Source organism: Vibrio sp. AIC-3, assembly GCF_013114515.1.
Classification (GTDB): Bacteria; Pseudomonadota; Gammaproteobacteria; order Enterobacterales; family Vibrionaceae; genus Vibrio; species Vibrio crassostreae_C.
In genome coordinates, this window is sequence record NZ_VTXG01000031.1 from 1 (window position 1) to 57,671 (window position 57,671).

Consider the following 57,671-nt stretch of genomic DNA (forward strand, 5'->3'; position numbering starts at 1 on the left):
GAGACGCCTTTTAAACCGGTAATGGAAGCGTATTTCTTACTGAAGTTAATCGCTTGACTCCCCAATCCTTTTCCTTGGAAACGATGGTCAATCATGACGCGCCACACGTACAAATGATCCTTTTGAAAGTGATCATCGAACTTGTCGAGTAGTCTTGGATCGATAAGAGAGATGAGCCCTGCTGGCTTGTCGTCTAAATAAATGCCGTAACTGACGCTATCGTCGTTGAAACTCGCCTCTGCAAGCCATTCTGCGTTATTAGCAATGAGATGTTTTTGGGACTCTTCCACAGAGAGGTCGATAATGTCATCGATGGTGTTACCGTTTATTTTTAAAAAGCTAACGTTATTCATGGTCATCTCCCTTGGATAGGTATTTATCTAAAACTATTTGCGCAATATAAAGATCTTGATAGGCAATTCCTGAGCTATCAAAAATAGTAATGTCGTTTTTGTTCCTTTCTTTTAATTGAAGCTTGTCACCGATCTGATAGATCTCTTTATCTGGCGCATGCTGGAACTCACCAATCGTTTTGGACTGAGATAAATAATCACAATAGAGGGTGGCGTTCTCAAATAGCGATGGTGGAAGTTCCTGTTTTCCTATTTTATCTGCTCCCATTGCAGAAATATGAGTTCCAGGTTTTACCCATGAAGATTCAAACAAAGGAGCGGTGGACGCTGTAACGGTAACAATAATATCTGCGCTTTCACAGGCTTCTTGAGCGGATTTGATGTCTGTTGTTAACCCTTCTTTGCTTAGCTCTTTCGCTAGTTGGTTGGCGTTAGGCTGATTTCTACCAACAATCAGGACTTTAGATAGATTCCTAACTTTTGAAATGGCAAGCGCTTCGTATTTAGCTTGATGACCTGTGCCAAATAACGCGAGTACAGATGAATCTAGTCTCGCCAGTAGATCAACAGCGATGGCATCAGCTGCTGCAGTTCGGTAGGCATTGACCAAACTTGCTGACAAAATGGCTTTCATTTCCCCCGTATCCGGTGAAAGAAGAAAGATATGAGTACCATGGTTCGGTCGCCCAAACTGATTATTGCAAGGCCAATAGCTTCCCATTTTCCAACCAAGTAATTGATTTGTGCATGCTGATTTGAGTGAAAACATTGAGCCTTCGATCGGGCCTGATGCGTTAACGACCGGAAATATTGATGAGTGCTGATCTTGTACTGAAGAAAATGCCGCTTTGACCGCTTTGTATGCCAGCTCGTGAGAAATTAACGCTGCTGTCGTTTTTTCATCTAGATAAATCATGTTTACCACCCTGAAACACGTTGCCATTGCTCAATTTGACCCTCGACCAAGTCAAAGACATAGTATTTACTGTGCATCGCGCTTGTAGAGCATGCATGATTTGGGACGATGTGTACTCTAGAACCAATGGGAAAACATTCGAAGTCGATCTCACTTCCAGAAGCCGTTTCGAGTATGCCGTGCTCTTGATTTACCTGCACTACTTTCAGTATTTGACTCTCTTGGCCATTCGGTTGGAGAACCACGCCATAACATTGTTCGTCATGACCTTTATCTAAAGAAAGAGCCATCCATCCAGCATCAACAAATATTTGCCCCCTCGATTTGTTGTGTCCAATAACACTACTTACTACTGAGATTGCGATATCGTTTAAAGTACATACTCCAAGCCGATGCATCACTAAGTCAAACAATGAATAGACGCCAGCTCTGACTTCTGTGATTCCACTTGTGTTTGTGTATGAGCATGCCGTCGGGGTAGAACCCACGCTGACTATTTCGCAGTAAATCCCAACCGACTCGAGGCGTTTCGCCGCAAGTTGTGCAGTCGCTACTTCATTACTGGCGGATTGGTTTAACGCTTCTCGAGACTTACAGTGGTAAGACTCACCTGCGTGGAGCATCACCCCTTTAAAATTGCCCAAACCCTTACCTAAGCTCTTAGCCATTGCAATCAGGGCTTCGGAATCTGCACTTACTCCACCTCGGTGTCCGTCGCAATCAATCTCTATCAGGCAGCTAATAACACACCCACGTTCTTGACAGTAGGCGTTAACGAAATCGACTTGTTCCATGCTATCAAGTAAAACCACAATACTCATACCACGTTTCAGTAGCAGTTCGACTCGCAATAGCTTTTCTTTTGATATGCCAACAGCATAGAGAATGTCTTTACAACCATAACTGGCAAGCTGTTCTGCTTCTTCAAGGGTGGATACAGTGATTGGATCCTCTATAGAGTCAATTAAGTACGGAAGCGCATCTAACGATTTTACGGTCTTAAAGTGGGGCCTTAGTGGTGTGCCTAGTTTCGACATATGGCTGCGCATTTGAGCAAGGTTGCTCAAAAATTTTTGTTTATCCAAATAGAGAAATGGTGTGCCGATGGCATTGTATTTTTTTTCTAAATCAGGGTGTTCCGTATGCTTAATCATTTCATTTACCTAAACTTGCAAAGTGAAGTTAACTATTGATGAAATGATTATGAAGTAGGAAGAAGTTGAATTATATTAACAAAAATCTACTTATACATTAGGTTGGAAGTTAATGTTGACGACAGAAGATATTCGATTTCTTGTGGTAGTTTCTAACCATAGAACATTGGCAGATGCGGCTCGTACGCTCAATATAACGCCACCATCAGTCACTCAGCGTATTCAACATATCGAAAAGAAGCTATCGCTTAAGTTATTTCAACGGCCTTCGCGCGTGGTTAGCTTAACAGAAGAAGGGCGCGTTTTAGTTGATACTGGTATTTCGATCCTTGAAGATTTGGACGAGCTCACCGATAAACTCAATGAAAGCAGAGGGGATGTCAGTGGTTGTCTAAGAGTATTGGCGCCCCTTGGCTTTGGCAACGATGTGATAGCCCCTTTATTAGGTGAGTATAAAAAAGCTCATCCTCGCCTAGAGGTGGAGCTAGAGTTATCAGATAAGCCAAACTGGGCCAACCATCATAAATGGGACATTATCATCTACATTGGTCACCTGACGGATTCCAGCCTTAAGATGGTGAGTTTAGCCCCAAACAAGCGCTTTGTTTGCGCTTCGCCCGAGTATTTATCACGTTATGGACAGCCTGAAACTCCGCAAGATCTTAAGAAGCATCAATGTATTGCGTTGAGAGAAAATAATGAAGATGTCACGTTGTGGAGCTTTACTCATACAGTCTCAGGATCCATAGAAAATGTTCGAATTCGTCCTTCACTTGCAAGTAATGAGGGCAGAGTGATTAAAGACTGGGCCTTAAGAGACTTAGGGATTATCATGCGATCTGAATGGGATATTCAATCACAGATTGATAGTGGTAAATTAGTGCGATTATTGCCAAATTATGAGCTTCCAAATGCCGATATTGTTGCCCTCGTGAGTTCTGCTGCGCATGAGAGGTCAGCGCGAGTCACTGGCTTTTTATCTCTATTAAAAGATCAATGCCAAAAAGCGCCGTGGTTAAGTTGATAGTATGTTGTTATCAGAGGTGTGCTAGCGCCGATCATGGCAAACACACCTTTGCCCCATTACCAGTCAGGGTTAACAGAATGTTAACATGTATTTGCCCTACTAAAAGTAATCCCTTGTCTGTTGGATATTTGCAAGGCAAACTGCTGGGCAAAAGTTCGAAAACACTCTGAATGTCTAAAAATCGCCATATTTTTCGAAACTAGGGATTTTATATCATTGGCTTTTCGGTTTCGGTGGCTGAAAGTTTGGGATAATTTGAAAACCATTTGGACATAGCTATGCCTGTACTCTTACCAGAGTACTAGCGGCAGAAGTTTCATAATTTCTGTTGCGCTGCGCTTACAAACCGATAAGAACATAAATCGATATCTACTTAGCCATCTTTACATACCTTTACATCACATGACGTTATCTTACTTACATTAGTATATTCTTAAGTAGTGAAACAAAGAGAAGGAAAACGTCATGAAAATCAAAAGCACGATAATCGCGTTACTCGGTATCGTTATTGCCTTCGGAGCAATGGCTGGTGGAATGAATAAAGGCATGAATAACAATATGTCACGCCCAGTATTTTCACAGTTTGATCTCGATGGTGATGGCAAGATAACCGAAGCCGAGTTCAATCAAGCACGCTCAGAACGTATTGCCCAGCGAGCAGAAGAGGGACGTACGTTGAAAAATATCAATCAAAGCCACAGTTTTGCTTCGTTAGATAGCAACGCGGATCGCGCTATCTCTCAACAAGAGTTTAATGCTCATCAAGGCATGGTGAACCCCAAAAATACCATGGGCAAAGGCAAAAACAATCAGTAGCTCAATTCAATCAGGCCTCCATTTGTGAGGCCTGACTTATTTTGAGATCAAGGAAGCAAATCCGCTTATGTTGGTGTGCTACCTTTTGTTTAAGGAAAAGCTAATATATAGTAAGGGAATCGCTATGACTAGGTATAGCTGGTTACAAAGGGCTCTGTTTGTTCCTCCTGTTTTGTTGGGCATCGCGTTATTGGTGATCGCACCAGGGATGAAGGCTGAACCGCCTAATGCGAGTAATACGGCTGCTAAAAAGGTGGTTCGGGTGTTGAAAGTCGAGCCGCGAAATATCCAACCTTCTGCCATCGGATATGGACATACCGAGTCTGTTCAAGACTGGCAGGCACAGTCTGAACTTGACGGCGCGGTTGTGTGGGTTTCTGAGCAATACAAAACGGGCGCTATTATCCGCAAAGACAGCGAACTCCTTAGAATTGACCCCACCGCTTATCAACTTACTATTGCCCGTTTGCAAGCTGAGCTTGAAGTGCTAATGCTAACGAATCAGACCATTATCGATTCGCTCAAGATTGCAGAGAAAGAGTTTGAGGTACAACAGTCAGAATATGCCCGCTCAATCAAATTAAGTGAAACCGGGCATATCTCCAAAACAGAGAAAGACCGCGCGACCAAAGACTTGCTCAGCAGCCAGCAACAGCTCCAGACACAGAAAAACCAACTGGCAATTAATCAAGCGCAGCAAAAGGTTTTGCAAACGGAACTAGCACTTGCAAACCGAGATCTCGAACAAACCGTAATTAAAGCCCCATTTGATATTCGCATTGTCGAAACCTTGGTTGGACTCGCCGAGTATGTCAACAAGGGGGAATTGCTGCTCAAAGCGGATGACATCGATGCCGTTGAGGTTCGCGCGCAGTTTCCGCTTGGTAAAATGCGTCCGCTAAGAAATTCCAATCGCTTTGACTCGCTTGACGAAGATGTTCATAGCAACTTGAGCGCGACAGTCGAGCTCCAAGCAGGCGATAAAGTAATTACTTGGCCTGCCGAGATCAGCCGCTCCGGCGGTGAAATCGATGCTCAGACTCAAAGCCAAAGCCTGGTTGCACAAGTAAATCAGCCCTATCAGCAAGCCATTCCCGGGGAGAAGCCACCACTTATTCGTGGGACTTTCGTTAAAGTCACGATTAAAGCACCAATGATGGAGCAACAAGTCTTGCTACCGATAAACGCCATCCATGATGGTAAAGTTTACACTGTCTCTGAAGGTAAACTGAAAAGCAAACCTGTCAGGATAGATTTCGTCCAAGGGCAGGTTGCGGTGATCAAATCTGGCGTGGAATTCGGTGATGTGGTTGTGCTAAGTAAACTTTCACCCGCCGTTGAGGGGATGGCTTTACAACCACAACCGGATGAGAAAATCGGCCTTTGGTTGGATACGCAGAGCGGATTTAAAGCCCTAAACGCGATTCAGAAAGAGGGCAAATTATGATCGCTTTTTTTGCTCGGCACACCACTGGCGCCAATGTCCTGATGATGGCGGTACTGCTGTTAGGGGCTTTTGCCTTGCCCAAACTGCAGAAAGACACTTTTCCGTTGACGCCGACCAAAAATATTGAGGTTCGGATCGTTTATCCGGGCGCGTCACCTTTTGAGATGATGGAAGAAGTGTGTTACCCGTTGGAAGATTCTCTCGATAAGCTGAGTGGAATTAAAGAGTTAAGCTGTGATGCCCGAGAGAGTTTGGTCATCGCCAATGTGGAAATCGGCGATGATGAAGACATTGACACTTTAACCAGCGATATTCAACAGCAGGTTAACGCCATCAGTGATTTTCCGGATCGAGTTGAGCAGATCACGGTGTCGAAACTGGACCGAGTGGCAACGGTGGCCAGTGTCGCGATTACCGGCAATATGTCAGATAGGGACTTATATCTCTATGCCCAACAAATTAAGCACAAGTTAAAAGAGAGCCCATTGATCGCTCAGGTGACCGTGAGCGGTTTTGCGGATCAAGAAATAGAAATTCGCGTATCGCAGTGGAAGTTGCAGCAGTACGGCCTGAGTGTGTCCGACTTGTCCAATCTAGTACAACAGCAAAGTATCAGCACTCCTGCTGGCGTATTTAGTAATGACTTGGAAGAGATCAGCGTCCGCTTCGACCACTTAGGCAGCAACGTCAGAGACTTCGAAAATATCGTGATTAAATCCAGTGAGACGGGGACTCAGGTTCGCCTCGGTGATGTTGCCGTTATTCAGCAGAAGTTCACTAGCGATGAAAATCAAATCCTGTTCAATGGTCAGCGTGCCGCTTTGCTTCAGGTGTCCAAAACGCAATTTCAAGATACCTTAACGGTCAAAGATGCGATCGTCAGCATCGTTGAAAAAGAACAGGCGAGAGCCCCTGAAGGCGTCGCTTTAACCATCACCCAAGATTCCAGCACCAATATTATTGAGCGTCTGAGAATCCTCACCAGCAATGGCGCACAGGGATTAGCACTGGCATTTTTGATGTTGTGGGCGTTTTTTAATATTCGCTTTAGCTTTTGGGTCACCATGGGGCTGCCGGTTTCATTCCTTGGCGCCATTTTTGCGATACAACTTCTCGGTTATACCCTGAATATGATGACGCTGGTCGGGCTGATTGTCGCGATTGGTCTGCTAATGGACGACTCGTTGATCATTGCAGAAAACATCGCTGCCAAGAGGCAACAAGGGCTACCCGCGTTTGACGCTGCAGTTGAAGGTACCAAACAAGTCTTCCCAGGTGTGATTGCATCGTTTGCTACCACCATCATGGTGATAGGGCCGCTGATGTTTCTCACAGGCAAGATGGGCGAAGTACTACGCTATATTCCCATCGTGTTATTGATTACCTTGCTTGTTAGTCTGATAGAAGCTTTCTTGATCTTGCCGTCTCATTTGGCACATAGCCATACTGAATCTCGCTCTAATCCTATACGGGACAAGTTCATTGCCGGTTTTGAAAACATCAGAGACAGATTCTTTGTGCCAGTGAGTGTCAAGGCGATGAATGCACCTTATCTTTCAGTAGGGATATTGGTGATGGTGGTGATGATTTCAACCGCTTCCATTTCGTCAGGTTGGCTGAAATTCAAAGCCATGCCTGCCTTGGAAAGTGATGTGCTGCAGGCGCGTATCTTGCTCCCTCAAGGCAGTTTACTGAGCCAGACAGAGGCGGTGGTGGAGAAGGTTTCAAACGCGCTTGATGAACTCAACCAAGAATACGCAGAGAAATACCCAAGCTCAAAACCTTTGGTCGCGAGCACCACGATCATGTTCAACTCAAATGCTGATGCTAATGAGTCGGGGCCGCATATGGCAACCGTCAGTGCCGATCTATTGCCAGCGCAATTTAGGCAGCAGAGCATTAAAGATCTGATCCAAGATTGGAAACAAAAAGTAGGCCCTACGGCGGATGTGGTTTCACTCAAGTTTACCGATAAAGAACGGGGCATTGCTGGCAATGGCATTGATATTCGGGTTCAGGGTGAGTCGTTACAAGAGCTCAATCAAGTCAGCCGCTCGCTGGTGAAATGGTTGAAGGGATTTGACGGTGTCTATAACCTCTCCACCGATCTGCGTGAGGGCAGAACCGAATTTCACGTTAACCTTAAAGATGAAGCTGGCGTGATGGGAGTTAATGCTTCCAACATTGCTCAAACGCTGCGCAGCGCGGTAAAAGGCAGTACTGATCTGACGGTTTTCCAACAAGGCGAGCTGGTGGATATTAGTGTGAGACTGGATGAGTTTACGCACCAAGCTAGCCTGTATGAGTTGAATAACTTGATGGTGACGGCAGGCAATGGAACCCTAGTTCCATTATCAAGTGTTGCGACGTTTGACAGAAAACAAGCCTTCTCGCGAATTCACCGCATTAATGGGATGAACACTGTGGTTGTGCAAGGCAATATCGATACGCGGGTTGCCAATGCGCGTGAAATCATGCTGCAGTTCAATAGCGAATTTGTCTCGCAAACTCAACACAAATTCCCAGACATCACCTTCACCTCGCAAGGTCAGGATAAAGAAAGCTCAGATACGGGCTCCTCGCTGGCGACCTTCTTTGCTCTTGGCGTGGTGGGGATTTATCTTATTTTAGTGTTCCTGTTACAAAGCTACACTCAACCGATTGCTGTGCTGCTGGCAATCCCTATGGGCTGGATTGGTGTGGTATGGGGGCACTTGGGCATGGGGTTCGATTTGACTATTCCAAGCTTGGTTGGCTTTGCTACCTTAGCGGGTATCGTCGTTAACGATAACATTCTGTTGGTCAATTTTATTAAGAAGAATATCGCCCAAGGCGAGCGCTTGATAGACGCTTGTCGAGAGGCGGTACGTGACCGATTTAGAGCGATATTTATCACCTCGTTAACCACATTTGCAGGATTGCTTCCACTGTTAACCGAAACCAGTACGCAAGCGCAATTTCTGATCCCGTTAATTGCCAGTATTGCGTTTGGCTTAGTCTCGGCTACGTTACTAGCGTCAATTGTTGTGCCTTGCGTGCTGCTTATTTTGGACGATTTAAAGCTGACCAAATGGGCAGAAGGTGCTCAATCTTCCCTTTGAGGCCCTTGGGAGTGCATGCTGAACCATGTCATTTAGCCCGGCATGAAAATGGTAGTTTGCGTAGAATTTATTTGGCGATTAAACCCTATCACTGACTGCTGTTTTTTTGCGTACAAAAAACAATAGGGTCAGGTCTTGTCTTTTGCTCTTTGGTGGCAGTTTTTCTATCAGGTTTAGTTATTTGTCATACCTGAAGTTATTAGTCATTTGCTAATGTTTGATTTTCCAAAACTCATTTCTGTCCGTGCGACCTGAGGTCGTATGAAGCGTTGTTCACCGCTTAACGAGTGAACCATCTGTATCACCAGATGAACCTACGAGCCTGAATAAAGCAGCGGCTCGGACAATGTAACGAAACTTGGCCTTGGGCTGAGTGGGAAAAGAATCGTGAGAGGACGTTCCTCCTGAAAACCACAATTCGGGTAAGTGCTAGGTAGTCAGTATGATGAACGTATGTGAATCCATTCAAGGTGCGTTATATGATGAAGCAGCGGAAGTGGTTAATACGCTGTGGCCAAAAGGCAATGAGAGTTGGAAAGAGGTTGGACAGTACTTTTTCGTGGTCACTGCACTCTCCGCACTATAGTGGGCATCTAACCTGACACTTTACGCAACATACGGAACAGGGTAAGCCTGTATCACTCCCTTTGGGAAAGCCTTTGTGGCCGATAGTGGTGCAGGTATAGGAGGTCGGAAAAAGCGAAAGCTACATTGTAATGATGCAGATACAGACTTATGTCTGATCACGAAAGTGAGCCCACTTCCGACTGGTCTTCCATTGCGAGAGAATTTGAAGAACTTTATTCAAGGAGAAAAGCAAATGGTGATCTCGAAAGAGATTAGTGCATCTTCTGACGGCGATCAATGGCAGTCCATCGACTGGAAATCCGTTGAAGTACACGTATTGAAGCTTCAAATGCGTATCGCAAAAGCAACTAGAGAAAAGAAACACGGTAAGGTGAAGTCTTTACAGTGGCTCTTGACTCATTCTCGCTCAGCCAAGCTTCTTGCGGTTAAGCGAGTCTCTCAGAATAAAGGCAGTAAAACGCCTGGAATAGACGGTGTCATCTGGAACACAGATGCACGCCGTATGAAAGCAGTCGATCAACTGAGTCGCAAGGCTTACTCTGCAAAACCACTCAAACGTATCTACATTCCCAAAAAGAACGGTAAGCTCAGACCACTGGGTATTCCATGCATGATTGATAGAGCACAACAAGCCCTCCACCTTCTTGCATTAGAGCCTGTGTCCGAAACGTTTGCCGACCTCAATAGCTATGGTTTTAGACCAAATCGCAGCACGGCTGACGCTGTCAGTCAGTGCTTCAAATGTTTGGCTCTAAAGCAATCCGCGAAATGGGTTCTTGAGGGAGATATTAAGGCTTGCTTCGACAAAATCGGGCATAAATGGCTGATGGACAATATCATTGTAGATAAACGAATGTTAAAGCAATGGTTAAAATCTGGCTATGTAGATAAGGGGCTGTTCTACAATACCGAAGAAGGTACACCTCAAGGTGGAATAATATCTCCAACCTTGATGCTAATGACTCTCGCGGGAATAGAGCAACAAATAAAATTTACAGCTCTGAAAATGGGTGCTAGGGCCAACTTTATCGGTTATGCGGATGATTTTGTGGTCACCTGCTCTTCAAAGGAAGTGCTAGTGAACGATATCAAACCGTTGATTGCTGGCTTTTTGGCAGAAAGAGGGTTAACCCTCTCCGAAGAAAAAACGAAGGTCACTCATATTGATGATGGCTTTGACTTTCTGGGTTTCAATCACAGGAAGTACAAAGGGAAATTGCTCATTAAACCGAGCAAACCCAATACGCTGTTATTCCTTAGAAATCTACGTGAACTTATTAAAAAGCACGCAACCATCCCTGTTAACGATCTTATTCAGTTGATAAATCCGAAACTTAGGGGATGGGCGAATTACTATCGCCACTGTGTTGCTAAACAAGTATTCGGGTATGTTGGCCACAAACTATTCCAAGCGTTATGGCACTGGGCAGTTAGACGTCATCCAACCAAGTCCAAAGACTGGGTTGTGCACAAGTATTTTCTCAATCGTAAAGGCCAGTGGCAATTTCACGGTTGGCAGAAAATCATGAACATGGACTGTCACTTCAATCTGTTCCAAATAGCGAAAGTGCCTATCGAAAGACACGTGAAAATTAGGAGTGCTGCGACCCCTTTTGACCCTCAATACCAAGAATATCTGGTGAAGAGAAAATCTAAAAGGCTAGCTCGTAACTCTTGGAAAGAGCCTGTCCCGACTGCGTTATAAGTTGCTGGGTATCAATGATGCCTTAGTGGAGGCTTGAGCCGTATGCAGTGAAAGTTGCACGTACGGTTCTTAGAGGGGCGGCACTTGGTAACAAGTGTCGTCTACTCGACAAAAACGAGTTGAACTAAGCCGCTCTTCGACTATGACGACTACCAGCGAACTCTGTTTAAAGTCCGTTAATTTTAGCAAACCTTCATAATCACTGGTTCGAATCACTGAGTTGATTTTTCATATACGCCAGAAACGAAAAATGTCGCATCCATGCGACATTTCTCTTTTGGCGGCCAAACCAGTTTTGCTATATCCATTCTAGATTTCAATCCATTAGGAGATTATTCAGAATGTAATTATAAGACGCTGTTAATGTTGATTAGTTCCCTTTATGCGGCATTTTTTTTCGATTTATCTTCTAAGTCGAATGACGCAGCGATTAATTTCTTGGTGTAGTTGTTTTTCGGCGCATTGAAAATCTCTTCTGCAGACCCTTCTTCCATTACTTCGCCCTTCTGCATCACCAGTACGCGATCCGACAGTGCTTTCACTACCGAGAGATCGTGGCTGATGAACAGGAAGCCGATATTGTGCTTGGCTTGAATGTCTTTCAGCAGGTCAATCACGGTCAGTTGTACTGAGCGATCGAGTGCTGAAGTCGGTTCATCCAGCAAAATGAAAGAGGGCTCTAGAATCAGTGCGCGAGCAATCGCGATACGTTGTCTTTGCCCGCCAGAGAACTCATGTGGATAACGGTTTATTGAATTCGGCTCTAAGCGAACTTCAATCAATGCTTTGCGCGCTCTTTCTAAACGTTCTTGCTTGGATAGATGAGGTTGATGCACCGTTAAGCCTTCGGTGATGATTTCCCCAACTGTCATGCGTGGTGATAAAGAACCATAAGGATCTTGGAACACCATTTGGACATCTTTCTTGAGCTTGTGACGCTCTTTATCATTTAATAAGCTAACGTCTTGGCCTTTGTAAACAATACGTCCGGTACTCGGCAGCAAGCCGATTAATGCACGTCCAAGGGTTGATTTACCGGAACCAGACTCGCCCACAATGCCTAAGGTTTCGCCTTGTTTCAGCTTCAACGAAATGCCTTTAACTGCTTCGAAGTACTGGTTCTTACTTTGGATAAAGTGAGATTTGATCAAGAACTTCACGCGAATATTTTCTGCACAAAGCAGTTCAGGTGCGGATGCCTCAACAGGAACCTTAGCGCCTTTCGGAATGGAGTTAATCAGCATGCGTGTGTAGTCGTGTCTTGGGTTTTCGAATAAGGCTTGAGTCACCCCTTCTTCAACCAGTTCACCTTTACACATCACCAGAACACGGTCGGCAAAGTGCTTCACTACACCGAGATCATGGGTGATGAACAAAATCGCCATGCCCATTTTGCCTTGAATCTCTTTGATAAGAGAAAGCACTTCCGCCTGAACCGTTACGTCCAATGCGGTTGTGGGTTCATCGGCAATCAGAATATCTGGTTCATTGATCAGCGCCATTGCGATCATGATGCGCTGTAACTGACCACCTGAAAACTCATGCGGATACTTGGTGTAAGCCAGCTCTGGCATAGGTAAATGCACCAGATTGAACAGCTCTAGTACACGCTGTTTTGCTTTTGATTTCGATACCTTTCGGTGACACATAATGGCTTCTGCCACTTGAGTGCCGACACGCAGGTATGGATTCAAAGATGTCATTGGCTCCTGAAAGATCATGCCGATTCTATCGCCACGAATCGACTGCATTTCTCGCTCAGTTTTGCCAAGAATCGATTGACCTTCAAACTCGATATCTGATTGTTCATCGATAATCGCGTTATCAGGCAGCAAACGCATCAGCGCGTTGGAAGAGACAGATTTACCTGAACCTGATTCACCAACAATGGCTAAGGTTTCGCTTGAGTTAAGGGTAAAGTTAATCTTTTTGACCGCATCAATGATTCCATCATTGGTTTTGAAACTTACGGAGAGGTTATTAACTTTAAGAATGGCCCGGTCCGACATGATATATCCTTATCAATTTAAGACATTAGGTGAAGATTTCACTTCTGACGTTGTTTTAAGTTGCCCAAAATGGTGATGAGCACGTTGAATTTGTTCTAGTTCGAGCATCCAATGCGAACTGCGCTGAGCGCTGCAAAAAGCGATCAGGTGATTGAGCAAACCTTCGCTCTGCTTTTCCAATAACCCAAAGGTACGTTGAATCAGCTCAGTGTTCTCCAGAGAGATAAATTGCATCAGAGCGTAAGATTGATTCAAGGTATCGAAGGCTTGTTGGTGCTGACCTAATCGGTTGAGTATCTCTGATTGAGCGACACTTGCGTCTCTCAACCCGGCAAGCAGGCAGGCAAATTGGCAAGGCTTAATATCGCTTTGGTATGCTGCATCTTGGATGTGATGAGGAAGTGAGGTTAGAACATCACCATACAGGCGCTGTGCTTCAGGCCAGTGACCTTGTTCCATTAACTGTTCAGCTTTTAGGTAGTGCATCCAGCATCGTTCAATTTCCATATCCACATCCTCAATTTATAATATCAGAAAATGTTAATGATATTTATTATCAATTGCAAATTAAAATCATTCACATGTTAAGTTGGTGAATTAAATGACGAGCTATTCCTAAAAATGGCTTAAATTGTGTGTTATTTGTTCAGTTGAACAGCTGTGTAGCGTAAGTCACTAAATTTGTAGGAAATTACATCTACACTGATTTTATCTACACCCAAGTAATGAAGGACTAAGGAGGCGGCGATGGCGATGCAAAGACTCAATACAGAACAGCTGTATCAGGTAGCGGATTTAGATAAGCTACCATGTAAGTCGACCAAAGAACTGGCTCCAATTGACGAAATCGTCGGGCAGGAACGGGCACAAAAAGCCGTTGAGTTCGCGATGTCAATCAAGGAAAAGGGTTACAACATTTATGCGATAGGGCGAAATGGTCTGGGTAAACGCACCATGATCTTGCGCTATCTCAACCGTCACCCTCAAGAAGTGCAGGAGCTTTTTGATTGGTGTTATATCGCGAACTTTGAAGATATTCGTACACCTAAGGTACTGAAATTACCTCGTGGCGTTGGCAGCAGCTTAAAGCAAGATATTGAAAAGTTAATGCGTAAATTGCTGAAAGGTATGCCTCTAGCGTTTGATAACGAGATGTACTTTAGCCGTGCTGATAGGCTTAAAAACCAATTAGCAGCTAAGCAACAAGCCGCGTTAGAAAGCATTAGCCAAGAAGCGAAAGACAAGGGCATTAACCTGACGATCACCACTCAGGGTGATTACCAGTTTGTGGCCATGAATGGGGATGATCTTCATACCGAAGAGAGCTTCGATCTGCTTTCGCCAGAAGAGCAAGACCAGTTCGATAAAACCATTGATGGATTGGAAGTCGGTCTGCGAACCATTTCTCGTGAGTTGACGGAACTTGAAGAAACGTACACTGAGAAAATTCAAAAACTGAATGATGATACGGCGCGAGACGTGATCACGCACTTCATCAAGCAATTGAAGAAGGATTACAGCCAATATCCAGACATTAAAAAGTACCTAACGGCACTGCGTAAAGACATTGTCGACAACGCTGACATCTTCTTAGAAGAGAGCACTGAGCAAGCCGAAGTTGCAACCGCTTCTTTGGATAAGAAAATGCCGCGTCGCTACAAGGTTAACGTGATTGTGAGCCAAAAGGAGGAGACTCTGCCGATCGTGGTGGAAGAGAATCCAAATTATCACTCTCTGTTTGGCTATGTAGAAACGGCAACGTTCAAGGGCACTGTCTTTACAGACTTCTCATTGATTCGTGCAGGTAGTTTACACAGAGCTAACGGTGGCGTATTGCTGATGGATGCGGTGAAGGTACTTGAGCAGCCGTACGTTTGGGAAGGCTTGAAACGAGCGCTGCGTTCACGTCAATTGAGCTTCACTTCATTAGAGAAAGAGGTGACCTTAACGGGCGCGGTATCGCTTGATCCAGAGCCGATTCCATTGGACGTCAAGATCATCCTGTTTGGCGACTACCGAACTTACCAACTGCTGCAACACTACGATGCAGAGTTTGGTGAATTGTTCCGTGTGACGGCCGATTTTGAAGATGAGATGAAGCGTACTCCCGATTCTGAAATGCACTACGCGCGCTTTATTTCGAGTATCGTGCACGACAACAACATGCTGCATTGTGACCGTAAAGCGATCGCTCGCATCATTGAGCACAGCTCTCGTCAGGCGGGTGACCAAGGTAAATTGTCTCTGCACTCGGCACACATTGCTAATCTGCTTCGTGAGTCAAACTACGTGGCGAGAGGTTCAAAGTCGAACCTGATTCGAGCAACACACGTCGACCAAGCGTTATCTAACCAACAGATGCGTGTCGGACGACTGCAAGACAGTGTGATGGAGACGTTTACCAACGGCACAACACTGATCCATGTTGATGGTCAGGCGGTTGGGCAAGTGAATGCTCTGTCTGTATTAAGCACCACCGATCACATGTTCGGTGCGCCAAACCGAATTACTGCCACCACGGCTTACGGTGATGGTGAAGTGATTGATATTGAAAGAAACGTAGACCTAGGTGGCAGCATTCACTCAAAAGGCGTGATGATCTTGTCGGCTTACCTTTCTTCCGTATTTGGCAAGACAGCCAAAGTCCCGCTCACCACTAACATCACCTTCGAGCAATCGTATGGTGGCGTCGATGGTGACAGTGCGAGTATGGCTGAGTTCTGTGCGGTGGTGTCAGCGTTTTCTAAGCAGCCAAACCGTCAAGACATCGCGATTACAGGCTCGATGAACCAGTTTGGTGAGTCTCAGCCTATTGGTGGTGTGAACGAGAAAATTGAAGGTTTCTTTGATGTGTGTGAAATCAAAGGGCGTTCAAACGAACAAGGGGTGATCATCCCGCGTTCAAATGTTCACAACCTGATGCTGCGTAGCGATATTGTGAAAGCGGTTGAAAAGGGCGAGTTTAATATCTGGGCGATTGACCATGTAACAGAAGCGATTGAACTGTTCACAGGCAAAGCCGCAGGTGAGGCGAGTGATGAGGGTAGTTATCCAATTGATACTATATTTGGTATCGCCCAAGCTAAACTGAACGCACTGCGCAAATAGTTTGAATATCTAGATACACAGTTTAATAGCTAAGCTAAATAGATAGATAAACAAACAGATAAACAGCTAAAACGCAAAAGCCATCGATTCTAGAGTCGATGGCTTTTTTGTTGGTTACGATTTGGTTTACCAGTGAGCTATTTGTATTTGGTCAGCTTGCTGTATTCGGTGAAAGTCGCGTGTTAAAAGGCGTTACCCATTTCGTAAGCAAAGCTTGGTGCCATCGAACTTCAGTTTTGCCAACAAGTGTTTGGCGTTAGCTCGGCCAATATCATCAAATTCGACACCGTATCGAGCGTAGTGTGTCGATTTCTGTAGATTGCAGACGATGCCTCGCAATGGCGGAATCAGTGGTCCGTTGTAGTTCTCAGGGGTTATCTCAATAGACACGCGATCGGCAATCTGAATCGCACGAGAGGTTGGTGAGGTAACGAAACGACAACCACTTTTCGATAAGTCTCTTATCTCACAGTTTGCTCGCTGGTCGTTGAAGATGATTCTTGAAGCCAGATTCACTTCATAGCGTGTTTCTTTACGTAGCTGTGTCACTTGCATCGTGCTTGGTGTAGACAGCACTAGAATAGGGAAGGGTTCACCAATCTTATGGTGAATTTGGCTTCTAAAGTGGATAAGCGCGCCTTCACCTCGTAGAGAATACGCACGAGCGGTCATCCAAAAACCTTCTTGAAAGAAAAAGTTCAGATCTTCATTGGATACCTCGGGAACCTCAACCACAATACAGTTATCACTGTGCGTTCCGATAAACCTGGTGGTGGCGAGAAACTTCGTGCCAACGGGAGTCGAGACATTTAATGTCAGCTCACTGCCGTGCTCAATCATGGCCAGTGCATCAGTGCTATTGATAGTGGAAACGGTGCGATTACGAGGGTCTTGAAGTGCCTGATTATGCTCCAAAGGCTTCTTCAGGGGTGCGTTCATTATATGTTCTCCATGCGCCAACATGCGTCTGTTAGATATTGATAACTTGCTAACAAGGGGTTGTTACGTGCTAGATTTAGTAGGTGTACTAACGCAATTTATAGAGTGCTTTTAATTGGTTTGAATTTTATTTATAACCACACGCTATAATAATATTTTCTTTGATTGTAAGTACTTAGTTTTATTTATATGCACTTGCGTTAGTCTATTACAAGGAATTCATACTTCAAACTTTAATTGTTTGTCGTATCCATTATTTGCAGGAGTTGAGAATGCAGGCAGTAAAATGGGATCAAGAAGTGAACCAGATCACGGTAGAGTTAGAACCCAACCAGTTCGCGGTCGTTAAGTATCAAAAGGACGGAGATGTACTACATATCACGTCGACACGCATTCCTGATGAACTGCAAGGCAAGGGCTTTGGGAAGGTGATGATGGAGTCGGTATTGCCTGAAATTGAACAAGCGGGCTTCAAAATTGTGCCGGTTTGTAGCTATGTGGTTCACTACATGAATAGGCAGCCACAGTGGTCACACCTTCTATCCGATAAAGCATAACAACGAGTAATATGTCTCAATCAATATCGTCGAATAATCGAGCTCAACCTGAAGCGGGTTCAAGTCAAAATCAGCCAGAGCTTTATCAACAAGAGTTTTATCAAAATGAGCTTTATCAAAAAATAGCGACCTCGCTGGGTTGTCATGAAGGGTTTGATGTCCAAGTGATTCAACGCCTATGGGGTGGATATGGCGAGTTAGTTCGCTTAGTCTTTTCTCAAGAAAGCAGTGCGGAACTCAAGAGTGTGATTGTTAAACATGTCGCGTTGCCAGATAAAGCTGAACACCCAAAGGGTTGGAATACCAAACTCTCTCACCAACGAAAGGTACACTCTTACCAAGTGGAAACAGCTTGGTATCAGTCATTCACCCAACAATGGGACGAGCGCTGCCCTGTACCTGTTGGGCTGCAATGTGAACTAGAAGAGAATGAGTGGCTGATAGTGATGCAAGACTTAGCGGATATAGGTTTTCCGTTAACCTCTCAGTTTGATGTGCTTGCTGCTTCTGACTATCAGGCATCTAGTTACACAAGAGAAGAGCAAAAACAACGTAATGCTTGCCTTAAATGGCTTGCTAACTTTCACGCAAAGCACATCAATATCAATCAAGAGCAGTTGTCATCATTGTGGCAAGTCGGTACTTATTGGCATCTAGATACACGCCCTGATGAACTCAATGCCTTGGCTGATTTACCATTGAAGAACCAAGCCAAGCACATCGACCGTTTACTAAAAGAATGTCCATATCAAACCTTGGTACATGGCGATGCCAAGCTCGCCAATTTTTGTTTTGATTCTGAAAGCGAGCGAGCAGCTGCGGTCGATTTCCAATATGTGGGTTACGGCTGTGCGATGAAAGACGTCGCCTTGTTCATGAGCAGCGCGATTAGGCCACAAGATTGCGCAGAGCTTGAATCAGAAGTACTAGATGCTTACTTCCACTACTTGAAAGAGGCATTGGCGTACTATCAGCCACACCTTTCATTTGATGAGGTAGAAGCAGCATGGCGACCAATGTTTTACGTGGCGTGGGCCGATTTCCAACGTTTCGTAAAAGGCTGGAGCCCAGAGCATTGGAAGATTAACCCTTATACTGAGCAGTTGACCTTACGAGTGCTCACTCAATTAGACGAACAGGAGTCCGTCAATGTTCGATAGAACCGCGAGCTGGAAAACGCCGCAAAACTTTTTATTACTGATTTCGATTGTTGTACCGATCGCGTTTTCGAGCTGGATGGCTTTACTTAATAACTTCGTGATTGAGAAGGCGAACTTTGATGGTGCGGATATTGGCTTGCTGCAAAGTGTGCGTGAGATCCCGGGTTTCTTAGCGTTTACCGTAGTGTTTGTGTTGGCATTCATTCGTGAGCAACGCTTCATGTTGATATCGCTGGCGATGCTTACTGTAGGCACCGCGATTACGGGTCTGTTCCCCTCACTCACTGGATTGTTGCTGACTACCATTTTAATGTCGACGGGCTTTCACTATTTTGAAACGCTGAAGCAGTCTTTGTCACTGCAATGGTTGAGTAAAGAAGAAGCGCCAGAGATGCTAGGTAAGATGATCTCAGTCGGCGCACTGGCATCCTTAATCACTTACGGATCTATCTGGGTGATGCTAGAACAGCTGAAGCTCGACTTTGCTTGGGTGTACGGTATTACTGGCGGTATTGGTTTTATTCTGGTTTTGGTGATGACCTTTGGCTTCCCTGAGTTTCAGACCAAAACGCCACAGAATAAGAAGTTGGTGCTGCGAAAGCGTTACTGGCTCTACTACGCGCTAACGTTTATGAGCGGTGCGAGAAGACAAATCTTCACTGTGTTTGCAGGCTTCTTGATGGTAGAGAAGTTTGGTTACTCGGCTGCTGACGTCACATTGTTGTTCTTGGTTAATTACCTATTTAACTTCTTGTTTGCGAAGCGCATTGGTCGATTTATCGGTGTGGTTGGCGAGCGTAAAGCGTTGATCTTCGAGTATGTTGGCTTGATTGGTGTGTTTGTCGGTTATGGTTTGGTGCAAAGCGCGGAATGGGCGGCGGCACTTTACGTGATCGATCACCTGTTCTTTGCATTGGCGCTGGCGATCAAAACTTACTTCCAGAAAATCGCAGACCCGGCAGACATGGCATCAACTGCTGGTGTCTCTTTCACCATCAATCATATTGCAGCGGTCGTTATTCCAGTGGTGTTTGGTGTGATTTGGTTGTCTTCTCCTGCAACGGTTTTCTATATTGGTGCTGCGATGGCGGCGGTTTCTTTGGCGTTGTCTTTAAACATTCCTAAGACACCTGAAGAAGGTAATGAAGTGCGAATGTTTAGCTGGCGTTAATGTTGGTCTCGATATTATGAAATAAGCAAAAAGCTCCAATAGTGATATTGGAGCTTTTTGTTTATGTGGGATATGTATATCTAATCCGCAAAATAGGTTTCACGCGGATCAGTTTCTTACGGTTTTTAATTCGGTACGCAGCTTGAAGATTCCCTTTGGTGCTTTGGTCAGTAAGATGCCGCAAAGTAGAGGAATCATCATTACAAGTGACTGTTCAGATAGAACCTCACCATTGATGTAGCAAGAGATCAGCAGCGCAACCACTGGGAAGATTAGGAAGCAGATAGACGCTTGGAAAGGGGTCGAAACCTGTCCTAATTTGAAGTAAGCCACAACGCCGCCAACACTCGCGACAAAGCCTAGGTAAACCACGGCTGAGATTGAATCCCCAGTGAAGGATTCAACATTCACGTTTTCACCTACAGCTGAAACAGCGAATAAGAATAAAGCAGCAATCAGGCTCGGTACGGCGTTGTAGGTTAGTACTTCAATACCTTTGAAGTGCTTTTGAACCAGCACATACATAACTGCGTGAATCGCAACAGCAAGGCCTAAGCAAACCGTGCCAATTAGGTAGTCATCGCCACCCATCTGCATTTCGTTGCCAAGGATTAAACATAGGCTCACAACAGCAGTAATCAAACCGAATATCTGGTGCTTCGCCAGTCGTAGACCTAAGAATAAGCCAGACATCAGCATCACAACCACAGGCATGTTGGCGAAGATGATCGACGCTAAACCTGAAGAGATGTATTGCTCGCCATAGATCATCAACGTAAACGGAATCGCGAAATACATCAGCGCAACAATAAGCAGCCATTGGCGCTTACCTTTAGGGAACAGCAGTGGTTGGTTGAAGACTTTCGCTAATACCGCAAGCAGAGGTGCTGCAAGTAAAAAGCGTAACGCAGTAGCAAAAATAGGTGGGATAGAATGCAATGCTACTTCCATAGCGAACCAAGTGGTTCCCCAAATTAAGCAAACAGAGACAAAAAGCAAAATAGTTAGAGACTTCGAATTCATGGTGACTACTCATTAATAATTATTTTAAATCATAAGCTTGTGGCGCCTTAACGACGTGGCACAGTATAGAAAGGTAGTCGGAGAAAAGTTTTGTCTTTTTATCTCTAATTTGAGTTTTTTTGTGGAAATTAAATCTCTAGTATGATTATTTTATAGAAAATAAATTCTCTTTAGATAGTTAAAGTAAACTCATTGTTCTTTGTGAGGTTTAATTTAACTTAAGGAATGGTCAACTCAACGAGTATGGCTGTTGGGTTATTGCTGTTAGCGTAGCAACAAAAAACGCGCCCTCAATGAGGCGCGTTTTTGAACAATACGTTTAAGAGGCTGCGTCTACTGCGTAACAGGCTTGACTTGTTTGGATTGTCTTACCGCAAGGATAAGTTGTGGTAGCAGTGACATCACTATCATGCCGGTCATTAGTGAGTATTGTACTGCAGTGAATGATTCACCCATCAACACCATACCGGTCACGATGCCAGCTACTGGGTTTGCGATGCCACCGAAGGTGAAATCAACCACCGACATACGCTGTAGCAACCACACATACATGCCGTAACCCAGCGCTGTGTTTAGCCCAATAACCCATACGAGTCCCATAGCATTACGAGTATCGAAATGAGTCACGGCATTAATATAAGGCTGCGGATCGATGAATGCATGAACGCCAGACGCGACAGACAAAATCGTACCGCCCAGAATCAGTTGCCATGTTAATACCTTCCACCAGTGCATGCGGTTACCCAGTGACTTGGTAATGCTGCTGCCGATGACAATACACATTATTGCGGCAAACATTGCGCCTAAACCGATTGGGTTCAGAGCAATTTGGCTTGGGTTAAACAGTATCCACGCTAAGGTGATCAAGCCAATACCCGAAAGGGCTTGAATCAGATGCGGGCGCTGTTTTTTCACTACCCAGTGGAAGATCATCGCGAACACCGGCACGGAGATCATGCCCACGCCAGAGATTGCCGAAGGCAGCGTTAGCGCCATCACGAAGATCAAGCCAAAGAAGGTCGCGATATTGATAAGGCCCAGTGTGAAAATGATTTGCCACTCGCCTTTTTTAGGCAGTGTTGGTTTTACTGCTAGCAATAACAAACCAGCAGGTAACGCACGCAAAGCACCCAATAATAATGGTGGCCACTCCTGTAGCGTAAATTGCGTCACTGCATAGGTTGTTCCCCAAAAGAACGCGGGGATCATTGCTAATAATATGTTCATTTAAAATATCTTTACGTTAAGATAACTATTGTGTGAACTGTATACTGAGAACTAGTGGTTGTAAAGTATCTTTATGTTAAACTAGTTTGAAGTAATCAAGACTAATCACGGAGCTAGATTGCAAATGGATGCTATCGACCGCGTTGTAGAGCAATGGGCAAAGGAAAAGCCCGAATTAGAAACTGAGCCTATGGCAATGATGGGCCGGATTATGCGTATTGCCAAGTATATGGAGACGCAAGTTGCCGAGCTTCATAAAAAATACGACATGAAGCTGGGTGAGTTTGATGTGCTGGCGACGTTGCGACGTTCTGGAAAGCCTTACCAACTGACTCCGTCAGAATTGATCGGCTCGATGATGCTGACATCAGGCGCGATGACCAATCGCCTTGATAAGCTAGAAGCGAAAGGGCTGATCAGTCGTGAGCACAGTAAAGAAGACAGACGCAGCGTGAGTGTTCAGTTAACAAAAGATGGTCTTATTCTTATTGACCAAATGATGACTGAGCATGTTGAAACGCAGAAGAAGCTTGTGAAATCTCTGTCTGCGAGCCAGAAGAAAAATACTAACCAGCTGCTGAAAACATGGTTGAGCGCGTACGAGTAGTTTTTCTGATCTTCCTTTAGATTCAATAAAAAACCGAAGCTTAATCGCTTCGGTTTTTTTGTGCTTGTTTAAGAACTTCAAGTACAGCGAATTGGCGAGTTAAGCTTGCAGCATCTCGTCACTGAACAGTTCTGCGCAGCCAATGCCGTTGATGGCGCAGCTTTCATCGATGTCTGAGATGTCACCGCTGACCCCGATAGCACCCAATACCGTTTTATCCTTGTCTCGAATCAGTAGCCCCCCTGGTACTGGCACCATGTTTCCGTGTGCGAGCACGTTTACGGCGGAGATGAATGCTGGTCGGTTGTCAGCATCTTGGGCGAGTTTTCTAGAGGAACAACCCAGTGCGAGTGCCCCCCACGCTTTAGCGATCGCGATGTCTGGTCGCATCATGCTAGAGCCGTCTTGACGTTGCAGAGAAATCAGTTTGCCACCGCTGTCTAAGACGGCGACCGTCAAAGGCTCAGTGTGGATCTTGTTTCCCGCTTGTAAGGTGCCATCGATGATGGTTAACGCTTGTTGTAGAGTCAAACTTCCCATGTTATCTCCTAGTTTTTCAAGGGGCCGTGTACCAAGCTAAGTCAGCCAATCATTACGCTTGTTGTGAATATCATTGACTGATTCAGCTCGGTACAAGAGTCCTAACTGGACTCTTGTAATAGCCCATAGCTGGGTAAAGTTAGGAAGGCAGCGAACTCTTCGGCTGTAGAAAGTTGATAGAAAAGATCAGCTGTCTCTTCAAATCGACCTGCTGCATAGCGCGAGTCACCGACTTCATGTTTTATCGTGTCTAACTCCTGGTAAAGCCAAGAGTGGAACAATTGTTTGGTAAAGGTTTGGCCGTCATCAAGCGTGACGCCGTGGTGGATCCATTGCCAGATATTGGCTCTCGAGATCTCAGCGGTCGCGGCATCTTCCATAAGGCCGTAGATAGGCACACAACCGTAGCCTTGGATCCAAGCCTCAATGTAATAAAGCGCAATGCGTATATTCTTACGTACTCCTGCTTCGTCGCGGCTGCCTTCACAAGGTTTTAGCAACGAGTCTGCATTGATCACATGCTCCGGGCTTTGAAAATCCATTTGGTTTACTTTGCCATCTAAGTGCTTATCAAAGATCGACATTGCCAAATCAACCAGTGCAGGGTGCGCGACCCATGTGCCGTCGTGTCCGTTCTGAGATTCTCTTTGCTTATCTTCGATAACCTTGGCGGTTACACGCGCCATTTCTTGCGGATCTTTCGCTGGAATAAAGGCCGACATACCACCCATCGCCAGTGCGCCGCGAGCATGACAAGTACGCACCAACAGTTGGCTATAGGCATTTAGAAACTCTTGATCCATGCCGATCCCGTGGCGGTCAGGCAGGATGCGGTCTTTATGGTTTTTCAGCGTTTTGATGTAGCTGAAGATGTAATCCCAACGGCCACAGTTCATTGCCACGATATGATCACGCATTGCGTACAAGATCTCTTCCATTTGGAATACGGCTGGAAGCGTCTCAATCAAAACCGTCGCACGAATGGTGCCTTTGGGTACGTGGAAATAGTTTTCGGTGAAGCTGAAAATATCGTCCCACCACTGTGCTTCTTCCATGCTCTCAAGCTTGGGAATGTAGTAGTAAACCCCTAAACCTTGTTGTGCTCGTGATTGATAGTTATGGAAAAAGTACAAGGCGAAGTCCATCAAGCAACCGCCGATAGGCTGATTGTTGAATTGGATGGATTGCTCAGGAAGGTGGATCCCTCGTGGGCGTGCGATCAGCAGTGCAGGATCGTCGTTTAATTGGTAACGCTTCTGCTTCTTCTCATCGAAGTAGCTAATGGTGCCAAGGTTGGCGTCTCTTAGGTTGATTTGCCCTTCGACCATATTGGCCCAAGTTGGGGAAGACGCATCCTCAAAGCAGCACATGAAGACTTTTGCGCCTGAGTTTAGCGCGTTGATCACCATCTTTCTCTCGATAGGACCGGTGATCTCTACTCGGCGATCCAGCAACTCTGGCGGCGGCGTTGCCACTTTCCACTCTTTATTCTGGCGAATGGAAATGGTGTCTTTTCTGAAATTGGGTAACTCCCCCTCGTCATATTGAGCTTGTTTTACGTCGCGGTCACCTAGCAGGGCATGACGGCGATCTCCAAACTTATTCACGAGAGCTTCTAAGAATTTTAATGCATCTTTAGACAAGATCTCTTTGTACTCGGGGTTGTCCATATTCCCGAGTACCTGCATACATTGTACTTCTTCTCTCTCTTTTACGTCATTCATCATTGTTGTCTCCTTTGAACAATACGATGCCACTTTGTATACAAAATTCTCTTTTTAAGGATATTTATATTGCATAAATTGTAAACAAGCAAAGGGTATTTAACATTTATTTATCATTTGGTCTTTTTGGAATTTATTTTTACGTAAAGATATTTTATGTAAAGTAATGAATTGTAAGCTTTTCAGGGTTGATGCTTACTCAAATGGCAGTGTGATGTAACAAAATTGTTTCATTTTGGGGTTGATAAATAGCGAGGATGGTTCATAGTACACAAAAGTTAGTTTAATTGTATACAATCTTAACTGGAGGTTCGAATGGCAATTATGAAAGCGATTGAAGCAGCGGTAGAAGTGCTTAAACGTGAAGGAGTAGACATCGCATTTGGTGTTCCCGGCGCAGCAATAAACCCTATGTATGCAGCGATGAAAAAGCTCGGAGGAATCGATCACGTCTTAGCTCGCCACGTAGAGGGTGCATCCCATATGGCTGAAGGGTACACACGTACCAGTCAAGGAAATATAGGTGTGTGTATTGGTACTTCTGGCCCGGCAGGAACGGACATGATCACGGGGCTTTATTCTGCATCAGCTGACTCGATCCCTATCCTATGTATCACTGGTCAGGCTCCGCGCGCTCGCCTTCATAAAGAAGACTTTCAAGCGGTCGATATCGAATCGATTGCCAAACCAGTCACTAAGTGGGCAACCACGGTGCTGGAACCTGCACAAGTGCCACGCGCATTTCAAAAAGCCTTTCATTTAATGCGTTCGGGTCGCCCGGGTCCAATCTTGATTGATCTACCGATTGATGTTCAGCTGGCTGAGATTGAGTTTGATATCGATACCTATGAACCGCTAGAACCTTACAAACCGCAAGCAACTCGCGCGCAGGTTGAGAAAGCATTAACTATGATGTCTCAATCGGAAAAACCGCTGATTGTATCGGGTGGTGGCGTGATTAACGCTGGCGCATCTGAATTGCTCCAACAGTTTGCAGAAATCACCGGAGTTCCTGTGATTCCAACCTTGATGGGTTGGGGCTCGATCCCAGATGATCATGAATTAATGGCAGGCATGGTAGGGCTACAAACTTCCCACCGTTACGGTAACGAAACCATGCTCAACTCTGACTTTGTGTTTGGTGTCGGTAACCGATGGGCAAACCGTCATACCGGCTCTGTCGATGTTTACACCGAAGGCCGAAAGTTTGTTCACGTTGATATTGAACCGACCCAGATCGGTCGCGTGTTCTGCCCAGATTTAGGCATTGTCTCTGATGCGAAAGCAGCGCTAGAGCTAATGGTTGAAGTGGCGCAAGAGTGGCGTGACGCTGGCAAATTGCCGAACCGAAATGCTTGGGCAAGCGAGTGTCAGGAACGCAAATCGACCATGCTGCGTAAAACCAATTTCGATGAAGCACCAATGAAACCGATGCGTGTTTATGAAGAGATGAACAAGGCATTTGGCCGTGACACTTGCTATGTGAGCACCATTGGTTTGTCGCAAATCGCCGCCGCTCAGTTCCTGCATGTTTATAAGCCTCGTAACTGGATCAACTGTGGTCAAGCAGGCCCACTAGGTTGGACTACACCCGCTGCATTAGGCGTACGAGCAGCTGATCCAGATCGCGATATCGTTGCTATCTCTGGTGATTACGATTTCCAATTCATGATCGAAGAACTGGCCGTTGGCGCGCAATTTAACTTGCCATACATTCATGTGTTGGTGAACAACTCGTATCTAGGTTTAATTCGCCAAGCACAGCGTCAATTTGATATCGATTATTGTGTACAACTGGCGTTTGATAACCAGAATGCGCCAGAGCTTGAAGGCTACGGTGTTGACCATGTAGCCGTTGTTGAAGGCCTAGGTTGTAAGGCAATTCGAGTTCGTGAACCAGAGCAAATTGCGGCAGCGTTTGAGCAAGCTAAAGAGCTGATGAACAAGCATAAGGTACCGGTTGTTGTTGAGTTGATTCTTGAGCGAGTAACCAACATTGCGATGGGCGTTGAGATCAATGCAATTAACGAATTTGAACCACTTGCCGAAAGCCGCGACGATGCTCCAACCGCGCTAGCGTACAAGTAATCATTAAGTAATGTGTATCCGTAGAATTGAGGTTTAGATCTACAGAAAGTCTCCAATAGAGCGAGGCTTTACTACAAATAACCAGATTTTTACAGATAAAGAATAAGGACAGAGTCATGGTAAAATTTGCAGCAAACTTGTCAATGTTATTCACGGAAGTTGATTTTATGGACCGCTTTGAAGCTGCCGCAGAAGCGGGCTTTCAAGGTGTGGAATACCTTTTCCCTTACGCCTTTGATGCTCAGGCAATCAAAGCAAAGCTCGATGCTAACAACTTAGAGCAAGTGCTATTCAACCTGCCTGCGGGTGATTGGGATGCTGGCGATCGTGGTATCGCGGTCGACCCAGCACGAGTTGAAGAATTTCAAGCGGGTGTACCTAAAGCCATCGCTTACGCAAAAGCGCTCGGTTGTACTCAAGTGAATTGCTTGGCGGGGATTGTTCCGCAAGGTGTGACCCAACAAGACGCGCAATCGGCGTTTGTGATTAACCTGCATTACGCGGCGAACGCGCTAGCAGCAGAAGGCATCAGCTTAGTGATAGAAGCGATCAATACACGCGATATTCCGGGCTTCTTCTTAAACACCACAGAGCAAGCTAAAGCGATCATCAAAGAGGTAGGGAGCGATAACCTTTCTATCCAATACGATATTTATCACATGCAAATTATGGAAGGCGATCTTACGCCGACCATGCAGCAGAACATTGGCCAAATCGCACACGTGCAACTGGCGGATAATCCAGGCCGACACGAACCGGGTACCGGAGAAATCAATTACCCATTTGTGCTCAATTATCTTGATGAGCTTGGCTATCAAGGCTGGGTGGGCTGCGAATACAAACCTAAGACGACGACGACAGAAGGCCTTGGTTGGCTACACCAGTACCGTTAATTGCGTCTGGTAACCCTCAAACGTTAAGGAGAACAACATGTCTAAAATTGCATTTATCGGAACTGGCATCATGGGTAAACCTATGGCGAGTAACCTTCAAAAAGCAGGTCACGATTTGATTCTGTCGGATCACTTTAATGCAGCACCTGCCGATCTTGTGGCAGCGGGTGCAACGGTCTGTCATTCACCCGCGGAAGCGGCTGAAGCAGCAGATATCATTATCTTAATGGTGCCGAATACCCCTCAAGTAGAAGACGTCCTGTTTGGTGACAATGGCGTCGAGCAAGGCCTTACCGCCGGTGGCGCTGCTGGAAAACTGGTTATCGATATGAGTTCAATCTCACCAATCGCAACCAAAGCGATTGCAGCGCGAATCAACGAAGGCGGTGCTTCATACCTCGATGCACCGGTATCAGGTGGCGAAGTAGGCGCTATCAATGCGGCGCTGACTATCATGGTTGGCGGTGAGCAAGAAGCCTTTGATAAAGCACGACCTCTGTTCGAAATCATGGGTAAGAACATTACGCTAGTAGGCGACAACGGTGCGGGTCAAACCTGTAAGGTGGCGAACCAGATCATTGTTGCTCTGAATATCGAAGCCGTGTCTGAAGCCTTGGTATTTGCTTCGAAAGCCGGTGCTGATCCAGCACGCGTACGTCAGGCTCTATTAGGTGGCTTTGCTAACTCTAAGATATTGGAAGTACACGGTGAGCGCATGGTTGAAGGTACCTTTGACCCTGGATTTAGAATCTCACTTCACCAGAAAGACTTGAATCTGGCGCTAACGGGCGCAAAAGAGCTAGGGGTTGCACTACCGAATACGGCCAATGCTCAGGAGTTGTTTGGTGAATGTGCCGAAATGGGCGGTGAAGGTTGGGACCACTCTGCGCTTATTCAAGCGATTGAGAAACGTTCTGATCACTCGATTCGTTAATCTAGTTAACGGTTTGTCCGTTTAGTGGTTAATCAATCAACCGATTATCCGTTAATTAATTAGGGCTGCTATCGATTCGTAGCCCAACAGTTTGTTTATAAATCGCGTAGTTTCGTCTCCTTTTATACGCGTTCCTGATACGAGGCAGAGGTTGAAGTTGTTCCTTTCCAACTTGATCTTAGCAGGCACCCTTTGGCCTTGTATCGGGGTTCTTTTTTTCTCCGTCAACTAAGGAGTGGCTGATGGACATTGATGCTAAGCAATTTCTGCAAACCCTTTTCTCAAGTGCTGTTAATCAGGCGCTACCTACAAATCACATAGAACCTTTTCTTCCTAAAGACATTTTTTATCGCTCTGCTAATCAAGCCGGGCGTACTGTGGTGATAGGAGCAGGTAAAGCGGCCGCGTCAATGGCAGCAGAGCTTGAAGCGGTTTGGCAGGCAAAAAAACAACAAGACCTAGCACTGCGTGATCTTGAAGGCTTAGTCGTGACCCGCTACGAACACACCGCACCTTGCGAACACATTGAGGTGATTGAAGCAGCGCACCCCGTGCCAGATGCGATGGGCTTAGAAGTAAGCCAACGTATGCTGCAATTGGTTAGTGGCTTGAGCGCTGACGACACGGTTATTTGTCTATTGTCGGGTGGCGGCTCTGCACTATTAAGCTTACCCGGTGGTGACATCAGCCTAGCAGAGAAGCAACAAATCAATAAGGCGCTGCTTAAATCAGGCGCCGCCATTGATGAGATGAACTGCGTTCGTAAGCATTTATCTTCAATCAAAGGTGGTCGCCTAGCGAAAGCCGCTTACCCAGCAAGAGTCGTATCTTTGGCGATTTCAGATGTGCCGGGCGATGACATCAGTGTGATTGCATCGGGCCCGACCGTACCCGACACCACCACGCGTTTTGATGCGATGGCCATTTTAGAACGTTATCAAATAGAAACACCACGCTCGGCATTTGAATGGCTAAATAATCCAGAGTCAGAGACCATTAAGCCAGATGATGCCTGTTGGAAGAACGCGGAGCACCATATTATCGCCACACCAATGTCGGCATTGGAATCCGCTGCTGCAGAAGCTGAAGGTTTGGGCATTCCTGCTTATGTGTTGAGTGATTGTATAGAGGGAGAAGCGCGAGATGTTGCGAAAGTTCACGCTGCGTTGGCTAAGCAAGTGGCCAATCACAAGCACCCATTTGCGACGCCTTGCGTGATACTTTCCGGTGGCGAAACCACAGTAACCGTTAAGGGCAATGGTCGCGGTGGGCGTAACTGTGAGTTCTTGTTGAGCCTATATAATGAGCTTAAAGGCCAAGACAACATATTTGCATTGGCCGCCGATACCGACGGGATTGATGGCGTGGAGGACAATGCGGGTGCGTGGATTACCCCACAAACATGGCTGCAAGGTTCGAGCCTGTCGCTTAAAGCGCAAGACTACCTCGATGCCAACAACAGCTACGACTTTTTCAAGCAAGTCGATGTGCTTCTTACCACGGGGCCGACGCTGACCAATGTGAATGACTTCCGCGCAATATTGATTCTTTAACTTGAACAGTTCAAAAACACGGTATGGAATGGTCGCTTCTTAACAAATAGAGCGGCCATTTTATTGTTATCAATGCGGTGACCTTGAGTTCTGAGATTATCTTCTGGACTAATGAAGCACGTTGATTACTATGATTTTAGTAACGAGCTGTAAAGGATGCAATATGTCTAGGATCAGACAAAAGAATCAAGATTTAATCATCGAAGTCGCGTGTGAACAATTCGCCACTCATGGTTATGCCGCAACAAAAATGGCTGATATCGCAAAAGCGGCCGACATTCCCAAGCCCAACGTATTCTACTATTTCAGCTCTAAAGATAAGCTCTACAACGCTGTGCTTGAAACCGTCACTCAGCCTTTACTTGAAGCATCTCGTCCAATTGAAGATCTCAGCGATCCTGTTGAAGCCTTGTCTCAATATATTCAAACCAAACTGATCATTTCTCGCGACCATCCACATGCCTCTAAAGTGTTTGCTAATGAAGTGATGTCTGGCGCGAAAGTGCTACCAAAAGAGATTGGCGATGAGCTGTATAAGCAATCCCAGATGATCCTTGATAAGTTCTCAACGTGGTCAGCGCAAGGTCTAATGGACGATGTTCCTGCACACCATTTAATGTTCACCATATGGGCGGCGACTCAAACCTACGCTGATTTTGGCTGGCAGATTTGCAGCGTAATGCAGAAAGACCAGCTCGATGATAAAGACTATGAAGATGCCGCTGAGTTCATCACCCAGCTGGTGATTAAAGGGTGTGGTGTGAAAAGCTAACGTTATTTGAATGTTTTTTTTGGGTCTGCGATTGCAGGCCTTTTTTGTTCGTGCATTTGAGTGAGCATATGTGCAAAGCTACTTTTGTGACCTGTTGTGCAATAACTTATTTATCTTGAATTTGGCTCGATTAGGTATGCCATTTTATTTAAAGTTAGCGTTATAGTATCGGCAAAAATTCAATTCCGTCATTTTTATCAAAGCTAGAAGCTAATATTAGACTTCTATATTTATTACACGCACAACATTAAGGTTTAGCAATGACGCTTAAAAGCTTGGCATGCACCATCAGCGCAGTTCTGCTTGCAGGTTGCGGTTCAACGGTCGCGACGCAAACATACAACGCTGATCTGATCATCACCAACGGACAGGTTCTCACCATCAATTCAGAAATGGATGTGATTGAAGATGGTGTTGTTGTAGTGAAAAACGACCAGATCATCGCAGTCGGTACCGAGGATTTAATGACTCAATATCGCGCAGAAAAAGTGATTGATGCTCAAGATGGAATCGTCATGCCGGGTATGGTGAACGCGCACAACCATTTACCGATGATCGCGTTTCGTGGCTTAGGGGAAGAGGGCATCTCGAATCGTCTGTTCGCTTACTTCTTCCCTCTAGAAGCCGAAAAGCTAAGCCGTGAACTGATTTACAACGCAACCAAGCTTGGCTCTATCGAACTAGCACAAAGCGGTGTAACCACTTATGCCGATATGTATTACCACATGGATGAAATGGCCAAGGCGACCAAAGAAGTCGGCTTACGCGCTGTGCTCGGCGAAACCGTGATTAAGTTCCCAGTGGTCGATGCCAAAGAACCTTATGGCGGCATTGAATACGCCAAAGGCTTTATCGAACAATACAAAAACGATGAGCTAATCACGCCTGCTTATGCGCCACATGCGGTGTACACCGTGAGCAAAGATAAGCTGCAAGAAATCAACAAGCTGTCTGCTCAATACGATGTGCCGGTGCTGATTCACGTTGCTGAATTCCCAAATGAAGAGAAACGCATCAAAGATGAAACTAAGGCAACATCGCCAGTCGAATACATGGATGAAATTGGTGTGCTGGACGAGCGCGTAGTCATTGCTCACGGTATCCATCTTTCGGAGAACGATCAAAAGCTTCTAAAGCAAGCTGACGCAGGGATCTCATACAACCCAATGGCGAACGCTAAAGGTGCAACTGGCATCGCACCAGCATGGGATATGTACCGTGCTGACATGCGAGTAGGCTTAGGAACAGATGGCCCAATGAGCTCTAACCAAGTCGATATCATGCGCACATTAAGCTACGCAGCGAACATGCAACGTTTAAAGCATTCTGACCGCACTATCATGATTCCTGAGCAAGTTATCGAGATGGCGACATTAGGTGGCGCGAAAGCCCTACACATGGAAGATCAAATCGGTTCTCTTGAAGCGGGTAAGAAGGCAGACATCGTGATTGTAGAGACAACATCAGCGAACATGATGCCAAATTACGACCCTTACGCGACCTTGGTTTACCAAGCGAACCCAAGCAACATCGACACGACGATTGTGAACGGCCAAATCGTAATGGAAAACCGTGTAATGCACACCGTTCAACTGGATGAAATCCGCCAAAGCGTCGATGAGTTTGAAACAGATATCAAAGCCTTTGCCAAAGAGCTTTCTAAGAAGGCGATTAAGTCGAAGAGCTTGATGGATTAAGATGTAAATCGGTTTCTAAAAATCGAACTGAATGAACAAGGCCGACATCACGTCGGCCTTTTTTCGCTTTTCTAGTTAGAGAGTATTTAATTATTCATCGCCAGTTTACCTAGCTTCATTGCAGCTGCATGGTGGCGGTGCATTAGTTGTTCCATGTCTACGCCAATCACGGCACCATCGTTAACTCGCCATTTTCCGGCTACCATCACTTTATCCGCTTGTTGAGCGCCGCAGAGTAGTAGTGCTGCCAGCGGATCGTGGCTGCCAGAGAAACGAATGTCATCGAGCTTGAACATCGCGATGTCGGCTTGTTTACCGACCTCTAGTGTACCGATATCCGTTCTACCCATTGCGCGTGCCGATCCGGACGTTGCCCAGCGCAGTGCGTCGAAGTGTGAAACATTGGCAGAGCCATATTGCAGGCGTTGTAGATACATCGCCATGCGCACTTCTGCAATCATATTGGAGCCGTCATTCGAGGCGGAACCATCGACACCTAGGCCGACTTTCACGCCAGCGGCTTCGAGGTCGTTGTTCTTACAAATACCGGAAGCCAGCATCATGTTGGACGTCGGGCAGTGGCTGATGCCAATGCCTGCTTTGCCCAATCGTTTGATCTCTTCTGGGTTGAAGTGAATGCCGTGTGCAAGCCAAGTGCGTTCATTCAGCCAGCCGACATCTTCTAGGTAATCGACAGGGCGTAGACCGAACTTCTCGATACAGAAGTCCTCTTCATCGAGCGTTTCGCATAGGTGAGTGTGCATCATCACGTTCTCACGCTCACTGATCTTGGCGGTCTCTTTCATCAGGTCGGTGGTGACTGAGAACGGCGAACAAGGCGCGAGTGCGATTTGAATCATCGCCCCTTCATCACGCTGGTGGTAATCGCGAATCAAGCGTTGGCTGTCATCTATAATGGTTTGTTCGGTTTGAATGGTGTGTCGTGGAGGTAGCCCACCTTCATCTTCCCCTAGGCTCATGGAGCCGCGAGTGAATATCGCTCTTACGCCCAATTTCTCTGCCGCCTCGACTTGTAAATCGATGGCGTGTTCTAGTCCGTTTGGCAGTAAGTAATGATGATCCGACGCTGTGGTACAGCCCGACATCATTAACTCGACCAGCGCCAACTCTGTAGCAAGGCTCATCATCTCAGAGTCGAGATTGGCCCAAACAGGGTAGAGGCTTTGTAGCCAATGGAAGAGCTCTTTATTCAGTGCGCCGGGGTAGGCACGCGTTAGGGTTTGATAGAAGTGGTGGTGCGCATTGATAAGCCCCGGGGTCACAACATGACGAGAGGCGTCGACGCTGTAATCTACGGGTAAGGTTGGCTCTTTGTGTTTGCCAACCAGCTCAATGATTTTATTACCTTTAATGACAATACCGCCTTCTGCATCAGCGAGTGATCCAGTGTAGATTGCGAGAGGATTCTTAATCCAGATGGTTTCCATTCATAGTAGTCCTTAGCCATCTCAGCCTTTTCAGGGAAGAGGGTCTTTGCTGGTATTTGCTGTTGATAGATAAATTCGAATCAGGGGCGTTAAAACGTTCAATGTTCTAATCAGCCCTGATCCTACGGAAATCGGTTTTACGTTAGTCAGTGAACTAGCTAGTTCGCTTTGGGCTCAGGGTTTTCTGAAGCCGCTTGAACGTCTGCTTCTGTGCTTGCTTGTTGAATCTCTAATTGCTCGTCTGAGTGTCGTTCTTCTTCAGCCTGTTCTTTCATTTCTAGTTCAACTTGCGCTTGGCTCTCGGCTAATGCTTCTTGCTCTTCTGCTCGTGAAGATTTCGGCAACACAAGGTTTAGCAGAACCGTCATGATGGTGCCTGTTGTAATGCCAGAATGAAGGAAATTCGCCAAATCATGCGGTAAGTGTTGCAACAATCGTGGTTCGAAAGTGACGGCTAAGCCAGACGCTAAGCCAACACAGATTACCAAGGCATTTCGCTTGGTGTCTGCGGCTTTGATCAACATGCGGATACCCGCGTAGGCAATCATACCGAACATCACAAAACCCACACCACCTAGAACAGGTTTCGGAATCGTGACGGCAATAGCGGCTAATTTCGGGAATAAACCACCTAAAATTAACAAACCACCGGTTGCAGCTACTACATAGCGACTTGCTACACCTGTGATACCCACAATACCGACGTTTTGGCTGAATGATGCTAGTGGCATTGCCGTTAAAATTGAAGATAAGGTACTTCCAAGGCCATCGCCTAGAAGACCACGTTTTAAGTCTTTACCGCTGACTTGGGTTTGGCAGTTGTTGCCTAATGCCATGAAGTCCCCCGTTGCTTCGGCGATAACCACGATGTACACCAAGCTCATACTGATGATGGCGCTCGCAGAAAAGGTAAAGCCATATTTGAAGGGTTCAGGACCACCAACCCAAGCGGCAGAGCTGATTTGCTCAAGGTCGACCATGCCGAGCGATAGCGCCACAATGTAACCGCCCGCTAAACCAATCACGATGGCCGAAGCGGCAACCGCGCCTTTACAGTAAACCGATACGCCAACCACAATCCCCAAAGAGATCAGTGCTAGAAACAGCTTTGGCAGCGTGGCGAATTGTTCCGTGTTGGCAGGAGAATCGCCAACCCAGTTCATGGCAACCGGTAAAATGGTTAAGCCGATTAGGGTAACCACCACACCACTTACCACGGTCGGGAACAGCTTGCGAACCTTGTCCATGTAGAAGCTGGCACCAATTACCACGAATGAGCCGATAAGTGCTGAGCCCATGATAGCGGCGACACCACCTTCGTTACCGATGGAAATAGCCACACCTAAAAAGGCAAAGCTTGAGCCCATTACAACAGGCAGTCGAATACCAACAGGGCCAAAACCGAGACATTGCGCGACAGTCACAATACCAGAAGCCAATAGCGCCGCATTGATCAGTGAAACGATCTCTGTGTTAGGTAGGCCGATAGAAGCACCGACAATAAGCGGGACAGCGACGATGCCACCAATCGAGGCGAGCATGTGTTGTAAAGCAAGTAGAAGGGTTAGCCCATGGGGCGGTCTTTCATTAAGGGTGTACAGAAGTTTCATTTGATATTCCTCTGCCTGCGTTTCCGTTTCCGTTTACAGGCGATTGGCGGTCAAATAATGACTTCTACAAACTGCGTAGGGTCATAAAAAAGTGCACTGAATCGGTAGGGTTTCTGCTCTCTCGTCATCAATGCAATTAGCTTTCTTAAAAATCATGTTGTTGCTTGGCTTGCGAACCAGCCAAGCAACGTTGTGAGCAATCAAGAAATGACTGCTCAGGAGCTTTAGGGTTAACCGATGAACACTAGCTTGGCGATGAAGATAGCCGCTAGGAAGTACATCGAGATAGACACATCTTTGGTTTTACCTGTCGCCAACTTAAGCACTGTGTAGGTAATGAAACCCAATGCGATACCGTTCGCGATAGAGAAGGTCAGTGGCATCATTAGTGCGGTAATCGCGGCTGGAGCACCGTTAGTGAAGTCTTTCCAATCGACGTGCTGCATGCTGCTCATCATCACGAATGCGACGTAAATAAGAGCACCAGACGTTGCGTAAGCGGGGATCATGCCTGCAAGCGGTGATAGGAAAATTGCCGCTAAGAACAACACACCAACCACGATTGCTGAAAGACCTGTACGTGCGCCTGCTGCAACACCGGCTGCACTCTCTACATAACTGGTTACTGGCGGACAGCCTACACACGCACCTGCCACGCTTGAAATACTGTCGGCTTTCAGTGCTTTGCTTAGGCCTTCAATCTTGCCCGTTTCAGGGTTGGTCAGGTTTGCACGCTCAGCTACGCCCATCAAGGTACCAGCTGTATCAAACATGTTTACAAAAAGGAAAGCCAAGATAACACTGATCATCGATACGTTTAGTGCACCGGCGATATCCATTGCCATAAAGGTAGGCGCTAAGCTTGGTGGTGCAGCGAAGAAGCCATCGTAGTGAACTAGGCCAAGCATCATGCCGACTAGCGTTACACTCAAAATACCGATAAGCACCGCGCCAAACACTTTACGCTCACTCAGAACCGCAATGATCAAGAATGCAATCGCAGCAAGCAGAGCTTCTGGTTTCGTGAAGTCACCCAATGAAACCAAAGTTGCTGGGTTTTCGACGACGATACCCGCTGTTTTTAAGCCAATTAGACCTAAGAACAAACCAACACCTGCAGTCATTGAATAGCGCAAGCTCTCTGGAATACTCTCGATGATCCATTGGCGGACTTTGTAAAAACTCATCCCGACAAACAAGATACCGGAGATAAACACCGCACCCAGTGCCACCTCCCAGCTGTAACCCATTTCGCTCACAACCGTGAAAGAGAAGAAGGCGTTCAAGCCCATGCCCGGTGCAAGGCCGACAGGCCAGTTCGCGAATAAGCCCATTAACAAACAACCAATCGCGGCACCAATACAGGTAGCGACAAATACAGCCCCTGCATCCATACCTGAAGCGGCCATGATTTGTGGGTTAACGAAGATGATATAAGCCATGGTTGCGAAGGTGGTGACACCGCCGACTAACTCATTTTTTACGCTGCTTCCGTGTGCCTTAATCTTAAAGAGTTTCTCTAAAATTCCGTTGTTCGCATCTTGGTTGAGTATTTCTGTTTTACTCTCACTCATGTCTGCAAGTCCTTTTATGTTGTGATCCATTTATTGAATACAGCGAGATTTCAATATTAAGTTTTAAGGTTTTTCCTAGCTCTAACTCGTTATGAATAAGCTTTTCGTGGCTCATTTTTTAACTGTTAACGTTGTTAGTATTTTTATGTGAGCGTGCTTAATGAGCGCGCATCTTTTTATATGCACGCATGAATCTGTTTATTATTGGGTGATAGAGCCTAGATCGGGATTCTAAGCATCGGGACTAACTGCCCCGATAAGTCGAGAAACTGTATGGTGAGACTAAAAGCGGAACGTGGTAGTGCGCATCGGGATCATCCAAGCCGAAGCGAATAACCACATCGTCTAGGAAAGGCACGCCATCCAATTCCACACCTTTGTTTTTGTAGTAGTCGGCTACATAGAATACCAATTGGTATTTCCCCGGTCGGAAATCATTTCCTGCCAGAATCGGCGCATCGGTTCGGCCATCGGAGTTAGTGAGTACCGTCGCCAGCTTTTCTGTTGAGCCTTCCTTGACCTTATAAAGCTCTACCTTGATCTCTGCACCCGGTAAGCCGTGAGTAGTGTCTAATACGTGTGTTGTTAGTCTTCCCATAGTCCTTTAATAGCGCTTTTGGCGCTCCTCTGTTCCGTGGTTTATGTATCCATTTCGACCCTGCAAAGAATGCAACTGGTCACTTTGTTATCACTAACTATGTACGAACTGTATACAATTAGTAAAGAGAATTGTTGGAAAAATGTTAACTATTTAGTCGTTTTTTCTGACTTTAAAGATGTGGATTATTGGTTTTTGGTCGAGGGTTGTATTGTTAAGGTATTGTTTTTAAATGGTTTGACTGAGAAAAATTAACTTGAATAACAAAATCTTTACATTGAGATAAATAATTGTATACAATAAATGTACAGGGGTAAGGTTGCTCAGTTTTTGGAAAATCCATTCACTGATTCATTTTGATGAACCAACGAAAGAGCGGCTAAGCCAACCACTTATGTTAGGAGTACTTGGATGAATAAGGATTATTCAAGAAATTTGATCGGTTACGGAGCTAACCCTCCAAACCCTCAATGGCCAGGTAATGCGCGCGTCGCGGTTTCTTTTGTATTGAACTATGAAGAGGGCGGTGAGCGTTGTTTGTTACATGGAGACGACGAGTCTGAAGCTTTTCTTTCAGAGATCCCGTCAGCACAGCCGATTAAAGGCGAACGTCACATGAGCATGGAATCCATCTATGAATATGGTAGCCGTGCGGGTGTATGGCGTGTTCTTCGTTTGTTCGATGAATATGAAATCCCACTGACCGTCTTTGCGGTCGCAATGGCGATTGAGCGTCACCCAGACGTTGCCAAAGCCATGGTCGAAGCGGGGCACGAAATCTGTAGTCACGGTTATCGCTGGATAGACTATCAATACATTGATGAGTCTGAAGAGCGCGACCACATGACCAAAGCGATTGAGATCATCCAACAAGTGACGGGGCAGCGCCCACAAGGTTGGTACACAGGTCGAACTGGGCCGAACACTCGTCGCTTAGTCGCAGAAGAAGGCGGCTTTCTTTACGACTCCGATGCCTATGATGATGACTTGCCTTATTGGCACACCGAGACTGGTCATCCGCAATTGGTGATCCCTTACACACTCGATGTAAACGACATGCGTTTTTCAACCGCGCAAGGCTTCAACTCGGGTGAGCAGTTCTTCCAATATCTGAAAGACACGTTTGACACCCTTTATATGGAAGGCGAAACCGCGCCGAAAATGATGTCGGTTGGGCTGCATTGTCGTCTGATTGGTCGCCCCGGTCGTATTGCTGCATTAAGACGCTTCTTAGATTACGTCAAAGAACACGACAGTGTGTGGCTATGTCGTCGAATCGATATCGCCAACCACTGGCACCAACATCACCCATACAACGAACAACAAAATTAGAACGAACAGCAAGGAGGCTTAACGTGACTGAATTTCGATCTTGCCAACCAACAACCATGAACCGCGATACCTTTGTCGCGCACTTTGCTGATGTGTACGAACACAGCCCATGGGTTGCTGAAGCGGTTTATGACCAAGGTTTGAATGCCGAAGATGATCATATCGAGAATCTTCATCTAAAAATGGCATCAACCTTGTTAAATGCCGACCAAGGCAAACAGTTGGCTTTGATCAATGCTCACCCAGATTTAGCGGGCAGAGCAGCAGTAAACGGCGAACTCACCGAGTCGTCGACCAAAGAACAAGCGGGGGCGGGCATCGACCAGTGCAGCGCCGAAGAATTTGAAAAATTCACTTCTTACAACAACAGCTACAAAAGTCGCTTCAATTTCCCTTTTATCATGGCGGTGAAGGGAGCCAATCGTTACCAAATTCTTGAGTCGTTCGAGATGCGATTAGGAAATGATAGTGAAACTGAGTTTGCTACGGCGATTCAAGAGATCAACAAGATCGCGATGTTTCGTCTCTGGGATATGTAAGTTAACGGAGTTAACAGCTATCTCAGCCCAGTCTTAGTGCGTTAAAGGTTTGATTTGTAAAAACATAAGCCACTAAGTTCTCATTTTATTATTACTTGATTAATTTCATAGGATTACACGGACATGACCCATAAATTTGAACAGTACATAAACCTTGCAGACGAAAAACTCGGCGCAGAAGCTATCTTCGCAACCGACGATTTTTTCGCAGATAAAAGCCGTCTACTCAGCCACGCAGCGCCAGAGTGGAAAGACGACTTATATGACGACAACGGCAAGTGGATGGACGGCTGGGAAAGCAGACGCAAACGCGGCGAAGGTTACGACTACTGTGTCGTTCGCCTTGGCCTAGCTGGCACGATTGCTGGCGTTGATATTGATACCTCATTCTTCACAGGTAACTTCCCACCTTCGGCATCAATCGACGCGTGTTATTCACCACAAGGTGAGCCAACAGATTCAACAGAGTGGCAAGAAATTCTGCCTTCAATGGCACTACAGGGTGATCATCATCATCTTGAAGACATTGAAAGTGATCAAGTATTTACGCACCTGCGTTTGAACATCTACCCAGACGGTGGTGTTGCACGCCTACGTGTTTACGGCCGACCAAGTGTTGATTGGGACGCAATAGACTCTCATCAACAGGTGGATCTAGCAGCCGTTGAGCATGGTGGCCGAGCACTCGCATGTAGCGATGAGCACTACGGTAACAAAGCCAACATCTTAGGCCCAGGCCGTGGTGAAAACATGGGTGATGGCTGGGAAACAGCACGTCGTCGCACACCGGGTAACGATTGGGTAATCGTGGCATTAGGCCACCCAGGTAATATCGAACGTATCGTTGTGGATACGGCACACTTCAAAGGTAACTACCCAGACAGCTGCTCAATCCAAGCGGCTTACGTGAAAGGTGGCACCGACGACCAAGTGGAAACACAAAGCCTATTTTGGCGTGAACTCTTGCCAGCACAAAAGCTGAAAGCGCATGAGATTCACGAATTCATTTCTGAGGTAAACGACCTTGGTGCGATTACCCACGTACGTGCAAACATATTCCCAGATGGTGGTATCAGCCGTTTGCGTCTGTTTGGTACGAAAGCTAAATAGGTAAGGAAATGAGTATGAGTAATGGAATACGTCGTTTATCTATCGAACCGTTAACCAAGCAGGCTTTTGCAGAGTTTGGCGATGTTATCGAGTCCGATAATAGTGATTTCTTCATGATCAATAGTGGATCAACACGTCGCTACCACAAGCTAGCGACAACGGATGTGCAAGACCAAGATGGAGAAGCCATCATCAGCATCTTCCAAGCCACACCGTTGAGCTACCCACTGACCATCAAAATGTTAGAGCGTCATCCACTTGGCTCTCAGGCATTCATTCCATTACTTGGTCAACCCTATTTAATTGTTGTTGCGCCAAAAGGCGACGATCCAACATTAGCCAATAGCCGAGCTTTCTTGAGCAACGGTCGTCAAGGAGTGAACTATCACAAAGGGGTGTGGCATCACCCAGTTCTCGCCCTCACCGATCAAGACCAGTTCTTGATCGTCGATCGAGGCGGCGAAGGGCACAACTGTGACGAAGTTTATTTCGACAGCGATCGCGTGGCATTGCATTTGGACGACTTGCCAACGGACGACAATAAGGAAGAGCAACGCTTAGCTAAAGCGTTGTGATACAGGAGTTTATTATGGATCCGCATATTACAGAGTGGTTGAACTTAGCAATACGCTGGGCTCACATGATTGTTGGTGTTGCGTGGATAGGCGCATCATTTTACTTTGTTTGGTTAGAGAACAACCTTAACCGAGTAAACCCAAAAACGGGCCTTTCAGGCGACTTATGGGCAATTCACGGCGGTGGTATTTATCACCTAGAGAAGTACAAACTTGCGCCACCAGAGATGCCAGAGCACCTGCACTGGTTCAAATGGGAAGCCTACTTCACGTGGATCACCGGTGTGTGTCTACTGGGTGTGGTTTACTACCTTAACGCTGAAATCTACCTGATTGCACCGGGCTCTGGCCTTGATTCAACAACGGCAATCGCGATTGGTATTGGTTCATTCGTTGCTGGTTGGTTTATCTACGACTTACTGTGTGACTCGCCTTTAGGTAAAACCCCCGTGTTGCTTGGCGTTGTGCTGTTTTTGCTGCTCGTCGCTGCGACCTATGGTCTAACCCAAGTGTTCAGTGGCCGTGGTGCTTACATTCATGTGGGTGCAATCATTGGTACCATCATGGTGGGTAACGTATTCCGCGTTATCATGCCTGCACAACGTAACTTGGTGAAAGCGATTGAAGAGAAGCGCGAACCGGATCCGGCATTGCCAGCGAAAGGTCTACTGCGTTCTCGTCACAACAACTACATGACCCTGCCAGTGCTGTTCATCATGATCAGTAACCACTTCCCAAGCACTTATGGCTCGGAATACAACTGGCTGATCCTTACTGGGCTAGCGATTTTCAGTATCTTGGTGCGCCACTACTTCAATACCCGTCACGGTAGTCAGAAGTTTGCATGGACAGTGCCAGTCGCGGCATTGGGTATGATCACGCTTGCGTTTGTGACCTCACCTTACGCGAAAAAACAGATGACTCCGGTTGTGCAAGCACCTGTGGTTCAAGAAGTGCAAGTCAGCGCGACTGAATCAGCGACAGAAGAGCTTGCTGGAAACGACACAGCGTCAACGACGACTAGTTCTCAAGCTGTACCTGCAGACCACGCAATGCAAACGGCTAGCGCAGGTGTAAGCTTTGAAACCATTAACAAAGTCATTCAAGAGCGCTGTTCTGTGTGTCATTCATCAACCCCGAGCCACGCCGCTTTTGCTGCTGCGCCAGCCGGTGTGATGTTTGATACCCCTGAAGAGATTAAAGCCAACGTCCCAAGGATTGTTGCTCAAACCGTAACAACCAAGGTGATGCCGCTCGGCAACATGACTCAAATGACCGACGAAGAACGCGCACTCATCGGCACTTGGGTAGAGCAAGGCGCTACGCTTCAATAATGATGTAAATCCTTTACCTAAGAGCATGAGTCTTAGGTGAGGCTTGGGGAGAGTTTGGTTTACGGGCACGCGCCAAACTCATCCCACCCTGTTTCCCCGGTTCCTATAACCGGGGCTTTTTGTTTTTGGACAAAGGAAATGCAGATTTATCATTCAGTTGGTGACTCTATATGCATATGTGAATTAAAGTGTTTTAACAACAGTTTGGCTATATCAAAAGCTGTGTTGTGATTAGAAATAAACATAAGTCATTGTGAACATGTGCTTTCCGAAGGGAAAATAGAGATGGTTAGAAAAGGTATGCTTCTTCAGTTACTGGATGAACTCCGAACGCTTGAAGAAAATGGATCCGAATTTACTGCAAGAGAAGTTGCTGAATCTGTTGGCTACAGTGTTAACTCGGTGAATAAGTATTTTAATGAAAAATTAAAAGGTAAGTATGTTACTAAAGTAAGTCGCTCACTTTGGAAATGTAGCGGTATCACGCAACTATCAAATGACCAGTTTTTCTTATTGATGTCTCAGAGTCAAAATACTCAAGGAAAGTCACCTGATGAAGTGTTCTCAAATCAGCTCATTAAAAGAAGTCATGATGCTTTTACTTTAGCTTTGGAGGTATATAACCGGCCTACATTAGGTAATCGTGTAGAAGCATTTACGATTATGATGGTGAACGCTTGGGAGCTTATGTTGAAATCGGAATTGGCTAAAAGAGACGGAGCATCAAGCATTTTTAAAGATGGCGACTTTAGCATTAGCATTCGTGAAGCTATGTCTAAGCTAATGGACCCTTCTGACAATGTATTTAAGAATTTGGAAACCTTAATAGATTTGCGTGATCAGGCTATTCATCTTTTAATTCCAGAGTTACAACCTCAACTATCGCGTTTATTTCAAGCAACGGTTCTTAACTATCAAAAACGGTATAAATTACTAATGGGTAATAGCCCACTAGCTGGTCAAAGTGTGGGTTTGCTTAGTCTTATTGTTGATGGATTTGAGCCTGAAACCGCGGTAATTAAAGAAACTTATGGAGAGCTTACCGCTTGCCAAGTTAAAAGTTTTTTGACGAAATTTACTGAAATTGCGAAAGAGTGTGATTCAGATGAGTTTTCCATTTCTATAGATTACAAATTGGCATTGACTAAAAAATCATCAGAAAGTGATTTATCTCTCTCCCTGAGTGATGGCGGTGAGAAAGCAATCATTATTCGAGAGACCAAAGGCCCAGATATCACTCATCCGTATCACCAGAAAACGGCTATTGAAGAAATCAACGCAAGACAAGAGTATGTAAATATTACAAGCCACTCCTTTCAAGCGGTTGTTAAGAAAAACAAAACTCAGAACTCCAAATGTTCAAATTACCATTATGAGTTAGATGGGCGACATAGATACTCAGAAGCGTTCATTGAATGGTTTGTGAATAATTTACATCAGAAGAATTGGTTGATTGGTGCTTTGAAGAGTTATCGCAATAGTCGTAAGAAAGTTACTGTCTGATGATAATCTCTTAGGCTAGTATGTGCAGTTCAGGTTTTGTGTACAACTAATACTTGAACTGAAATTTCGACTACTCAAAGAGATAAGGATAAATATGGATATTGCCGTCCTAACATTTGATGGATTCAACGAGCTGGATTCTTTCATCGCCTCGGGTATTTTGAACCGAATGAAAGAGTTTGGCTGGAATGTGCAGATTACTAGTCCCACAGAATCAGTGACTTCAATGAATGGAGTCACAATTAAATCTCAACAGCCTTTAGAGTTCGCGAATACTGCTGATGCGGTGTTGTTTGGTAGTGGCATGTTGACCCGCGATATCGCCCAAGACGCTAAATTACTTTCAAGGTTAAGCCTTAACCCACAAGTACAATTAATTGGCGGTCAATGCTCTGGGACTTTGTTAATGTCGGTATTGGGGTTACTGAATCAAGTCCCAGCCTGTACTGATTTAACAACGAAGCCATGGGTAATTGAATCCGGTGTGAAAGTGTTGGACCAGCCGTTTTATGCGGAAGGTAACATTGCTACAGCGGGTGGCTGTTTGTCGTCTAAATACTTAGCTGCATGGGTTATCAGTAAACTCGCAGACCAAGCACATGCCGAAGCTGCAATTCACTATGTTGCGCCTGTTGGTGAGAAAGAAGACTCTGTGAATCATTGCATGTCGATAGTAAGTACTTACGTTTAAACTGATTCATTGCGTGCGCAGTCCTGTATAAGGTTCTTGATATGAATATCTACACATGGCACTTTTATTCCAAATTGACTTTAGTTAGGACAAAAAATGGAAGACTTGATAGTCGCGTATTTTAGGGCATTGAGCTCATTCTTTAGGTATCTGTTTCAGTCGATATTGATTGAGTTCATTGGTTACGGAGCTGGCTGGATAGTCTGTAAAGTATTCACATTAGGGCGCTTCCCCCCATTGATTCCAACTGAAAAAGAGCGAATCAGAATCTCTTATATCGGAGCTATTAGCATCGTGTTATTTCTGTTAGCAATTGGTGTCTTCAATAGTTTGTGATTCGGAGTGAGGATACATGAAATTTTACCCTGCGGAGCAATACCAAGCGGCTTGCTACGAGCTGTTTATCCGATACGAACGTGAAATCAAAAAGCTAATCCCTAACGCGAGAGTTGAGCATGTAGGCGCATCTTCTATTCCATCAGCCGTATCTAAGGGCGATTTGGATATCTTTGTAGGTGTTGATCTTGGCGAACTTGAGGATGTTATAGAGAGGCTCACAACACTCGGCTTCAATGAGAAACTCGATACCTTAAGAACGCCGGAACTGTGTATGTTGGAGTCTACATTAGGGGATGATGTGGCGTTGCAAGTGGTCGCCAACGGTTCTGAGTTCGAATGCTTTCTAAGGTTTCGTGACAAGCTACGTGCGAATCCGGCATTAGTTCAACAATACAACACCCTCAAAATGTCTTGCGAAGGTTGGCCGCAAGAAGAGTACCGTGAAAAGAAGTCTGACTTTATCGAGCATGTGCTGGCGGTGAAATAGCAAGTCGTCTTGTGATAGATTGAGTGAGGTTAGTGCCACAACCATGGCTTTCCATTTCCCACCAATTCCTCTAGGTAGGCTTATGATTACAATTAGAAAAGCGGTTGAGTCTGATGCTCAGGATATTTTCGATATTCGAAGCCGCGCCATTATCGAAAAGTGTTCCGCTTATTACTCAGAAGAACAGCTGTCAATATGGACGCAGGGTGGAATGTCTGATGGATTCATAAGCGATGTAGTCCAAACCTTTCACGTTTCAGAAGTTGATGGTCGAGTGATTGGCAGCGGTAAGATCAACATCGAAACCGGTATGGTTGATGCTATTTTTGTTGACCCAGATTTTTCCGGAAAAGGCGCAGCGAAGCAGATGTTGCAGTTCTTAGAGGAACTCGCGATTCAACACAATTTGCCGTTAATGAAGTTAGAATCGACTCTGAATGCCGCTGCGTTTTATCGTGCGTGTGGCTTTATTGGTGATGAACTTTCCACTTATCACTCTCCTAGAGGTATTAGCCTCGATTGCATCCCGATGGAAAAGCCGTTAGTAGCTTAAATAAACAGCGCCAACGCCAATTGTTGGTGCTGTTTTTACTTTCCTCTTACACTCTTTTCAAATATCGAAACTAGCATCAAATTTCTCTTTGTTACACCGGCAAGTCTCTCATTATGAAGAACTTCTTTGATAGCGAACTCATGCTCTCTAGCTCCTTGAATTTCGTTTTGCTATCGCTTGGGCTAACGCTCCTTTTTCATCTTCCGATTTGGTGTGGGTTCAACTTGAGCCGACGCAAGTGGAAGCTTATGGATTATTTATGGCCGTTCTTGGCGGGTATCGGGATGCTGGGTGCAGTGTCTGAGATTCGTGCGAAAGTAGCGGGTGATTGGGTTGAAACAGAACAAACCAGAGCGGTGGCGATTTTAGAATCGGTTCAGCAGTTTTCTTTGGATAAGCTGAGAAGTGATACCTGCACCGGTCAACCATCTTTAGATAATCACGCTCAGCACCATGAAGCGTGTTTGTGGTATTTGAATACGGCGATCACGTTCAAAGATGTCGATTTTACCTTGTTACCCAACGCATCGGATTTTACGGTTCCTGCGCCTAGCGTATCGCTGGTGGAAAGCGATGCCGTGTGGGTGGATGGTATGCTGAGTCAGTATGAGATGCAGAAAAACCAATACATAAAAACCAGAGAAGCGCAGGTGAAGCAGCCACTAGAAAGTATCTTTTGGTATGTGAGTCCTTACTTAGTGTGTTTTGCGATTGCGTTACGTTTGACGAAAGTCACCGCAGAGCTCAAATTAGATAAGTGCGCATAGTTTGAGTTCCTATACCCAGATAGAAAAGGTGAAGTAATGAATGTGAGTGAGTTTTCTCAGTTGGTGGGTTTGTCGGCTCACACGCTTCGCTACTATGAAAAAATCGGCTTGTTGAAAAATGTTCAGCGGAACAGTAGCGGTCATCGAGTCTATACATCGAAGGACGTTACCTGGATTGAGTTCGTGAAGCGGCTGAAAGACACCGCAATGCCACTGGATGAGATTTTAGAATACGCAAAGCTAAGGGAATTAGGGCCAGAATCGACTTCGCAGCGCCAAGTGTTGCTCGAACAACATCAACAGAATTTGAGGTCCCATATCGAAGAGCAGCAAAAGCATCTGGCTGCGCTAGAGCAAAAAATTAGTTTGTATCGAGATGGAAAAGTCCGTTGACTTAGAGTCGACTCTAACTTGTAAGGTGTTCCTGTGAACTATAAATACAGGAACAAACTCATGAATCAATCACGTTTCGACATTGGCTTAGAAAGACTTAATCATATCGACGGAGAAGCAGGGCAACAGGTTATTGAAAGCCTGCAAGACATCTGCCCTGATCTTGCAAAATATACTATCGAGTATCCTTTTGGTGATATCTATTCACGCCCCGGTTTGGATTTGAAATCACGAGAGATCACGACCGTCGCTGCCCTTACCGCACTCGGCAATTGTGCCCCTCAGCTTAAGGTGCATTTGAATGCGGCACTCAACGTCGGATGCAGCGAGGAAGAGATTAAAGAAGTGATATTGCAGATGTCGGTGTATGCGGGATTCCCAGCGGCGTTAAATGGCATGTTCGCATTTAAAGAGGTGCTTGCGGAGAGAGGCACAGCTTGAGATAAATAGAAAATATAGTCTGAAAAGGGAGCGTCAACTTTGCTAAGTTGCGCCCCCTTTTTATTGATTGGCTAAGTTTTCAAGGTCGTAAACCTGAAGGTTCGCGGTTCTTTAAGATGACATAGACAGCGCGAATGACAACAAGATAGGCAAGGTGACCACACTTAGGAAGTTACCGAACAACACCATAGACGCGACCTTGGGAGGCTCGACATTGAACCTTTCTGCGAACAGGTAGTTCATCACGGCGGGTGGCAGCATGGTGAACAGCACCATCATCTGTAGGTGCAACGTAGGCAGCGGAATAAAGAAGTAGATGATGGCAAAGGCGATGGCACCAGTAAACAGCGATTGAGCCGTACACAGCAAGCCAACTTTGAGTCCGCTTAGCTTCAAGTTGACCATTTGCGAACCCAACGACAACAGCATGATGGGCACGGCTGCTTGGCCGAGTAGCGATGTGGCTTCGTAGATTGGATTCCACACTGCAATGCCAGATAAGTTGAGCGTCATCGCTAATGCTGCGGCTAAGAATATCGGCATCTTGAGGATCTGCTTGATCGGATTACCTTCACTCAACAGCGCCAAGCCAACACTAATGTGCACGCAAGCCGATACCACAAACAGCAGTACTGCAGGGGCTAACGCGCTTTCGCCAAAGGTATACGTGAATAGAGGAATCGCAAGGTTGCCACTGTTGCGGAACATGTGTGGCGGAGCCCAAGCTTTGAAGTTGAGCTTAAAGATCTTACAGATTGGTATCATCAATAAAGCAGGCACCAACACCGCGACCAAAGAGGCGGTGATGAGTGGCAATTGTTCGGTGTCGAGGGGCATGGTGGTCAGCGAGGCAAACACTAGCGCAGGAATACACACATCCATGTTGATCCGATTGATCGGTTTGAAATCGGGCTTGAGCCAACGACCTACCGCAAAGCCAGCACTGGCTAAAGCAAAAACGGGAAACAGAATGCTGACGACCTGTTCGAACATAGAATTCCTTTCTAGATTTAGTGCTTCCATTTAGCTGAGAAACGAATGTTCGAGAGAGATGCTAAAGTGAAGTATGAAGTCGATATGTATAAACATTAACCTATCAATATAATGACTTGGCGTCACCGAAGATCGTTGTTTGTGAACGGTTAATTTATATTTCTTTGAATGAAGCACAAAAAAGACCAGTGGCATCAGCAACTGGTCTTTCAAGGCTAGATAAATCTGGACGGATTTTTAATTAACGACGGCTGTCGCTGTCTAGCGATTGTTACTCGGTTTTCAGTCTAGCTAACGAGCTTTTGATAATCTTTGAAATTCACATCGTAGGCTTTCTCGCCGTAGATGTAAGTCTCGCTGACGGTTCTGTCGTCACCCAGGCTCATCAATACAAATAGCTTCTCTTCAAGCTTGGTCGCTTGTTCCATTCTAAAGCGCATCAATTGTGTGGCGTGTAAGTCCAACACCACGAAATCGGCTTCTTTTCCTACTTCCAAGTTGCCAATCTTGTCTTCTAAATGCAGTGAACGTGCACCACCTAATGTGGCTAAGAATAGCGACTTAGCTGGGTGCAATTTCTTATGTTGAAGCTGCATGATCTTATAGGCTTCACTCATGGTTTGTAGGATTGAGAAGCTAGTGCCTGCGCCGACATCAGTCCCCATACCAACACGAATGCCGTGCTCTTCCATTTCTGGTAATCGGAATAAACCTGAGCCTAAGAACAGGTTAGAGGTCGGGCAGAAAGCAATGGCAGATTCCGTGTCGGCTAGGCGCTTACATTCGCAATCAGACAAGTGAATGCCATGGGCGAAAACCGAACGTTTGTGCAGTAGGCCATATTGGTCATACACATCCAAATAGCTGTCGCGCTCTGGGAACAGTTCTTTTACCCATTCAATCTCTTTCTCGTTTTCAGAAAGGTGCGTGTGCATATACACATCTGGGTACTCTTCTAGCAATTTACCAACGGTAGCCAATTGTTCTGGTGTACTGGTTGGCGCGAAACGAGGTGTCACGGCATAAAGCAAACGGCTGCGGTTGTGCCATTTCTCAATCAGTTCTTTGGAGTCGGCGTAGCCAGATTCTGGCGTGTCGGTGAGGTAATCAGGCGCATTGCGATCCATCAAAACCTTACCCGCAATCATACGTAGGTTGCGCTTCTCAGCTTCTTCAAAGAAAACGTTAACCGACTCTTTGTGTACCGTGCCGAACACGAGTGCCGTGGTTGTGCCGTTGCTTGCTAGTTCGTCTAGGAATAGCTTCGCCACTTTGTGTGCGTAGACTGGGTTTTTGAAGCGCTTTTCTTCTGGGAAGGTGTAGTTCTCTAACCAATCAAGAAGTTGCTCACCGTAAGACGCGATCATCCCTGTTTGAGGGTAGTGGATGTGCGTATCAATAAAGCCAGAGGTGATCAGCTTGTCTTTGTATTCTTTGACTTCGAGTGTTTTAGGTTGGCGAGCCAATACCTCGTCGACATGGCCCAAGTCGACGACATGGCCGTTCTCAACCACTAAAACACCGTCTTCAAAATAGTCGTAAGACTCATCGATGCCGACGTCTTTTGGGTCGGCGACGCTGTGTAAAATACTGGCGCGATAAGCTTTGCGTTGCGTTGTCATGTTTACTTCCTTTTAATGACTTCAGCGACGTTATGGCCACTGAAGCTTTGCGACTTGTGTTAGGCGATCTTCTCTTCCAATGGTGGTTCGCCTACGTCGCTTGGTTGACTGTGTTGATCGGTCAAACCCTGATTTCGATATTGTTTGGTTGGGCGCTTTTGTTCAAGCGCTTGGCCTTGATAGTGTGCGATCAGTTCACCCGCAACCGATACCGCAATTTCGGCAGGATGTTTGCCATTCACGGCGCTAATGCCAATCGGGCAAAGCATGGTTTCGATTTGTTCTTGGCTGTAGCCACGTTGCTCTAAGCGAAAATCGAATTTCTTACGTTTAGTGAGCGAACCGATCATGCCGAAGTAACGGCTGTCTTCACGGTCGATAATCGCTTTGGTTAGATCAAAATCGAGCTGGTGGTTGTGTGTCATCACGAGGTAATAGCTGTTCGGTGGCATGTGTTTCACTTCGCCAACCGGATCGTCTGAGACAAGCTTCTTCACACCGTGTGGTAGCGCTTCAGGGAACACTTCTTCACGTTCGTCAATCCAAGTCACGCGGAAAGGCAGGGTTGCGACAATATGCAGCAGCGCTTTGGCAACGTGGCCTGCGCCAAACAGCACAAGGTGGTTCTGCTGAGTGCCAATCGGTTCAAAGCTTAACGTTGCCATTCCGCCACAACATTGGCCTAAACGAGCACCTAGGTTGAAGCGTTCCACTTTGAGCGATTTTTCGCTGGCAATCAGCATCTCGCGAGCCATTTTGGTGGCCACATGTTCAAGGTGACCACCACCAATCGTAGCGATGATTCGGTCACGAGTGACAAGCATTTTTGTGCCCGCATCGCGTGGAACGGAGCCTCTGTCTTCAAGAACCGTCACCATCACACACGGTTCGTAGTTCTCTTCCAGTTTTGCCAGTTCGTGAATCCAATTATCCTTAAACATACGTCCTCCTAAATCCCTTTTTTATGCTTCCCAAGCTAAACGATCGATATGAGCCCTAAGCCGTTTCTGATTGAGCATCGACCGAAGTCGGAGCCGTTTCAGTGACTTCCTGAATCGCCATCAGAATACGTTCTGGCGTTGCAGGTGTGTTGAGCTTAGGAATCGCGCCATCGACGGCGACATAGCTGATTGCGTCTTTCAGTGCGCTCCATACCGACATACCCAACATGAAAGGCGGTTCACCCACGGCTTTCGAGTTGAAGACGGTGTCTTCTGGGTTGTTACGGTTTTCTAAAAGATGCGTTCTGAAATCAATTGGCATATCAGCAATCGCCGGGATCTTGTAACTCGCAGGACCATTGGTCATCAAGCGGCCTTGCTGGTTCCAAACCAACTCTTCCGTCGTTAACCAACCGACACCTTGCACAAAGCCACCTTCGACTTGGCCGATATCAATTGCTGGGTTCAATGAAGCGCCCACGTCATGCAAAATATCGACACGCAGAATCTTGTTTTCGCCGGTTAGGGTATCGATGATGACTTCTGAACAAGAGGCACCATACGCGTAGTAGTAGAACGGACGACCGCGTGCTTTCTCGTGATCGTAATAGATCTTCGGAGTGCGGTAGAAGCCAGTGCTCGACAGCGAAATTTGGTTAAACCAAGCCAGTTCAACAAACGAGTTGAAGGTCATGATCTCATCGCGAATTTGCACCATGCCGTTCTTAAATACCACCTCTTCAGGCCACACTTTGAAGTGCGAAGAAGCGAAGTCAATCAGGCGCTGCTTAATGGTCATTGCGGCGTTTTGCGCGGCCTTACCGTTGAGGTCGGTGCCCGATGAGGCTGCGGTTGGTGAGGTGTTCGGAACTTTGTCTGTGTTTGTAGCGGTGATCTGGATACGTTCGACATCGACTTGGAACTCCTGTGCAACGATTTGTGCCACTTTGATGTTCAAGCCTTGCCCCATTTCCGTACCACCGTGATTCAAATGAATACTGCCATCGGTGTAGATATGGATGAGCGCACCTGCTTGGTTCAAGAAAGTCGCAGTAAACGAGATGCCGAATTTCACGGGTGTGATAGCAAGGCCTTTCTTCAAGATAGGGCTTTGCTTGTTGAACTCAGCGATTTCTTTACGACGTGCGTGATAGTCACTGCTGCGTTCAAGCTGTTCGGTTATCTCAGGTAAAAAGTTGTCTTCAACGGTTTGGTAGTAATGGGTTACGTTACGGCCTTCTTCGCCGTAGTAGTTCGCCTTACGTACTTCCAAAGGATCTTTTTTCAGGTAACGCGCAATCTCGTCCATGATGTGTTCAATGGTCATCATGCCTTGCGGGCCACCAAAGCCACGGTAAGCGGTGTTCGATGCGGTATTGGTTTTGCATCGATGACCGACCACAGTTGCATCGCCTAGATAATAAGCGTTGTCTGAGTGAAACATCGCGCGGTCGACGATAGAGCTTGATAAGTCTGGTGAGTAGCCACAGTTACCTGTAACGGTAATATCCGCACCTTGAATCACACCATTGTCGTCAAAACCGACCGTGTATTGATTGTAGAACGGGTGGCGCTTACCAGTTTGCTGCATGTCTTCATTACGCAGCAGACGCATTTTGGTCGGTCGGCCTGTAAGGTGGGCAATCACCGCAGCCATACAGGCTGGAGAGGCTGCTTGAGTCTCTTTACCACCGAAACCACCACCCATACGACGCATATCAATCACGACTTTGTGCATCGGCACGCCAATCACTTCCGCAACCAGCTTTTGAACTTCGGTCGGGTTCTGTGTAGAGGTGTAGACGATCATGCCGCCGTCTTCGGTTGGCATTACACTACTGATTTGCGTTTCTAGGTAGAAGTGTTCTTGGCCACCGATCTCTAGGTCACCAGAGATCACGTGTTTTGCTTTTGCCAGCGCTGCTTTTGAGTCACCACGCTGTTGAGTGTGGCTTTCTGTTACGAAGTGCTCTTTTGCCAGCGCTTCTTTCACATCAAGAATGGCTGGTAGCTCTTCGTATTCAATAACGGCTGCGTGCGCGGCTTTGCGTGCGGTTTCTAGATCGTTAGCTGCCACAGCAATCACAGGTTGGCCGTAGTATTCTACTTTGCCATCGGCAAGCAGTGGGTCACCTGGAAGGATAGCACCGATATCCAGTTCACCCGGTACGTCTTTCGCTTGAATAGCAATTGCCACACCTTCGAATTCGTAACATGGAGATAGGTCTATTTTGGTGATGTTAGCGTGCGCTTGAGTGCTCAGGCGTGCGTATACATGCAGCTGATTTGGGAACTCTAGGCGGTCATCAATGTATACCGCTTCGCCCGTGACTTGCTTGGCTGCACTGTCGTGTTTAACGCTTTTACCTACGCCAGTTTTTAGGTCTTGTTTTGCAATGGTAACCATCTCTTCGTGGGTCATCGCATTGCTCTTGTGACCAGAGGAATTTGATTTAGACATAAGACGTTACCCTTGTTTCGATTTGGTTGTTTTTGTTCTGCTGTTCAATGAAGTAACGACGCAACATATTGGCTGCCGACAATGAACGGTATTCTTGGCTGGCACGGAAATCAGATAGCGGCTCAAAGTCGTTATACAGTTCCTGCATCGCTAACTTAATATTAGCGTCTGTCCATGGTTTGCCTAATAACGTATTTTCACAACGAGTTGCACGCTTAGGCGTTGCTGCCATACCGCCGAAAGCGATACGAGCGTAAGAAACCTTGCCGTCTTCGATTTGAATATCAAACGCACCACACACCGCAGAGATGTCGTCGTCTAAACGTTTAGACAGTTTGTAAGCTCGGAAGCTGTCGTTAGTTGGCTTAGGAATGATGATCTGTTCAATGAACTCACTCTCTTTTTGCGCCGTCACTTTGTAGCTGATGAAGTAATCTTCAATCGGCATGTTGCGTGACTCGTCACCGCAACGAAGTTTGATCTTTGCGTTAAGGGCAATCAGCAGAGGAGGGGTGTCACCGATAGGCGAAGCATTCGCTACATTACCGCCGATGGTGCCTTGGTTACGCACTTGCAGTGAAGCAAAGCGATGCAGCAGTTCACCAAAATCTGGGTAGTGTTTTTTCAATAGTGAGTAAGAATCACTGATAGGCAGGTTGGCACCAATGATTAGATCGGTGTCGGTCTCTTCACATACCTTCATGTCTTCAACAAGGTTCACGCTGATCAGTGTTTCAATCTCACGATGGAATTGCGTCACTTCCAGCGCTAAATCCGTACCGCCAGCAACCAGCTTAGCGTTCGGGTGGGCTTGAAAAAGCTTGGCCAACTCATCGGTGCTTTTTGGGGAAAAAGCGGTGAGGTGACCAAGGCGTAATTTGGCCTCAGTGTCTTGAATGCTTTCTAGCTTCTTGATGGTGTTGCGTTCAAGTTCAGCAAATTGGTCGATCAAAGGTTGGTCTGTTGAAAGTGACATCGCAGCATCAACAATTGGTCGGTAGCCTGTACAACGACATAGGTTACCCGCCAGTGATTCCATGACGTCTTCTTTGCTCGCATCGGGTTTGTTTTTGCCTAGCGCAAACATCGACATGATGAAGCCCGGCGTGCAGTAACCACACTGTGAACCGTGAAAATCAACCACCGCTTTTTGCACTGGGTGCAATGAGCGATCTCGATTTTGCAGATCTTCTACTGTGATCAGTTGCTTGCCATGCAGCGCTGAAACGAACGTAAGGCAAGAGTTCACCGAGCGGTATTGCAGTTGTCCATCAACCACTTCACCCAGAACTACCGTACATGCGCCACAGTCGCCCGACCCACAACCTTCTTTTGTACCCGTCTTATTTATCTTGGTACGAAGGTAGTTGAGCACTGTCATATTTGGCGACAGATTATCTTCGCGTCTTATTTCCTGATTGAGCAAAAAAGTAATCAAGAGACCTCCTTGTAAATCGACATATTTCCATGTGTATTCTTTTTGACTTCTAGGTCAATAATTATCCATCCTGACCCTGCGGTCAACTATTTATTTACAAAGATGCAACAAAGGTGGCTTGTTGTGAATTGTATACAATTTAATTTTGGTCATAGTCGTCTGTTTTATAAGGGTTTGGATTGAGATTGAACAGTTTTATGGTGTGAATGAATGGATAGCTATGTATACAAGATAAAGACAAGATTTATGGCACTGTTGGGAGTGATTCTGTAGAGGCTAAGATCGTTGTTGAGGGCAGAATAGACTGTATTTTTAGATGGATGTGAGTCGATCGTCGTATTTATTTTTAGGGGAGAGGGCATAAAAAAGAGAAGTAAACACGAAGGCTTACTTCTCTCCAATTTTGTTAACGAAAAGCTGTTAACAAAAAGCTGTTAACAAAAAGCTGTTAACAAAAAGTTGTTAACAGATGGTTATCAATCGTTTGTTGAATCGTCTATGACTTACTCTTAAGCAGATCTGAGAACACGACATGCAGATCACTAGAAGCTGTGCTGCTGTCTAGGTTGAGCTTCGAACGAATATGGCTTAGGTGTTCTTGCATCAACTCTACGGCTTGTTGTTCATTGCCTGACTCTATCGCATCCAGTAAGCCTGAGTGTTCGTCTAGAGAACAGTTCGAGTGGTTGCCCGTTTCGTACTGAGCGATCAGCAGTGAAGTTTGCGATACCAAGCTGCGTTGGAAAGCCAGCAGTGGCGCGTTCTCTGCCATTTCAGCCAATTTGATGTGGAACTCACCAGACAAACGTAGGCCAGAGCCGTAATCGCCTTGGTCGAAAGCACAGTTCTCTTTCGCGACTAATTTTCTGCATTCTTCTATTTGAGCTTTGGTTGCGTTTTTCACCGCCAGCTCAGTGATAGCAATTTCCATCACTTCACGTGCTTTAAAGATTTGTTTGGCTTCGTCAACCGTTGGCGCAGCAATCACGGCTCCTCGGTTAGGACGGATCACCACAACTTGTTCTAAAGAAAGACGCAGTAAGGCACGGCGGATAATGGTGCGGCTAACGCTAAAGATTTCTGCTAACGCTTCTTCGCTTAATTTGGTGGCTGGTGGCAGCCTTTGTTCTAGTATCGCGTCGAAGATATGGCAGTAAACAACATCGTCTTGAGTCTGGCCTGTTACTTTTGTTTTTACACCTTTGGAGACAGAATTTTTGAGAGCTGTCATAGAGATAAGGGCCCTTGTTTAGTCGAGTTGGGTTGGTCGAGAATAATTCATGAGTGTTACTCTATATTGTATACATTTATCTATACAATGCCACCGGATGAAAGTGCGATGCACGCTTATTTGTTAATGACTTATAACATTTAGTTTGCAGTGAACTGCGTGCGTTCTAAAGCTTTAAGTCATTCTTATTGAACTAGACGCGATTATCGCCACAGCTGTAGGCGACGATCTGGCTTATTTCGCTCAGGGTACGACCTGATTGCTGCTGCCACTCGTTGAAAGCCTTACTTGCCGCGACTTGTGCTCGTTTGGTGTTACGACCGCTATCAATCACATCTGTGCTGCGCAGGTGCGCTTCAACGTCAGAAGATAAGATAAACGTGTCTTTTCCCATTTGGCGCAAGGTGTAAGCACCTGTGTTACCACCTAATCGCTTACCGTGTTTCTTCAGATAATCCCAAAGTTCTGTAATTCGTTCTGATGGCCAGTCGGCAACCATTTGTGAGAAGGAATCCGCTTCACGCTTGGCGTTGTGAATCATGGTGGCATTGGCAGGGATAGTCATTACCTTAGTCAGGTGAC

General features: G+C 46.0%; 51 protein-coding genes (1 of these 51 running past the window's edge). 30 read left to right on the top strand and 21 right to left on the bottom strand.

Annotated features, from left to right (window positions below; translation table 11 throughout):
* The 3 genes from F0229_RS17930 to F0229_RS17940 form a co-directional block, all read right to left on the bottom strand.
* On the bottom strand, positions 1-353 hold a 353-nt coding region (locus tag F0229_RS17930), incomplete at its 3' end, for a GNAT family N-acetyltransferase (RefSeq protein WP_171733382.1).
* On the bottom strand, positions 346-1,269 hold the full coding sequence (locus F0229_RS17935; RefSeq protein ID WP_171733383.1) for an ornithine cyclodeaminase family protein: 924 nt from the start codon (positions 1,267-1,269) through the stop codon (positions 346-348). The genes F0229_RS17930 and F0229_RS17935, both read right to left, overlap by 8 nt.
* A 2-nt stretch (positions 1,270-1,271) precedes the next feature.
* Positions 1,272-2,423 (bottom strand): alanine racemase, encoded by a 1,152-nt coding sequence (locus tag F0229_RS17940; protein WP_171733384.1) that lies wholly within the window; start codon positions 2,421-2,423, stop codon positions 1,272-1,274.
* 112 nt (positions 2,424-2,535) lie between these two features.
* Between F0229_RS17940 and F0229_RS17945 the strand changes: the two genes are divergently transcribed.
* The 6 genes from F0229_RS17945 (at position 2,536) to ltrA (ending at position 11,107) form a co-directional block, all read left to right on the top strand.
* The gene (locus F0229_RS17945; protein ID WP_171733385.1) at positions 2,536-3,447 is read left to right on the top strand and encodes a LysR family transcriptional regulator; all 912 of its coding nucleotides are present in this window, start codon (positions 2,536-2,538) and stop codon (positions 3,445-3,447) included.
* 468 nt (positions 3,448-3,915) lie between these two features.
* On the top strand, positions 3,916-4,266 hold the full coding sequence (locus F0229_RS17950; RefSeq protein ID WP_017059884.1) for an EF-hand domain-containing protein: 351 nt from the start codon (positions 3,916-3,918) through the stop codon (positions 4,264-4,266).
* A 124-nt stretch (positions 4,267-4,390) separates the two neighbouring features.
* Positions 4,391-5,713 (top strand): efflux RND transporter periplasmic adaptor subunit, encoded by a 1,323-nt coding sequence (locus F0229_RS17955; protein WP_032545691.1) that lies wholly within the window; start codon positions 4,391-4,393, stop codon positions 5,711-5,713.
* Positions 5,710-8,814: an efflux RND transporter permease subunit gene (locus F0229_RS17960; RefSeq protein ID WP_017063782.1), complete on the top strand. Its 3,105-nt coding sequence runs from the start codon at positions 5,710-5,712 to the stop codon at positions 8,812-8,814. The genes F0229_RS17955 and F0229_RS17960 overlap by 4 nt, the downstream gene beginning before the upstream one ends.
* A gap of 442 nt (positions 8,815-9,256) precedes the next feature.
* Positions 9,257-9,400, top strand: coding sequence for a hypothetical protein (locus F0229_RS17965; RefSeq protein WP_017061715.1), 144 nt, complete (start codon positions 9,257-9,259; stop codon positions 9,398-9,400).
* Positions 9,401-9,634: 234 nt separating this feature from the next.
* Positions 9,635-11,107 carry a group II intron reverse transcriptase/maturase gene (gene ltrA / locus F0229_RS17970; protein WP_171733409.1) on the top strand — a complete coding sequence of 491 codons (1,473 nt, stop codon included), beginning with the start codon at positions 9,635-9,637 and terminating at the stop codon, positions 11,105-11,107.
* Between the two features lie 380 nt (positions 11,108-11,487).
* Here ltrA and F0229_RS17975 read toward each other — a convergent pair whose 3' ends face one another.
* On the bottom strand, positions 11,488-13,116 hold the full coding sequence (locus F0229_RS17975) for an ABC transporter ATP-binding protein (protein ID WP_171733387.1): 1,629 nt from the start codon (positions 13,114-13,116) through the stop codon (positions 11,488-11,490).
* A 12-nt stretch (positions 13,117-13,128) separates the two neighbouring features.
* Positions 13,129-13,623 (bottom strand): hypothetical protein, encoded by a 495-nt coding sequence (locus tag F0229_RS17980; RefSeq protein ID WP_171733388.1) that lies wholly within the window; start codon positions 13,621-13,623, stop codon positions 13,129-13,131.
* Between the two features lie 240 nt (positions 13,624-13,863).
* Here F0229_RS17980 and F0229_RS17985 point away from each other — a divergent pair, with 240 nt between their 5' ends.
* Entirely contained in the window at positions 13,864-16,224 is a 2,361-nt protein-coding gene (locus tag F0229_RS17985; RefSeq protein WP_017061577.1) for a Lon protease family protein, read from the top strand.
* Between the two features lie 192 nt (positions 16,225-16,416).
* On the opposite strand, the gene F0229_RS17990 is transcribed toward F0229_RS17985, so the two are convergent.
* Positions 16,417-17,163, bottom strand: a complete 747-nt coding sequence (locus tag F0229_RS17990; RefSeq protein WP_017067648.1) for a flagellar brake protein — start codon at positions 17,161-17,163, stop codon at positions 16,417-16,419.
* A 272-nt stretch (positions 17,164-17,435) separates the two neighbouring features.
* On the opposite strand from F0229_RS17990, the gene F0229_RS17995 reads away from it, so the two are divergent.
* The 3 genes from F0229_RS17995 to F0229_RS18005 are packed head-to-tail and all read left to right on the top strand — an operon-like array spanning position 17,436 to position 20,051.
* Positions 17,436-17,720 carry a GNAT family N-acetyltransferase gene (locus tag F0229_RS17995; RefSeq protein WP_004732803.1) on the top strand — a complete coding sequence of 95 codons (285 nt, stop codon included), beginning with the start codon at positions 17,436-17,438 and terminating at the stop codon, positions 17,718-17,720.
* 11 nt (positions 17,721-17,731) lie between these two features.
* Entirely contained in the window at positions 17,732-18,880 is a 1,149-nt protein-coding gene (locus tag F0229_RS18000) for a phosphotransferase (protein ID WP_171733389.1), read from the top strand.
* A complete protein-coding gene (locus F0229_RS18005; RefSeq protein ID WP_050620146.1) occupies positions 18,870-20,051 on the top strand; it encodes an MFS transporter in 1,182 nt (393 codons plus the stop codon). Before F0229_RS18000 ends, F0229_RS18005 begins: the two co-directional genes overlap by 11 nt.
* A gap of 108 nt (positions 20,052-20,159) precedes the next feature.
* Here F0229_RS18005 and F0229_RS18010 read toward each other — a convergent pair whose 3' ends face one another.
* Together F0229_RS18010 and F0229_RS18015 are read right to left on the bottom strand one after the other, a co-directional pair.
* Positions 20,160-21,074, bottom strand: a complete 915-nt coding sequence (locus F0229_RS18010; protein WP_171733390.1) for a DMT family transporter — start codon at positions 21,072-21,074, stop codon at positions 20,160-20,162.
* Between the two features lie 333 nt (positions 21,075-21,407).
* Positions 21,408-22,301, bottom strand: coding sequence for a DMT family transporter (locus F0229_RS18015; RefSeq protein WP_017067653.1), 894 nt, complete (start codon positions 22,299-22,301; stop codon positions 21,408-21,410).
* A gap of 124 nt (positions 22,302-22,425) precedes the next feature.
* On the opposite strand from F0229_RS18015, the gene F0229_RS18020 reads away from it, so the two are divergent.
* Positions 22,426-22,908, top strand: coding sequence for a MarR family winged helix-turn-helix transcriptional regulator (locus tag F0229_RS18020; RefSeq protein WP_171733410.1), 483 nt, complete (start codon positions 22,426-22,428; stop codon positions 22,906-22,908).
* Between the two features lie 99 nt (positions 22,909-23,007).
* Here the strand turns inward: F0229_RS18020 and F0229_RS18025 are convergent, their stop codons facing one another.
* Both F0229_RS18025 and aceB read right to left on the bottom strand, forming a co-directional pair.
* Entirely contained in the window at positions 23,008-23,448 is a 441-nt protein-coding gene (locus F0229_RS18025) for a heme-binding protein (RefSeq protein WP_004732837.1), read from the bottom strand.
* Between the two features lie 101 nt (positions 23,449-23,549).
* The gene (gene aceB / locus F0229_RS18030) at positions 23,550-25,175 is read right to left on the bottom strand and encodes a malate synthase A (protein WP_171733391.1); all 1,626 of its coding nucleotides are present in this window, start codon (positions 25,173-25,175) and stop codon (positions 23,550-23,552) included.
* 312 nt (positions 25,176-25,487) lie between these two features.
* On the opposite strand from aceB, the gene gcl reads away from it, so the two are divergent.
* The 6 genes from gcl (at position 25,488) to F0229_RS18060 (ending at position 33,109) form a co-directional block, all read left to right on the top strand.
* Positions 25,488-27,260, top strand: coding sequence for a glyoxylate carboligase (gene gcl / locus F0229_RS18035; RefSeq protein ID WP_108020162.1), 1,773 nt, complete (start codon positions 25,488-25,490; stop codon positions 27,258-27,260).
* A gap of 116 nt (positions 27,261-27,376) precedes the next feature.
* Positions 27,377-28,153 (top strand): hydroxypyruvate isomerase, encoded by a 777-nt coding sequence (gene hyi / locus F0229_RS18040; protein WP_171733392.1) that lies wholly within the window; start codon positions 27,377-27,379, stop codon positions 28,151-28,153.
* Positions 28,154-28,190: 37 nt separating this feature from the next.
* Positions 28,191-29,087, top strand: coding sequence for a 2-hydroxy-3-oxopropionate reductase (locus F0229_RS18045; protein WP_102450556.1), 897 nt, complete (start codon positions 28,191-28,193; stop codon positions 29,085-29,087).
* A gap of 242 nt (positions 29,088-29,329) precedes the next feature.
* Complete coding sequence (locus tag F0229_RS18050) at positions 29,330-30,640, top strand: glycerate kinase (RefSeq protein WP_171733393.1); 1,311 nt, start codon at positions 29,330-29,332, stop codon at positions 30,638-30,640.
* 163 nt (positions 30,641-30,803) lie between these two features.
* Entirely contained in the window at positions 30,804-31,412 is a 609-nt protein-coding gene (locus tag F0229_RS18055; RefSeq protein ID WP_171733394.1) for a TetR/AcrR family transcriptional regulator, read from the top strand.
* 260 nt (positions 31,413-31,672) lie between these two features.
* Entirely contained in the window at positions 31,673-33,109 is a 1,437-nt protein-coding gene (locus tag F0229_RS18060; protein WP_171733395.1) for an amidohydrolase, read from the top strand.
* 86 nt (positions 33,110-33,195) lie between these two features.
* Here F0229_RS18060 and F0229_RS18065 read toward each other — a convergent pair whose 3' ends face one another.
* The 4 genes from F0229_RS18065 to uraH all read right to left on the bottom strand — a co-directional run bounded on the left by F0229_RS18065 (position 33,196) and on the right by uraH (position 38,339).
* Positions 33,196-34,557, bottom strand: a complete 1,362-nt coding sequence (locus F0229_RS18065; RefSeq protein ID WP_171733396.1) for an 8-oxoguanine deaminase — start codon at positions 34,555-34,557, stop codon at positions 33,196-33,198.
* Between the two features lie 158 nt (positions 34,558-34,715).
* Positions 34,716-36,167: a nucleobase:cation symporter-2 family protein gene (locus F0229_RS18070; protein ID WP_171733397.1), complete on the bottom strand. Its 1,452-nt coding sequence runs from the start codon at positions 36,165-36,167 to the stop codon at positions 34,716-34,718.
* A 230-nt stretch (positions 36,168-36,397) separates the two neighbouring features.
* On the bottom strand, positions 36,398-37,741 hold the full coding sequence (locus F0229_RS18075) for an NCS2 family permease (protein ID WP_017065002.1): 1,344 nt from the start codon (positions 37,739-37,741) through the stop codon (positions 36,398-36,400).
* Positions 37,742-37,985: 244 nt separating this feature from the next.
* Entirely contained in the window at positions 37,986-38,339 is a 354-nt protein-coding gene (gene uraH, locus F0229_RS18080) for a hydroxyisourate hydrolase (RefSeq protein WP_171733398.1), read from the bottom strand.
* A gap of 411 nt (positions 38,340-38,750) precedes the next feature.
* Between uraH and puuE the strand changes: the two genes are divergently transcribed.
* The 13 genes from puuE (at position 38,751) to F0229_RS18145 (ending at position 48,403) form a co-directional block, all read left to right on the top strand.
* Positions 38,751-39,671, top strand: a complete 921-nt coding sequence (gene puuE, locus F0229_RS18085; protein WP_171733399.1) for an allantoinase PuuE — start codon at positions 38,751-38,753, stop codon at positions 39,669-39,671.
* Positions 39,672-39,694: 23 nt separating this feature from the next.
* The gene (uraD, locus tag F0229_RS18090; RefSeq protein ID WP_017061596.1) at positions 39,695-40,210 is read left to right on the top strand and encodes a 2-oxo-4-hydroxy-4-carboxy-5-ureidoimidazoline decarboxylase; all 516 of its coding nucleotides are present in this window, start codon (positions 39,695-39,697) and stop codon (positions 40,208-40,210) included.
* A gap of 123 nt (positions 40,211-40,333) precedes the next feature.
* Positions 40,334-41,320 (top strand): allantoicase, encoded by a 987-nt coding sequence (gene alc, locus F0229_RS18095; RefSeq protein WP_171733400.1) that lies wholly within the window; start codon positions 40,334-40,336, stop codon positions 41,318-41,320.
* A gap of 14 nt (positions 41,321-41,334) precedes the next feature.
* Positions 41,335-41,895: an ureidoglycolate lyase gene (locus tag F0229_RS18100; protein WP_004732859.1), complete on the top strand. Its 561-nt coding sequence runs from the start codon at positions 41,335-41,337 to the stop codon at positions 41,893-41,895.
* Positions 41,896-41,909: 14 nt separating this feature from the next.
* Positions 41,910-43,229, top strand: coding sequence for a urate hydroxylase PuuD (locus tag F0229_RS18105; RefSeq protein ID WP_171733401.1), 1,320 nt, complete (start codon positions 41,910-41,912; stop codon positions 43,227-43,229).
* A 285-nt stretch (positions 43,230-43,514) separates the two neighbouring features.
* Positions 43,515-44,732 carry a DUF3644 domain-containing protein gene (locus F0229_RS18110; RefSeq protein ID WP_171733402.1) on the top strand — a complete coding sequence of 406 codons (1,218 nt, stop codon included), beginning with the start codon at positions 43,515-43,517 and terminating at the stop codon, positions 44,730-44,732.
* Between the two features lie 94 nt (positions 44,733-44,826).
* The gene (locus F0229_RS18115) at positions 44,827-45,423 is read left to right on the top strand and encodes a DJ-1/PfpI family protein (protein ID WP_065605951.1); all 597 of its coding nucleotides are present in this window, start codon (positions 44,827-44,829) and stop codon (positions 45,421-45,423) included.
* 96 nt (positions 45,424-45,519) lie between these two features.
* On the top strand, positions 45,520-45,759 hold the full coding sequence (locus F0229_RS18120) for a hypothetical protein (protein ID WP_171733403.1): 240 nt from the start codon (positions 45,520-45,522) through the stop codon (positions 45,757-45,759).
* A 16-nt stretch (positions 45,760-45,775) separates the two neighbouring features.
* The gene (locus F0229_RS18125; protein WP_017092274.1) at positions 45,776-46,249 is read left to right on the top strand and encodes a GrpB family protein; all 474 of its coding nucleotides are present in this window, start codon (positions 45,776-45,778) and stop codon (positions 46,247-46,249) included.
* Positions 46,250-46,331: 82 nt separating this feature from the next.
* Positions 46,332-46,802: a GNAT family N-acetyltransferase gene (locus F0229_RS18130; RefSeq protein WP_061021356.1), complete on the top strand. Its 471-nt coding sequence runs from the start codon at positions 46,332-46,334 to the stop codon at positions 46,800-46,802.
* Positions 46,803-47,050: 248 nt separating this feature from the next.
* Positions 47,051-47,569 carry a hypothetical protein gene (locus F0229_RS18135; protein ID WP_029222168.1) on the top strand — a complete coding sequence of 173 codons (519 nt, stop codon included), beginning with the start codon at positions 47,051-47,053 and terminating at the stop codon, positions 47,567-47,569.
* Positions 47,570-47,605: 36 nt separating this feature from the next.
* Positions 47,606-47,962: a MerR family transcriptional regulator gene (locus tag F0229_RS18140; RefSeq protein WP_017076955.1), complete on the top strand. Its 357-nt coding sequence runs from the start codon at positions 47,606-47,608 to the stop codon at positions 47,960-47,962.
* A 60-nt stretch (positions 47,963-48,022) separates the two neighbouring features.
* Positions 48,023-48,403: a carboxymuconolactone decarboxylase family protein gene (locus F0229_RS18145; RefSeq protein ID WP_017086632.1), complete on the top strand. Its 381-nt coding sequence runs from the start codon at positions 48,023-48,025 to the stop codon at positions 48,401-48,403.
* 111 nt (positions 48,404-48,514) lie between these two features.
* Here F0229_RS18145 and F0229_RS18150 read toward each other — a convergent pair whose 3' ends face one another.
* The 7 genes from F0229_RS18150 to F0229_RS18180 form a co-directional block, all read right to left on the bottom strand.
* Complete coding sequence (locus F0229_RS18150) at positions 48,515-49,396, bottom strand: AEC family transporter (RefSeq protein WP_004732869.1); 882 nt, start codon at positions 49,394-49,396, stop codon at positions 48,515-48,517.
* Positions 49,397-49,683: 287 nt separating this feature from the next.
* Positions 49,684-51,018, bottom strand: a complete 1,335-nt coding sequence (gene guaD, locus F0229_RS18155; protein ID WP_171733404.1) for a guanine deaminase — start codon at positions 51,016-51,018, stop codon at positions 49,684-49,686.
* A 59-nt stretch (positions 51,019-51,077) separates the two neighbouring features.
* Positions 51,078-51,959: a xanthine dehydrogenase accessory protein XdhC gene (xdhC, locus tag F0229_RS18160; RefSeq protein ID WP_171733405.1), complete on the bottom strand. Its 882-nt coding sequence runs from the start codon at positions 51,957-51,959 to the stop codon at positions 51,078-51,080.
* A 55-nt stretch (positions 51,960-52,014) separates the two neighbouring features.
* On the bottom strand, positions 52,015-54,420 hold the full coding sequence (gene xdhB / locus F0229_RS18165) for a xanthine dehydrogenase molybdopterin binding subunit (RefSeq protein WP_171733406.1): 2,406 nt from the start codon (positions 54,418-54,420) through the stop codon (positions 52,015-52,017).
* Complete coding sequence (gene xdhA, locus F0229_RS18170; protein ID WP_171733407.1) at positions 54,413-55,858, bottom strand: xanthine dehydrogenase small subunit; 1,446 nt, start codon at positions 55,856-55,858, stop codon at positions 54,413-54,415. Before xdhA ends, xdhB begins: the two co-directional genes overlap by 8 nt.
* Before the next feature lie 496 nt (positions 55,859-56,354).
* Positions 56,355-57,089, bottom strand: coding sequence for a GntR family transcriptional regulator (locus F0229_RS18175; RefSeq protein WP_017071662.1), 735 nt, complete (start codon positions 57,087-57,089; stop codon positions 56,355-56,357).
* A 193-nt stretch (positions 57,090-57,282) separates the two neighbouring features.
* Positions 57,283-57,671: the 3' portion of a DNA-3-methyladenine glycosylase I gene (locus tag F0229_RS18180; protein ID WP_171733408.1), read on the bottom strand. The gene runs 298 nt beyond the window's last position; 389 of the gene's 687 nt are visible here — the last part of the coding sequence; its start codon lies beyond the right edge, outside the window; its stop codon occupies positions 57,283-57,285.

Excerpts from the sequence above, each read along its gene's own strand:
- F0229_RS17935 (WP_171733383.1), bottom strand. The coding sequence starts at position 1,269 with ATGATTTATCTAGATGAAAAAACGACAGCAGCGTTAATTTCTCACGAG.
- F0229_RS17940 (WP_171733384.1), bottom strand. The coding sequence starts at position 2,423 with ATGATTAAGCATACGGAACACCCTGATTTAGAAAAAAAATACAATGCC.
- F0229_RS17945 (WP_171733385.1), top strand. The coding sequence starts at position 2,536 with ATGTTGACGACAGAAGATATTCGATTTCTTGTGGTAGTTTCTAACCAT.
- F0229_RS17950 (WP_017059884.1), top strand. The coding sequence starts at position 3,916 with ATGAAAATCAAAAGCACGATAATCGCGTTACTCGGTATCGTTATTGCC.
- F0229_RS17955 (WP_032545691.1), top strand. The coding sequence starts at position 4,391 with ATGACTAGGTATAGCTGGTTACAAAGGGCTCTGTTTGTTCCTCCTGTT.
- F0229_RS17960 (WP_017063782.1), top strand. The coding sequence starts at position 5,710 with ATGATCGCTTTTTTTGCTCGGCACACCACTGGCGCCAATGTCCTGATG.
- F0229_RS17965 (WP_017061715.1), top strand. The coding sequence starts at position 9,257 with ATGATGAACGTATGTGAATCCATTCAAGGTGCGTTATATGATGAAGCA.
- ltrA (WP_171733409.1), top strand. The coding sequence starts at position 9,635 with ATGGTGATCTCGAAAGAGATTAGTGCATCTTCTGACGGCGATCAATGG.
- F0229_RS17975 (WP_171733387.1), bottom strand. The coding sequence starts at position 13,116 with ATGTCGGACCGGGCCATTCTTAAAGTTAATAACCTCTCCGTAAGTTTC.
- F0229_RS17980 (WP_171733388.1), bottom strand. The coding sequence starts at position 13,623 with ATGGAAATTGAACGATGCTGGATGCACTACCTAAAAGCTGAACAGTTA.
- F0229_RS17985 (WP_017061577.1), top strand. The coding sequence starts at position 13,864 with ATGGCGATGCAAAGACTCAATACAGAACAGCTGTATCAGGTAGCGGAT.
- F0229_RS17990 (WP_017067648.1), bottom strand. The coding sequence starts at position 17,163 with ATGAACGCACCCCTGAAGAAGCCTTTGGAGCATAATCAGGCACTTCAA.
- F0229_RS17995 (WP_004732803.1), top strand. The coding sequence starts at position 17,436 with ATGCAGGCAGTAAAATGGGATCAAGAAGTGAACCAGATCACGGTAGAG.
- F0229_RS18000 (WP_171733389.1), top strand. The coding sequence starts at position 17,732 with ATGTCTCAATCAATATCGTCGAATAATCGAGCTCAACCTGAAGCGGGT.
- F0229_RS18005 (WP_050620146.1), top strand. The coding sequence starts at position 18,870 with ATGTTCGATAGAACCGCGAGCTGGAAAACGCCGCAAAACTTTTTATTA.
- F0229_RS18010 (WP_171733390.1), bottom strand. The coding sequence starts at position 21,074 with ATGAATTCGAAGTCTCTAACTATTTTGCTTTTTGTCTCTGTTTGCTTA.
- F0229_RS18015 (WP_017067653.1), bottom strand. The coding sequence starts at position 22,301 with ATGAACATATTATTAGCAATGATCCCCGCGTTCTTTTGGGGAACAACC.
- F0229_RS18020 (WP_171733410.1), top strand. The coding sequence starts at position 22,426 with ATGGATGCTATCGACCGCGTTGTAGAGCAATGGGCAAAGGAAAAGCCC.
- F0229_RS18025 (WP_004732837.1), bottom strand. The coding sequence starts at position 23,448 with ATGGGAAGTTTGACTCTACAACAAGCGTTAACCATCATCGATGGCACC.
- aceB (WP_171733391.1), bottom strand. The coding sequence starts at position 25,175 with ATGATGAATGACGTAAAAGAGAGAGAAGAAGTACAATGTATGCAGGTA.
- gcl (WP_108020162.1), top strand. The coding sequence starts at position 25,488 with ATGGCAATTATGAAAGCGATTGAAGCAGCGGTAGAAGTGCTTAAACGT.
- hyi (WP_171733392.1), top strand. The coding sequence starts at position 27,377 with ATGGTAAAATTTGCAGCAAACTTGTCAATGTTATTCACGGAAGTTGAT.
- F0229_RS18045 (WP_102450556.1), top strand. The coding sequence starts at position 28,191 with ATGTCTAAAATTGCATTTATCGGAACTGGCATCATGGGTAAACCTATG.
- F0229_RS18050 (WP_171733393.1), top strand. The coding sequence starts at position 29,330 with ATGGACATTGATGCTAAGCAATTTCTGCAAACCCTTTTCTCAAGTGCT.
- F0229_RS18055 (WP_171733394.1), top strand. The coding sequence starts at position 30,804 with ATGTCTAGGATCAGACAAAAGAATCAAGATTTAATCATCGAAGTCGCG.
- F0229_RS18060 (WP_171733395.1), top strand. The coding sequence starts at position 31,673 with ATGACGCTTAAAAGCTTGGCATGCACCATCAGCGCAGTTCTGCTTGCA.
- F0229_RS18065 (WP_171733396.1), bottom strand. The coding sequence starts at position 34,557 with ATGGAAACCATCTGGATTAAGAATCCTCTCGCAATCTACACTGGATCA.
- F0229_RS18070 (WP_171733397.1), bottom strand. The coding sequence starts at position 36,167 with ATGAAACTTCTGTACACCCTTAATGAAAGACCGCCCCATGGGCTAACC.
- F0229_RS18075 (WP_017065002.1), bottom strand. The coding sequence starts at position 37,741 with ATGAGTGAGAGTAAAACAGAAATACTCAACCAAGATGCGAACAACGGA.
- uraH (WP_171733398.1), bottom strand. The coding sequence starts at position 38,339 with ATGGGAAGACTAACAACACACGTATTAGACACTACTCACGGCTTACCG.
- puuE (WP_171733399.1), top strand. The coding sequence starts at position 38,751 with ATGAATAAGGATTATTCAAGAAATTTGATCGGTTACGGAGCTAACCCT.
- alc (WP_171733400.1), top strand. The coding sequence starts at position 40,334 with ATGACCCATAAATTTGAACAGTACATAAACCTTGCAGACGAAAAACTC.
- F0229_RS18100 (WP_004732859.1), top strand. The coding sequence starts at position 41,335 with ATGAGTAATGGAATACGTCGTTTATCTATCGAACCGTTAACCAAGCAG.
- F0229_RS18105 (WP_171733401.1), top strand. The coding sequence starts at position 41,910 with ATGGATCCGCATATTACAGAGTGGTTGAACTTAGCAATACGCTGGGCT.
- F0229_RS18110 (WP_171733402.1), top strand. The coding sequence starts at position 43,515 with ATGGTTAGAAAAGGTATGCTTCTTCAGTTACTGGATGAACTCCGAACG.
- F0229_RS18115 (WP_065605951.1), top strand. The coding sequence starts at position 44,827 with ATGGATATTGCCGTCCTAACATTTGATGGATTCAACGAGCTGGATTCT.
- F0229_RS18120 (WP_171733403.1), top strand. The coding sequence starts at position 45,520 with ATGGAAGACTTGATAGTCGCGTATTTTAGGGCATTGAGCTCATTCTTT.
- F0229_RS18125 (WP_017092274.1), top strand. The coding sequence starts at position 45,776 with ATGAAATTTTACCCTGCGGAGCAATACCAAGCGGCTTGCTACGAGCTG.
- F0229_RS18130 (WP_061021356.1), top strand. The coding sequence starts at position 46,332 with ATGATTACAATTAGAAAAGCGGTTGAGTCTGATGCTCAGGATATTTTC.
- F0229_RS18135 (WP_029222168.1), top strand. The coding sequence starts at position 47,051 with ATGGATTATTTATGGCCGTTCTTGGCGGGTATCGGGATGCTGGGTGCA.
- F0229_RS18140 (WP_017076955.1), top strand. The coding sequence starts at position 47,606 with ATGAATGTGAGTGAGTTTTCTCAGTTGGTGGGTTTGTCGGCTCACACG.
- F0229_RS18145 (WP_017086632.1), top strand. The coding sequence starts at position 48,023 with ATGAATCAATCACGTTTCGACATTGGCTTAGAAAGACTTAATCATATC.
- F0229_RS18150 (WP_004732869.1), bottom strand. The coding sequence starts at position 49,396 with ATGTTCGAACAGGTCGTCAGCATTCTGTTTCCCGTTTTTGCTTTAGCC.
- guaD (WP_171733404.1), bottom strand. The coding sequence starts at position 51,018 with ATGACAACGCAACGCAAAGCTTATCGCGCCAGTATTTTACACAGCGTC.
- xdhC (WP_171733405.1), bottom strand. The coding sequence starts at position 51,959 with ATGTTTAAGGATAATTGGATTCACGAACTGGCAAAACTGGAAGAGAAC.
- xdhB (WP_171733406.1), bottom strand. The coding sequence starts at position 54,420 with ATGTCTAAATCAAATTCCTCTGGTCACAAGAGCAATGCGATGACCCAC.
- F0229_RS18175 (WP_017071662.1), bottom strand. The coding sequence starts at position 57,089 with ATGACAGCTCTCAAAAATTCTGTCTCCAAAGGTGTAAAAACAAAAGTA.